46 protein-coding genes are annotated in these 57,671 nt (G+C 39.2%); 5 read left to right on the forward strand and 41 right to left on the reverse strand.

Translation table 11 applies throughout. From position 1 onward, the window contains the following. Positions 1-324: 324 nt before the first annotated feature. The 15 genes from MKZ13_RS25750 to MKZ13_RS25820 form a co-directional block, all read right to left on the reverse strand. Positions 325-1,110, reverse strand: a complete 786-nt coding sequence (locus MKZ13_RS25750; protein ID WP_339179250.1) for a hypothetical protein — start codon at positions 1,108-1,110, stop codon at positions 325-327. Between the two features lie 110 nt (positions 1,111-1,220). Next, on the reverse strand, positions 1,221-2,039 hold the full coding sequence (locus MKZ13_RS25755; RefSeq protein ID WP_339179252.1) for a hypothetical protein: 819 nt from the start codon (positions 2,037-2,039) through the stop codon (positions 1,221-1,223). 115 nt (positions 2,040-2,154) lie between these two features. Beyond that, a complete protein-coding gene (locus MKZ13_RS25760; RefSeq protein ID WP_339179253.1) occupies positions 2,155-3,531 on the reverse strand; it encodes a hypothetical protein in 1,377 nt (458 codons plus the stop codon). Between the two features lie 438 nt (positions 3,532-3,969). After that, positions 3,970-4,908, reverse strand: coding sequence for a hypothetical protein (locus tag MKZ13_RS25765; protein WP_339179254.1), 939 nt, complete (start codon positions 4,906-4,908; stop codon positions 3,970-3,972). A 126-nt stretch (positions 4,909-5,034) separates the two neighbouring features. Beyond that, positions 5,035-6,582: a TnsD family Tn7-like transposition protein gene (locus MKZ13_RS25770; protein ID WP_339179256.1), complete on the reverse strand. Its 1,548-nt coding sequence runs from the start codon at positions 6,580-6,582 to the stop codon at positions 5,035-5,037. Next, entirely contained in the window at positions 6,579-8,231 is a 1,653-nt protein-coding gene (locus MKZ13_RS25775) for an ATP-binding protein (RefSeq protein ID WP_339179259.1), read from the reverse strand. Before MKZ13_RS25775 ends, MKZ13_RS25770 begins: the two co-directional genes overlap by 4 nt. A 1-nt stretch (position 8,232) precedes the next feature. Next, entirely contained in the window at positions 8,233-10,335 is a 2,103-nt protein-coding gene (locus tag MKZ13_RS25780) for a Mu transposase C-terminal domain-containing protein (protein ID WP_339179261.1), read from the reverse strand. A gap of 4 nt (positions 10,336-10,339) precedes the next feature. Continuing rightward, the gene (locus MKZ13_RS25785; RefSeq protein WP_339179263.1) at positions 10,340-11,188 is read right to left on the reverse strand and encodes a TnsA endonuclease C-terminal domain-containing protein; all 849 of its coding nucleotides are present in this window, start codon (positions 11,186-11,188) and stop codon (positions 10,340-10,342) included. Beyond that, entirely contained in the window at positions 11,181-11,642 is a 462-nt protein-coding gene (locus MKZ13_RS25790) for a hypothetical protein (protein ID WP_339179265.1), read from the reverse strand. Before MKZ13_RS25790 ends, MKZ13_RS25785 begins: the two co-directional genes overlap by 8 nt. 959 nt (positions 11,643-12,601) lie before the next feature. Then, positions 12,602-13,705: a hypothetical protein gene (locus MKZ13_RS25795; protein ID WP_339179267.1), complete on the reverse strand. Its 1,104-nt coding sequence runs from the start codon at positions 13,703-13,705 to the stop codon at positions 12,602-12,604. 147 nt (positions 13,706-13,852) lie between these two features. Continuing rightward, the gene (locus tag MKZ13_RS25800; RefSeq protein WP_339179271.1) at positions 13,853-14,317 is read right to left on the reverse strand and encodes a helix-turn-helix transcriptional regulator; all 465 of its coding nucleotides are present in this window, start codon (positions 14,315-14,317) and stop codon (positions 13,853-13,855) included. Positions 14,318-14,723: 406 nt separating this feature from the next. Beyond that, positions 14,724-14,966, reverse strand: a complete 243-nt coding sequence (locus MKZ13_RS25805) for a hypothetical protein (RefSeq protein WP_339179274.1) — start codon at positions 14,964-14,966, stop codon at positions 14,724-14,726. 241 nt (positions 14,967-15,207) lie between these two features. Further along, entirely contained in the window at positions 15,208-15,576 is a 369-nt protein-coding gene (locus tag MKZ13_RS25810; protein WP_339179277.1) for a DUF6075 family protein, read from the reverse strand. A gap of 283 nt (positions 15,577-15,859) precedes the next feature. Beyond that, positions 15,860-17,650, reverse strand: coding sequence for a hypothetical protein (locus MKZ13_RS25815; protein WP_339179279.1), 1,791 nt, complete (start codon positions 17,648-17,650; stop codon positions 15,860-15,862). 281 nt (positions 17,651-17,931) lie between these two features. After that, positions 17,932-18,147 carry a hypothetical protein gene (locus MKZ13_RS25820; protein WP_222215783.1) on the reverse strand — a complete coding sequence of 72 codons (216 nt, stop codon included), beginning with the start codon at positions 18,145-18,147 and terminating at the stop codon, positions 17,932-17,934. Positions 18,148-18,361: 214 nt separating this feature from the next. On the opposite strand from MKZ13_RS25820, the gene MKZ13_RS25825 reads away from it, so the two are divergent. Together MKZ13_RS25825 and MKZ13_RS25830 are read left to right on the forward strand one after the other, a co-directional pair. After that, a complete protein-coding gene (locus MKZ13_RS25825; protein ID WP_339179283.1) occupies positions 18,362-18,715 on the forward strand; it encodes a hypothetical protein in 354 nt (117 codons plus the stop codon). Between the two features lie 175 nt (positions 18,716-18,890). Continuing rightward, positions 18,891-19,655, forward strand: coding sequence for a helix-turn-helix domain-containing protein (locus MKZ13_RS25830; RefSeq protein ID WP_339179285.1), 765 nt, complete (start codon positions 18,891-18,893; stop codon positions 19,653-19,655). A gap of 171 nt (positions 19,656-19,826) precedes the next feature. Here the strand turns inward: MKZ13_RS25830 and MKZ13_RS25835 are convergent, their stop codons facing one another. The 8 genes from MKZ13_RS25835 to MKZ13_RS25870 all read right to left on the reverse strand — a co-directional run bounded on the left by MKZ13_RS25835 (position 19,827) and on the right by MKZ13_RS25870 (position 31,547). After that, positions 19,827-22,871 (reverse strand): hypothetical protein, encoded by a 3,045-nt coding sequence (locus MKZ13_RS25835; protein ID WP_339179287.1) that lies wholly within the window; start codon positions 22,869-22,871, stop codon positions 19,827-19,829. 163 nt (positions 22,872-23,034) lie between these two features. After that, a complete protein-coding gene (locus MKZ13_RS25840; RefSeq protein WP_339179290.1) occupies positions 23,035-23,940 on the reverse strand; it encodes a copper amine oxidase N-terminal domain-containing protein in 906 nt (301 codons plus the stop codon). Positions 23,941-24,111: 171 nt separating this feature from the next. After that, positions 24,112-24,522 (reverse strand): hypothetical protein, encoded by a 411-nt coding sequence (locus MKZ13_RS25845; RefSeq protein ID WP_339179292.1) that lies wholly within the window; start codon positions 24,520-24,522, stop codon positions 24,112-24,114. Between the two features lie 229 nt (positions 24,523-24,751). Then, positions 24,752-24,919, reverse strand: a complete 168-nt coding sequence (locus MKZ13_RS25850) for a hypothetical protein (protein WP_339179295.1) — start codon at positions 24,917-24,919, stop codon at positions 24,752-24,754. Between the two features lie 290 nt (positions 24,920-25,209). Next, a complete protein-coding gene (locus MKZ13_RS25855) occupies positions 25,210-26,790 on the reverse strand; it encodes an S-layer homology domain-containing protein (protein ID WP_339179299.1) in 1,581 nt (526 codons plus the stop codon). A 90-nt stretch (positions 26,791-26,880) separates the two neighbouring features. Next, complete coding sequence (locus MKZ13_RS25860; RefSeq protein WP_339179301.1) at positions 26,881-27,519, reverse strand: S-layer homology domain-containing protein; 639 nt, start codon at positions 27,517-27,519, stop codon at positions 26,881-26,883. A 67-nt stretch (positions 27,520-27,586) separates the two neighbouring features. Next, entirely contained in the window at positions 27,587-31,342 is a 3,756-nt protein-coding gene (locus MKZ13_RS25865) for a S8 family serine peptidase (RefSeq protein ID WP_339179303.1), read from the reverse strand. A 7-nt stretch (positions 31,343-31,349) separates the two neighbouring features. Then, positions 31,350-31,547, reverse strand: coding sequence for a hypothetical protein (locus MKZ13_RS25870; protein ID WP_339179305.1), 198 nt, complete (start codon positions 31,545-31,547; stop codon positions 31,350-31,352). Between the two features lie 129 nt (positions 31,548-31,676). Between MKZ13_RS25870 and MKZ13_RS25875 the strand changes: the two genes are divergently transcribed. Continuing rightward, positions 31,677-32,021 (forward strand): helix-turn-helix transcriptional regulator, encoded by a 345-nt coding sequence (locus MKZ13_RS25875; protein WP_339179307.1) that lies wholly within the window; start codon positions 31,677-31,679, stop codon positions 32,019-32,021. 122 nt (positions 32,022-32,143) lie between these two features. Here the strand turns inward: MKZ13_RS25875 and MKZ13_RS25880 are convergent, their stop codons facing one another. The 3 genes from MKZ13_RS25880 to MKZ13_RS25890 all read right to left on the reverse strand — a co-directional run bounded on the left by MKZ13_RS25880 (position 32,144) and on the right by MKZ13_RS25890 (position 34,201). Continuing rightward, entirely contained in the window at positions 32,144-32,341 is a 198-nt protein-coding gene (locus MKZ13_RS25880; RefSeq protein WP_339179308.1) for a hypothetical protein, read from the reverse strand. Positions 32,342-32,437: 96 nt separating this feature from the next. Beyond that, positions 32,438-32,965: a hypothetical protein gene (locus MKZ13_RS25885; protein WP_339179309.1), complete on the reverse strand. Its 528-nt coding sequence runs from the start codon at positions 32,963-32,965 to the stop codon at positions 32,438-32,440. Positions 32,966-33,757: 792 nt separating this feature from the next. After that, positions 33,758-34,201 (reverse strand): hypothetical protein, encoded by a 444-nt coding sequence (locus tag MKZ13_RS25890; protein ID WP_339179310.1) that lies wholly within the window; start codon positions 34,199-34,201, stop codon positions 33,758-33,760. Between the two features lie 224 nt (positions 34,202-34,425). On the opposite strand from MKZ13_RS25890, the gene MKZ13_RS25895 reads away from it, so the two are divergent. Together MKZ13_RS25895 and MKZ13_RS25900 are read left to right on the forward strand one after the other, a co-directional pair. Further along, positions 34,426-35,139 carry a hypothetical protein gene (locus MKZ13_RS25895; RefSeq protein WP_339179312.1) on the forward strand — a complete coding sequence of 238 codons (714 nt, stop codon included), beginning with the start codon at positions 34,426-34,428 and terminating at the stop codon, positions 35,137-35,139. A gap of 18 nt (positions 35,140-35,157) precedes the next feature. Next, a complete protein-coding gene (locus tag MKZ13_RS25900) occupies positions 35,158-35,850 on the forward strand; it encodes a YkyB family protein (RefSeq protein ID WP_339179314.1) in 693 nt (230 codons plus the stop codon). A 205-nt stretch (positions 35,851-36,055) separates the two neighbouring features. Here MKZ13_RS25900 and MKZ13_RS25905 read toward each other — a convergent pair whose 3' ends face one another. The 15 genes from MKZ13_RS25905 to MKZ13_RS25975 all read right to left on the reverse strand — a co-directional run bounded on the left by MKZ13_RS25905 (position 36,056) and on the right by MKZ13_RS25975 (position 57,574). Continuing rightward, entirely contained in the window at positions 36,056-37,210 is a 1,155-nt protein-coding gene (locus MKZ13_RS25905; RefSeq protein WP_339179316.1) for a hypothetical protein, read from the reverse strand. A 17-nt stretch (positions 37,211-37,227) separates the two neighbouring features. After that, a complete protein-coding gene (locus MKZ13_RS25910; RefSeq protein WP_339179317.1) occupies positions 37,228-37,830 on the reverse strand; it encodes a hypothetical protein in 603 nt (200 codons plus the stop codon). Positions 37,831-38,680: 850 nt separating this feature from the next. Beyond that, positions 38,681-39,448, reverse strand: a complete 768-nt coding sequence (locus tag MKZ13_RS25915) for a ParA family protein (RefSeq protein ID WP_339179318.1) — start codon at positions 39,446-39,448, stop codon at positions 38,681-38,683. 981 nt (positions 39,449-40,429) lie between these two features. Beyond that, on the reverse strand, positions 40,430-42,484 hold the full coding sequence (brxL, locus tag MKZ13_RS25920) for a protease Lon-related BREX system protein BrxL (RefSeq protein WP_339179319.1): 2,055 nt from the start codon (positions 42,482-42,484) through the stop codon (positions 40,430-40,432). An 18-nt stretch (positions 42,485-42,502) separates the two neighbouring features. Continuing rightward, the gene (gene pglZ, locus MKZ13_RS25925; RefSeq protein WP_339179321.1) at positions 42,503-45,061 is read right to left on the reverse strand and encodes a BREX-1 system phosphatase PglZ type A; all 2,559 of its coding nucleotides are present in this window, start codon (positions 45,059-45,061) and stop codon (positions 42,503-42,505) included. Positions 45,062-45,252: 191 nt separating this feature from the next. Then, positions 45,253-45,843: a hypothetical protein gene (locus tag MKZ13_RS25930; RefSeq protein ID WP_339179323.1), complete on the reverse strand. Its 591-nt coding sequence runs from the start codon at positions 45,841-45,843 to the stop codon at positions 45,253-45,255. A 65-nt stretch (positions 45,844-45,908) separates the two neighbouring features. Next, positions 45,909-49,436 (reverse strand): BREX-1 system adenine-specific DNA-methyltransferase PglX, encoded by a 3,528-nt coding sequence (pglX, locus tag MKZ13_RS25935; protein WP_339179325.1) that lies wholly within the window; start codon positions 49,434-49,436, stop codon positions 45,909-45,911. A gap of 77 nt (positions 49,437-49,513) precedes the next feature. Continuing rightward, positions 49,514-53,077, reverse strand: coding sequence for a BREX system P-loop protein BrxC (brxC, locus tag MKZ13_RS25940; protein WP_339185453.1), 3,564 nt, complete (start codon positions 53,075-53,077; stop codon positions 49,514-49,516). Between the two features lie 33 nt (positions 53,078-53,110). Then, a complete protein-coding gene (locus tag MKZ13_RS25945; RefSeq protein WP_339179326.1) occupies positions 53,111-53,677 on the reverse strand; it encodes a DUF1788 domain-containing protein in 567 nt (188 codons plus the stop codon). Positions 53,678-53,680: 3 nt separating this feature from the next. Beyond that, the gene (locus MKZ13_RS25950) at positions 53,681-54,280 is read right to left on the reverse strand and encodes a DUF1819 family protein (protein ID WP_339179328.1); all 600 of its coding nucleotides are present in this window, start codon (positions 54,278-54,280) and stop codon (positions 53,681-53,683) included. 3 nt (positions 54,281-54,283) lie between these two features. Next, positions 54,284-54,574, reverse strand: coding sequence for a TIGR04540 family protein (locus tag MKZ13_RS25955; protein ID WP_339179331.1), 291 nt, complete (start codon positions 54,572-54,574; stop codon positions 54,284-54,286). Positions 54,575-54,905: 331 nt separating this feature from the next. Next, a complete protein-coding gene (locus tag MKZ13_RS25960; protein ID WP_339179334.1) occupies positions 54,906-55,532 on the reverse strand; it encodes a helix-turn-helix domain-containing protein in 627 nt (208 codons plus the stop codon). 287 nt (positions 55,533-55,819) lie between these two features. Next, the gene (locus MKZ13_RS25965; protein ID WP_339179337.1) at positions 55,820-56,452 is read right to left on the reverse strand and encodes a hypothetical protein; all 633 of its coding nucleotides are present in this window, start codon (positions 56,450-56,452) and stop codon (positions 55,820-55,822) included. Positions 56,453-56,523: 71 nt separating this feature from the next. Beyond that, a complete protein-coding gene (locus MKZ13_RS25970; RefSeq protein WP_056697894.1) occupies positions 56,524-56,880 on the reverse strand; it encodes a hypothetical protein in 357 nt (118 codons plus the stop codon). A gap of 10 nt (positions 56,881-56,890) precedes the next feature. After that, positions 56,891-57,574: a Fic family protein gene (locus MKZ13_RS25975; protein WP_339179340.1), complete on the reverse strand. Its 684-nt coding sequence runs from the start codon at positions 57,572-57,574 to the stop codon at positions 56,891-56,893. Positions 57,575-57,671 lie beyond the last annotated feature (97 nt).

Consider the following 57,671-nt stretch of genomic DNA (forward strand, 5'->3'; position numbering starts at 1 on the left):
TAAAGGCTTTTCTCAATAATCATATTACTAAGCATTTGTTTTAAAATATTGAATAGATTCGAGTTCTCACCAAAGCTTCCGATTTTATTAAACATAATTGAAACACTATTTACCTCCATAATCGCATCTTAAATATCTTTACGCTGTTAGCTGGTGACATTTCAACCTTCCTCCGCTGTGATGTTTCAATGGACGAGAAAAAAACTGGAGGCATGGTTGGTGAAAAGTGGTAACCAAGCATCCAATTTTTGGTTATTTGGGGACGGTTAATTTGTTAAAAAGAAGAAGTGTTTGATTACAAGGTAGCTTATTAGATTATTTTGATCATTTCATTTGACTGATACTCTGTAGTAGCATTGCTTGTTTCAGTCTACGTAATAGTATGGGAGTTAAAAAATATTCTTTAAAAATTAATCCATGAGTCAATGCTGAGAAAACAAGCCAGCTATCTTTTTGTAATAGATTTTTTATTGTTACCGACTCACTGATAATATATCCTTCTGAAATAAGACCCATTTTCTGGAGAGTGATTAGTTTTAAAATATCTCCTTCAATCTTCTTTTTTGATCCCGATTTACTTTTTCCAATCTTTGAATAAACCTCAACAGCAATTACTTCATCATTTGTATCATTTTTATATAAACCATCAGGATTGAACTTATATTCTTTATCTCCTTTTTTGATTATTATTTGATTTTTAATAGCGGAAAAACCGCTTAAACCTTTCTCAAATTCACTCAGAAAATACCTTTCACATTCACCTCTTTGTATATCGGAACGTGAAAGAAATGAAGGCATTATTTTCTCATATGTGATTAGTACAGCTTCAATATTATTTACAGACCCCTTATATTGAAAGTAATCTTGAGATGGTTCATCAGTCAAATTTAAACCATTAATTACAAATTCAATTCTATCTCCATCAAAATTTATTAATTCTACTTTATTTTGTTCAATCCCCCTTAATTTACATATCACTTGTTGGCCTATGTCATAAGAAACAATCACTTCATCATTTTCTCTTAGGAGATGCTTTTGAATTTTATTTTTCTTATGTTTGATTCCAATATTCTCATCAAATAGTACATTCCAAAATTGACTGACCTCCATACCCTACCTCTATTCTGTAAAGATTGTCTTTATTTATATCTTTCTTCCACTGTATCATTATCAGTTAAATGGAGAAGGAATACTGAATCGAACTTATGACCTCAGTTTCCTTATTTACTTCTACGTGCTATGTATGTGACAAATGTTGTAATACGGTCTATCCAGTAAACAGCTTCTTCTTTTGTCAATGAAGTAATATCTGGATTACCGTGTCGAATATCAGGATAAAGTTCATGAAGATGATTCCAAATGGATAAGCCATCTTTTATAATTATTTGTTTGCCCCATTTTAAAAGGTCTTGCCTTAGAAATGTAGTCGCAATTTTAATATCAGCTTCTCCAGAAATGTTTTTCATTAATGACTCCATAGCGGAGAGGGCATCGCGGACAGCGTCCTTTCTCGCTCTCAGATTATCTTGTAAAAGAAGATTATTTCGACACTGCTTGAGATGCTCCGTTGTTTGCTGGCATATTTCAATAACCATTTCTTCAGTTTCTTCTATAGTATCAAACACGTCATCTTGAGGTTCACGCACTACCCAATCATACTCATATTTACTATATTCAAGTGTATAGCCAACATCATTCTCTTCAAGTATCTGATTTAGATCGTCAACAATTCTCCCACCAAACACCTCACGGGAAACCTGCATCAGAGCATCATAAAATTTTGATGGGTTTTGAGATAGCCTCCTTAAAGCTCTATCAATCTCATGAGAGATGTAGTCCCACACATTATCAGTCGTGGTGGCTTCAGGGATACTGGTTAATAATAAGTCTGCTGAATACCTATAAAGTCCTGACTCATCTTGTGAGTGCTTGGCTATAACACCTCGAATTGGTCCAAGAGTGTTTTTTGGTATAGTAGTCATGTGATAATTTGACTCATCGTAGGTCTTATAATGGGGATGAGAATCCAAAAATGACATTTACTAAGCACCTCCGTATATTCTCTTTTATTTATCTACATATTTTTTAGAGAATGTGAATCTTACATATAAACTCTATACTGATTAATGATTATATACTTTACACGTTTGTCCTTTATGTTAACAACAAAATTTCATTAAACATTTCTATGCTAACATCTTCAATTTCTCCTTCCCTCAAATTGCTTTGTTTGTGCAGTTTGTATGATTTAGCGCCTTCAATTGTTGTGAATATTTCATACCCATATCCGCTACTATTGGTTGACTTATGCCCTGTGCTAATTGCCGATAAAACAGCAATAGCTTTTTGTGTCTCAGCTTTATACCAATACATAGGGATACAATTTTTGTTGGTTTTGTATCTGGGGTTCAATTTGTCAAACTCACATTTTGTTATATTTTTTATTTCTGTATTTTCCGACACAAGTAACTGATAACTTATTGCATTTGTATCTGAATTCAAAAAATGGTACATACCACCGTTTAAATTGTTGTAAATTTCTCCATTCTCATACCAAATATCCATTGCATCCCTAAAATAACCTTTTGGTATTGGATGCTTAGCATTCGGATTATGAAGAACAACAAGACCACTCCCCCAGGTTTCTTTAAAGGGAGCCTGACTAAGCTCATATGACAAGTATTTAGGAACTGTTGCTCCTTTCTCTCTATTGTATAGAAGGCCTCTCCTTGTAATAATACTTAGAGAGTTATAATAACCTTTATACCAACCCAAGCGTCTGAATTTTGAAATAGTCGCAGAATTTTGAAAAAGAATAGCACTTACATTATCCATTTCTCTCCATTCTTTTGTTGGCTTAAAAAATAGACCAGATACAATAGGAGTTTCCCCTTTATAATGTTTATCAATTTTTTGCGGAGAGAAGCCCCCTTGCGAATCTTCGATGTAGCGGACCCCATATAAGATTTCAGTTAATGGATTAGATGTATACGATAAAGATCCTTCTTCAAAGAAGCCCTCAACCGCAATTGCGAAGGGAAGATCTTTACAGTGTGGTTTTTCCCAATACTTTTTCTGTATTTTTGAGAATATAGGACTGGTGAACTTTAGAGGAACTTCATTCTTTAGATATTCATCATATCCTTTTTCTTCTCTCTTGTTATACATTCCGTCACCACTGTTTATAGTCACGCCCCCTTCTTTATTGTACTCTCCATTAGCAGTCGTTATTTCAATTGCAACTTTCATGTTATCTTTCTGAATAAGAAAGTCAGGATATTGATAATCACGATTCATTTGATAGTTTTCACTTTGAAAATATGCAAAAAAGTACAATTCCAACATTCTGGCATTAAATGCATTTGTCTGAAATTGTTCAACAAAATTACCATCTATATCCTTGTAGTCACTATATACATCCTCTAACATCATTTTTACTGTTAGATAATCGTTATTATTCAATAATTCTTTGAACATCTTCCCCAATAACTTATTATCATCATATATTGGCTCAAATAGCCCTTTCTTCATAATAATTATCTCCTTTTAATTATGTTTAATTACTCATAAACTTTTCTACCCATACCTCTATCTACTAATAAAAGCTACGCTATCATTTGTGTATAGTCATTCAAAAGCCATCACATTATTATTTCTTTCGCATGTGTCTATGAAAACTACCTTGTTGTTGATTTCGACAAACTGGTAATATTGTCCTCCTCACTATAGGTATAATGTACTTAAAATTTCCGAAAACGTTCCTTTTCGGAATAAATAACGATTTGGTATCTGACATAGAGAGATGAACGCCGAATTATAGGTTAGAGAAAGACTGAATTTTTTGTGTAAAACAAAAAAGCCGAACGAATAATCAGGAATAAACACCTGAAATTCATCGACTCGACAATCAACTTATTATTCTTATGGACTTTCTGTAGAAGAAAACTCTAATTATAATTGAAATTAACTTTAACACCCAATAATTGGTTCAAGGACATCCTCACATAAATGCTGTAGCCCTTCTAATTGTAAGCAATTAGAACGATGATTAAAGAATAATGTAAGGATAATGGTAAGTTTCTTGTTTGGAAGAATTAACTCAGCTATCTCATACGATTTCCCATTTCTCAAAGTCTTTTTCGTGAATGTTAAATTTTCATTTCTGAAAATGAATTCCAACAGTTTCTTCTTAGCGTTCATATCTCCAACACCGATTAGTGTTGAGAAGGGGAATGTAACAAATACTTTCCTAATCAGCTCAGCACGATTCCATAGCATCTTGGAATACTCGTCGAGTTCTTCTTTTGCCAATTTACCGTTGTTTAATTCAGTTATTTTTTTCAAATTTGCATTAGCTAATTTGAAAGCTGAAATGTACTTCTTTTCGTCAATTCCATCGTATGGCCAAACATCCTCTGTAGGGCGAGGCAAGGGTCTCCAGTCTACTAATCCTGCCTTAATTTTAGTCTGGTTTGAATATAAGTGTTCTTTCAACTCTTGTATTTGATTCCATTGATTATTTAGAAGGTTTTTCTTAACATTGAACCAATTTTGATCCTTTTGTTCAAAATGTAATAGCATCCTTGCTTGGAATTCTAAGAACGGAGAAGCTGGAGGTGGAGGTGGGGCAACAGGTGACAGTCCACTTGCAGTTCTTATTTCATTCGTTATCCTTCCCAGGGTTAAGTACCCATCATGACTTGTTTCATCCCAATACCCCAGTCTCCAATCATTATCAATCCACGTATTCGGATCATATCCGTAAAGCTGACACCTTCCTAAAACCGCTTCAATTGGGTAGCCGCCCAGTCCTTCTTCATTTCCAAAAAAGACTACTTCTGCTTCATTAAAATTCCCATATCCAAACCAAGGTACTAATCTTTCAATGTGATGAGAGTCCAATTTCACTATATGCCGCTCCCGTTCTGAATAAAATATACAGCTATTGAACTACATTTCGACGAGAAACCAAAATATCCCTCCTATGTTGGGAATGATCGTCACACTTACAAAACTGCAATTCTTTCAACGATTTTATATTGCGGAGATCTTATTAAGATCATGTAAATATTCCTCTGGAACTCTACTTACTCCAGCCTTCACTTTAACCCTATTTAAAGTTAGTGATTCATCGTTCGACTTCAATTCCCCGATTGCCCACAATACTCTACGTTTTTGAAACGCTTCAGCATCTTCTACCACCTGCTCAAGAAAGGTTCGAGTACGTGGCATCTTCTTTAAATGCTTAGGCATTAAACATTTGCTACCTATGATCTCCTGTATTCTTTCCAAAGTGATGCGGCGTGGCTTCCCTCCTTCACTCATCAACTGTTCTGCAATCTCAGCAACTTTTTCAAGAATTTCTAAATCTCTCTTTTCCCAATCATGACGTGTTGTACCAGCCTTCGGTGGCAACTTTTCGGGCATGTGATCCATAAGAAATTCTCGGTCATACAGGTAGAGCCACGCATACACCTTGGGATTAAGCTTCCTCAACTCCAATCTACCATGATGAGGATAATCATTTCGCATTTGCAACCATACTTCTCGTCTCTCCCTTTTAGCTTGCCTTCTGTATTCTTCAGTCATTGTTTTCTTCATAATTTTTCTCTTTGGCAGAGATGTTTTACTCTCATGACCATCTATTTCAGATGGATCGCTATTAAAAACTTCCTCCAGTGTCAGTCCCAAAAATTGCATAACCAGTAGATGACGAATAGGATGGAATCCTTTTCGATGTTTTTGGAAAATTAGCTTTAACCAACTACTCTCACCATTTGCTGATGATTGGAGAATTTCCAGCAGTTCAACTCCATAAAAATCAACAAATTCTGCTCTTAACCGCTTATAATCAGTTCTTCCCTTATTAGAGGCATAGCCTTTCCGCATTAACTGATTTATATAGTGTTTATGAAGCCACTCCATTGGACGATGAGGATATTTGAAATTGAGCAACTTCTCAATGTTGTTCACGATGCAACTGTATTGACTCAATAGTTCTTTGTCAGCAATTTCTTGAACAGAATGATCAGAGCAATTATCCTGTGTTGGAGCTATGAATGCATACTTCGTTCTTTCTCTCATCAAAACCGAGCTTTCAGAAAGCCATATGCCATGTTTGATGCAAATTCGAACGCCTGGAATTTGATGAATTCGCCTCCAATAGTATTCACCATGTCTCTCCATATCTAATTGATTGCACAATACACAGTATTGGAAATGAGTATGTGGCTTTATAGCTGACGACATCAAACCAATGGCATTATGCAGATCCCTCCCATGTTCATCAAGCATACTCACATATATGGCGTGCGCCTGCTCTTCATCTCGAAAAGCCGTATAAAAGAGGTACATTGAGTTGTGGAGGATAAGTTGATTGGTTGATATTGTTGAGCTAACAGGTAAATTTGATACTATATTGCTGATGCCTGGTTGCAATTCCAAGCAGGCTGTGAAGCTATCTGTTCCGAATATGTCCATCAAGATAGCCCTTTTACTTATGTTGCCACTTCGAATCCCAAATCTGGCAAGCAAACTATGCAATAATTCGTCCTCGTAAGGAATCGGAAATTGAAGCATCATTCGATTTCACTTCCAGCGTCTATTGAAAAGTCTGATGCAATATATCCAGCATCTTTAAGCACCTGATAGGCAGTTAAACCATTCTCCTTTCCTGCCTTAACCAACTTCCGCAAATCACGTTCATCTTCGATTTGCGGTCGTGTCTTGCTTGTAGCTTGCATATCTTCAGTTAGACCAAGATGAAGCTTATAAGCTTCCTGTACAACCTCTTGAACGGTTTGGACACGTGGCATTTCCGAGAGGATTTTGCCGACATTATGTTTGGCATCTTTTTCTGGAACCCCTAATAGTGTTAATCGCACTACGGCATCCTGTTTCAATCGCTCAGCATGCACCTGTTGTTCTTTTTGTGTTTTCTGAAACGTTTGAAGCAAATTTCCTAAATCCAGCTTGGATTGCTCCGCCGCTATAAATCCATCGATTGGAGCAATATTGATATCGCCAAACCTGGCAATGCCGTTCAGGTTGCCTGAGCGAAGCGCGTTCAACATCGGCTCAACTAATTTCAGGCTATCTTTAACGACACCCTTGATGATCTGTGGGGTTATCGTTTCTGTCCCTGATGTTATCGCACGTATCTGAGAGAACATAAAAATTTTAACGGCAATGTCCGTTATTCCGCAACTCGCTTCATATATCGTATCATTCAACTCTGTTGTTAATTCCGTTGGATTTCGAACCCACTGATAGTCCCAAATCCCTTCGATGAAAAGCCTCCAACTCGGCTCAGATTTCTTCATTGGTAGCCATGCTACGTCACCCTGACCGCTACCGCGTCGCGCAATGCGGAAATCGGAGAAGAGAGTTTGAGATTTTGGTGTTCCGATTAAAACCGCTGGGAGATCGATGGAATTCGACAACGCAACAAAGAATGATAACATTTTTTCCGCACCACCACTTTTAGCTACAGATAAGTTTTGAATCTCGTCAACAACAAGAAGCCCCAAGTTACAGCTCCTTGCGATTTGGGCAACAATCGGCATCAAGGAGGCGGCAGATAATTTAGTGTTTTTGCCAAAGCGATCCATGTAATTTGTCCCGAGGAGTTGATCCAATTCCACAAAAAAATTGTTGATTAAGCCTCTGATTGAGCCATCTGGTGGGCACTCCAAGCGCAAATAAGTAATTTGATATGCACTTAGCTGTATGCTGTTGTATTCCGAATGACTTACGATCTGGGGCATTAAACTCAATATACGATTAATAGCTGTACTCTTACCAATCCCGCTAATACCGACAATGGTCATTCCAGAGGAGAATGTTTGTACACTTTGGCGAATTTGTCCACTTTGAATATCAGCGTGTCCTTGAACCATCTGACTCGCATAGTGTGGCTTTAAAGGATTTCGATTGACATAGCCCTGCCGAATCAGTCTTGAGACCCTATTTTCGAGATCAATATGTAGGGGCATCACCTGGAAATAGCCAAGCAGTTGCTGGATCATGTGAAAGCGATAATGACTGTCGGCATAGCGTTCCTCTTCATTAAAGTGAGGATAACTTGATAAGGCTTGAACAACCTCTTCTTTAGACATAATGGGAGGTAGTGCTTCGATAAGCATATTGCCCTCGTATTGACTGACAATTTGCGGTGAATACTGAGCCACTTGTGCCAAAGCCCCGTTAGGAATCTTTATCCATTCAGTCATGCTATTCCTCCCCTCGTTTCCTTCTCAACAATTTGAAATCATCAAAATAATCAATGTTTTCAGTGGAATCTGCCTTGTCTTCATATTGGATCAGTCTTCCAAACCCAAATTGAGCATGTATGGATTCCTCATTCCTCATTAGGTGCTTTTCCATGTTCCGATGGTCTTGGATTCCACGAAGTTTTTCAGCTTTTGTACCCAAGACATATTGCTCTTTCGTTTGCTTTTCCGCTTCCTGTACAATAGCTTCGATGTGCGTTATCAAGTCAATTTGAGGTTGTAGCTCTTTTTCTGCATGTTGCGCCTTTTGCATCCGCTCGAACTCCTGCAGATACTCAATCTCCTCCTGGGTGCGACCGTTATATTGATTGTACTGACTTAGAAGATAGCAAGGTTCAAAACCATTCTCACTCACTCCCCGCAGATATATCCTCCCGAGATTTCGTGGATCGTAGCTCACAGAAATTTTCCAGGTTCCCGTGCGCGCTTTCTCCATCCACCGCTCTTTTAGAGATGTGTGACTGCTGTAAAACAAACCTTTAAATTTCAACCCTTGGTACGTAACCAGACATTCACCTGTTGGAAGCAGGTTCAATAAAACGACTGACTTTGGGACTTCTCTCAATTTTCCCGAACGATATTGCACACCCCATTGCCAGATCTTCGAGGGGATACTCTCTATGTCATCGCTAATCATCATTTCCTCGCGGGGGTAATTCGGTAAGTAATGATTGTTATGGTAGAGCACACAGCGGATGATGATCTGTGTGAATTGGTATAAGTCCAATTTTGCATCTAAGCGATAATCGCGTGAGGAAGGCCCCCTCTGCCGAAAGTCAGCATTTATGGCTCCAGGCAACATCATTTTAGTCAGATCATTTGTCGTTCGGAAATGTCGCTCAAGAATTGCTTTCAAATCCCCACGATACGATGAGGTATTCTCAATCTTGACATGCAGATTACTTATAAGGGTCTCTGCATCTTTCGCAAAGAGTTCCCCGCGATCCCCAAGAATGGTTTCAGGTAGGTGCTTTGCCTCCCATTCTTCTGGTCGGATGTCGATTCCATATTGCTTGCAAAACTCTACTTTATCTTCGCAACAATTTGCAATTGCCATTGCCGCAGAGAGCCAGCTTGTTTCCAAGCCTACGTATACGCCAACGACCATACGACTAAATACATCCTGCACATAGTACAGACAGGGGCGGCCAATTATCCAATTGCGGTTTATGCGTGAAATCAAATAAACATCGAAAGTAGTTGCGTCAAGTAAGAAACGGGACCCTGGACCAATTGCTTCTGCCGTTGCGCTCCCCAGGACTGGACGGTGAAGTAACTCATATTTTTTCGAACTAAATCTCGTTGAGACTTCCTTTTTGATGCTGTTTTCCTTTTGAAAGAAGTATTTGAACTGAACGTAGGTGGGCAATTCATTAGGTTCTTGGATAATAGGCATTTTTACGCCATTCTCCATCCTGCTGTCATGACTGTAGAACTCCTGAATCATCTTTTGGTAAGCAAACTTCAGCGGTGCTTTCTTTGAGGTATAATAATATTTTTTCAAAGCGACTCGAAAAATTCGTTCAACCTCTTCGTCAACATTAACCCCTTCTTCTTGACTATATTTTCGCGGTCTTCCACGCTTTTCTTGCCCTGAAGCCTTTGTCTTTCCCTTGCCTCCTCTTTTATCAAACGATGGAGCCAAGGCGTATTTGACTTTCCCATTGACCCAAAATGACTTCAGGTATCGTCCAATAGTTTTTGTGCTTAGTTCCGAACGATTTGATTCCTCCTGAATGAATTGATTGCGAAGCTCTGGCTCAAATATGCCTGGCTCATGATCTACTAATTCTTTGATGCTCCCCCAAGCCCCCTCCATTTGAACCCTTGCCTTTTCAGATAAAAGCTCCTCGCATACGAGAGAGAACCACTGATCCTCGACCACATGAATCACTTCTTCCTGTATTCCTCTCTCAATATCCTCAATCAAACGTAGTTCAGGAAATCGATTCATGAAGATATTAATGATATAGCAATGGACTCGTCCAGCATCGATCCACAAAATTCTTTCAATTTGCTTTGGATCTCCTCCATATTGGAGCATCGTGTTAACCGATAATCTTAGCAACTGTATCACTTCCTTTGTTATCCACAATCTCAATGCTATTAACAGAATGATTAAGGTCAATAGGCTTGTCCATATCGATTTTGATTTGTTTAGCGGCAAGCAGATGCTTGAGCATTAATAATCCTTTCCCCTGCTCTTCTGAAACCTGGCTGTTAAAGCGTTCAATTACGTTTTTTATCGTTCCTTGCCCGCCACTCAACAGTTCCATTAAAAATTGGCTCTCGCCTGCAATCTGCTGTTCTGAATATCCCCAATCATTTAATCTTCGCGCCGCGTGCAACCATTCAATGTTCTTAGCTCTCACGGTGTTAATTTCAGCAGAACTGATCAGTGCCCAGGGGATCCCCTTTTTGTACCAGTAGCGGCGAATGACCTCGTAACGTTCTAATACCGAGTTTTTTTCAAGCTCCCTCGCCTCTTTGATGTTGCGTGCGAAATGTCGCTCTTGTCCCTGCTCATTTTTAACCGTGATCAAGAAGGTGCTCGTTAAAATATGTGGAGTACCTGTTTTACGATCCATAAGTTTTTTGGCTAAGTCGTCATCGAGAATATCAGTCATCTCGTACAAATCCATGAGGGGATAATGCTCGCGGATGTCGATCACAGTATCTGACCACTCGCAAAGGTAAAAATAGCGCGTTTCATTGTCAGACAAAAAATGATGCACTCTGCCCGTTTTCCAGCCAGACACTCTACTGACGCGCCCGCGACTGGCAATGGAATGAATATTCAGCCAAGATAAGTACTCTGCTCCAAGTCCCTGACCCCTTCCTTCTTTTATAAATCGTTGTAGCTTAGCATCAGATATGTCGTAGTTAAATTTAGACATGTTCTCCCTCCCTACCCTTCAATTTCAGAGAGATAAGATAGGCCTCCGTCGATTCAAGATATTTTTGACCATATCTATAATTGGTTAAAATTAAGTTATTGATCGTGTCTCCCTCAAACATTTCTTCAACACTTTTTATTCCAAATTGATTCAACTCCTCTTCTTCAAGGAAACTGTGAATGTTATCATTTTCGAAAGAGATAACAAAATTATTAGGATTGATGAATTGTATTTCAGCCAAACTATTGACATCTCCATAATAGAATTCAGCGAATTTGCCAATATTTTTGTCGATAAAATCAATTGTTTTGATTGGCAATAACAAGGGAGTAGCCAATAACTTATTTACTAATTTTTGAAGCCTTCTTGTTTCTATATAAAAATCTAAAATTAGTGCAACCTCTGTCTTTAGACCTTCGCCCGAATTAAACCTGACAACTTTACATCTATCCATGTTTATCAACCTTCTTTCTACTTTTTAAAGCACAAAAAAATGCATTGCCTATATGCGACGAGTCTCCTTTTTTTTTAAGGAAACAGCATATATCCAATGCATTTATAGTTGGTTTCGGTGTTCTTGGCAACATTATAACCCATAGAGGGCTAATCAACAACCAATGATCATCACGCACTTTTGATCAAAACACTATTAGTTCAATTTTGGCGTTCATTGTATCAATTCTATTAGACGTGTTGCTGTATGTAGCAGTTTTTTCAGTTGTTCTTTTACCGCTTTGGGAAGCTTTCCGACAACATAAAAATTGGACGTATGAAAGGAGTGGATTGAGAAAGTGGCTGAGTGTAGGAAGGTATTTAAATGGGGATAGCCACGCTTGAACATTTTACTTGATTGCAATTGTTGTTGTTGGATTTAGCTATGGGCAGATAACGGCAATATTAGGATACGTGGCTGGGGGAATGATGTCTATGCTGGTAGCTTGGGAATCGGTTCGATATGTTCTATATAAAAGGAAAAAAGGTCGAAATCGTTTCGTTTACAGTTGCATTAAAAAGTATATGGTAATTTACGAGGGAGAGAGAGGTGGTTTCCTCTCTTTTTGTCGTGGAAGATGTGCTTCTTGAGTGAGTTTTCAAAATATTTGTAAATAAATGGTTGCATATATTAAATGTCTTTAATTTATCAAGCTAAAATACAAATAAAAGTGTTATACTACTTCGCAATCTTCTTTTGTGCGTCCCTACGGACGCTTAGAGCAAAACATGGTTACAATATTCGCCTTCGCGTAAACCTTAGTTTTATGCAATCTCCTCATTTGTGATAAGCTTAAAAAACTAAGCATCCCTCTCAAGGAAATATGCTTGATATAAGATTGCGTTCCTCCAAACATGGGATACACAACTTTAATGCGTTAAACCGATAACTATAGTTTGAATTATATGATTTTGCTATTGTTAAAATGGAATAGGATCGTCCTCTAAGTCAAATGATATGTCTTCTGTTTCAACAATCGATTTCGAATTATCTGCTGAATTAACTTTCTTTGCAGTGTATTCCGCCAAATACACCTGATTCGCTTTAGCTTCTCCAAAGTGCTTAATTACTTTTTCTTTTGTTAGCAGACTTCCCCATGCGCCAGCGGCTTGCAGTGTTATAACTACCTTTTCTGCCAATTGCAATGTTTCATTACTGTACTCTGGAATTGTGTAAAACGTAATTCGCTTGCCTCCTACATAGCCCTGATTCTTCCGATAACTCAAAATCGCATCAGATATTTCAAGCATTCTGCTTGGAAGTTTTTGATGAGGAATTTTTATAATTAATCCTAATAGCGTTAGCATATTAATGGATCTGGTCACGGTTGATTGACTAATTCCCAACTTATCCTTAATTCGATTCGTTGCCGTGAAGAAAATATGATCTCCTTTATAGCTAAAGACTCTAAATAGTCCATCCTCCTGATGTTCATTGAAATACTCCATAATAATACGGTACTTCTGGATGTACGGATACACTATGGGATATGCTTGCTCCAAATCCTTTCTTTCGCCACGTATGTATTGTAGGTTGTTCTGATACTTTTGATACTGTTGTAGTACCCATTCATCCTTTAGCTTATCAAGTCCGAACAGTTTTGCGAGTTGACTTCGGGCATTTTGGAATGCGTTCTCTTTCATGCCATCCCCAAGAATGATCTCAGCTATATCAAATATGCTCAGGCTAATCGTACCGCCCCAACGCGTTTTGGAGAAATAACGGTAGACTCCTGCTTCATCTTTTGAGATCCAGGCATCGTTACCAGCAATAAACTCGCAATAATACCACTCGGTTTCCTCTATGTCCAAATTCGAAAATACCCTGCCAAAGATGTTTTGTGCCTGTATGTATTGTTCAAATTCCTGCGTTGACTTTATTGCAGGAAAGTCTTCTTTATCAATGTCGCTCCTAATTTGAAATTGCTGTATGCGATCAGTGTTGTGCAAATATTGTCGAATAATATTCTTTTCAATTGTATTGGGCTTTACGTTTCCAATTTTAAAGATGCTGTAGATGTCCATAAGCTCTCCGATTATTGTAAATTATTATTTACATTTATATCGGCTCGGAAGAGACATTTCAATACAGTTTGAATGTAAACTCCATCGACTGAACAAAAATTCATACGAAAAAAGGAGCCAATTCCTCGCTCCCTTACTTCTCACTGTTTAACTGACCGCCTGTTTAAAGTCATCAATCAACTCTGAAAGCTGATACATCTCTCTCATTTTAGATGTCGGCGACCATTCGGAAAGATCAATATGCTCAACAATACGTATAAGCAACTGCTTTTTTTCTGCATTGAGCATTCCGCTACCTAAAAAGTAATTGTTCTGAATTAATACTTCCGACAAAGAAAATGATCTTTCCTCTTCATCTAATTCGTAAAGCAAAGTTCCAACCAAAACCGCGCTTGGAATCCGCAATGCCTTAGTCAGTGCAAGGATCTTTTTAATGCTCGGACTATTCCTCTCCCCACTTTCCAGGCGATGAATGTATCCTGCACTTACCGAACCACCACTGGCATTTTCAAGGTCTTTTAGCGAAAAATTGCGTAGCTTGCGATAATGCTTGATCAAAAGTGCGAATTTATCAGAACCGCCTGTTCCTTGTTCAATCTTTTCTTCTTTCATGTTTGCGTCCATCTAAGCCCTCCATTATTATCCCTGTTAGGAATCCTGATTTGTTGTTAACCCTACATGATAGTTTAAATCAGGCTTGATCATAATTTGGGAAAAGACATGTTAATGATTTCTCTTAAACTTATTACTTTCCAGGTCAGTTTAATCTGATCTCTCAATACGGTTTCCTTTACAACAATATAAAAAAGGAGCGAATCCATTTTTATATGAATTCCTTCTCCTTAATAGCTCTATAATGATTTTCCTAACAAATAAGCTCACCATCTCTTCATGTTTGCCAATAACCACACGAACGTTCTTAGGACAGCCTCTGCATATTGAAGCAACAGTTTGAACTCCTGCCGATGTGTATAGTCAGTAGTAAACAAATGAAGTGTCTTGTGAGGAGAGAGTTGTCTTAGTCCTTATTTCGTCTCTTCCATAAACGGTAAAAATCCCTTATTATATCTAAAGAGAGTGCGAAAAGCGACAACTTGCGAAACATATGCATTGTCGCAACAAACATGAGAAAGAACACAATTTGCATAAAAGGGCTGTTTAGTAGATCGTGACCATACATTTGATAAATATTCTGATCCAAAAACAATAAACCTCCTCCCATCATTAGCCGAACAGTCAGAAGTAGCTTCTCTGGTTCCATATTTCATTCCCCTCCTTAAATCAACGATCTGTTTAGTCTGATTCCTGCCCTTTAACTCACCTTCAAACAAATAAAAAAGCACAGATCTCCCCTTAAGGTAAGATCGGTGCTTCCGATTTGAAATATTCGATTTAGTTGCCTCCATTATACTTCATTACTTTTAGTCAAGCAAATAAATCCTTATAGTAATTAAGTATAAATTTGTCGTTAGCTCCCTCGCCATCTAAATGTTTCTTCTGCTTTATTTCAAATCTACGATCTCAACTGGAATTTGAAATCGATACTTAATTGCCTGTAATGCAAGTATGCTGTTGCGGTCATCAAGGGTATTAAACAAAAAGCGAACCTCGCATTCCGCCTCCGAGCCGTATAGACTAAATGCCAGGTCAATCAAGCTACGAGTGCCGCCAGTTAGGAAAGTTTGATTGTAAGCCTCCAGCCTTATAGTGTGATCCTCAAAGTCGTAAAGCATTTCGATATTTTTGTACAACAGTTCTGTTCCTGAGAAAATGTAAAAGAGTGAGTGCCTCTCAATATCCTTTATGTTCGTTTCGTCTCTTTCGCATAACTGCTTAAACCGTCTCTCGTGCTCTTCCGAATGAAAATGCATGCATATGCCTCCTTATTTAATGGTTTATATCTTATATGCATGCAACCTATCAAAAACAAGTCTTGCATCTATGAAATTGATTCAATGTTGTATTGCAGTTTTAAGTATTGTTTTCCTTATTCGCATCCTCTCGCTTCTCTCCCCCTCCTGTATCTATTAATACTACAAATAGCTGACGGTTAATCTGGAAAACACCATATATATCAAGGCTTTTCGGCGTTAACGACTATACAAATAATTGACGGTTAATCCTTACAAAAAAAATGACCTAAACATCAGGTCATTAGAATTTTAGAACGTATTTGCTTTGCTTTATCTTACCGTTTTCCTCTGTTGTTTTCTTTAGAAACCCTTTATTGTCAAGGTTGTTTGTCATCAATGATAAGCCTTGCTGAGTCTTGCCGATCTGGTCAGCTATATACTTCTGGCTCGCCCAGAAACAATCTTCTTGATTGCCTGACTTGCGGCGCAGAAAGCAGTACAGCTTCATCTCACCGTCCGTAAGCTCTTTCAGCATTTTATCTACCAAAGCATTCCCGAGTGTAGTATAACCTTCTGCCGCACTAAAATAAGGGGTAAGATAGTAAACATAAGTTTCTCCCTTTCTTCGATTCGACCTTCGCTTGGATACATATTTCTTTGCAACCAGAGCTTTAATATTTCGTTCAATCGTTCGCTCAGATATATTTGCAAAGCGTTGAATATCCTTTTTACTGAATTCCTTAACCACACCAAGTTCTGCCGCTAATTTCATTGATAGATAAATCTTAACAGACGCGTCAGGAAGCACTGCGAAATCATCAAAAAAGGAATTCGTAATTTTAATCTCATCCTTGATTTTATACTGATCGAAATCCAGATATCCGTATGCTTGAAACAGCTCTTGTGTGTATACCCCATGTCCTCCTTTGAAACCTAATCCGTAGATTCTGCCGACTTCTTTCCCGATCTCATCAGCATCCAATATTGGCGAACATCGTTCTCCCCACAGAGTCATGATTGCTCTTATCATTTGAATGTCTAAGCCCAGCTTGTTCCGTAGGAAGGGAATAATAAAAAACATAACCTTGTTCCTAAGCCCTGATTGACTTCCAGCAAGGATTTTCTGAATCGCGAGCGGGAGCCGCTTAAAATTAAGCATGCTATAAACCGCCTTCAAGTGCTCTACGTCAATCTGGTTAACCTCAATTATTTCAATTTCCTTTATTGCATTGTTTTTTTCAGCTTTCCTTTCAGCATTGCTAATTGGTGCAGTAGGAATAGTCTCCAAATCAATCTCGGTCAAAGGGGTGGTTTGCTCAACCACATCGGGGAGATTGTTCAGTTTCCCAAAAACATCTGCAACGTGATAGCGACGTTCCGTCCAAAAATGATCGGTTGTGGCGATGATTTTCGGATTAATCGAATCATAATACTTGCTCTTTTTGTCCAATGCCTTGCAGTTGAAGCTAAAAGGCATCCGAAGCACCCTCGAAGCATCAACAATAGCCGAGTCCACCCGAAAACCTTTTGCCATCATCAGTCCTGTAAACTTCTTTAAAATTTCCTTGTCCGTCACCCGATGATTGAGCAAAATAATACTCTGCCAGCCATGACCACTGAAAACATCAATTGTCTCAATATCCAGGTCTAACAATCTCTGTTTCTCTTGTAAAAACTGCTCCTCGGTTATATCATCGAAATCTGCCGCCAAAATGCTTGTAAACAAAGCATTCTCTTTATTGACCTTTCCTTTTTCATATGGTTTCCCATCCTTTTTGTATACCACCATGTCGAAGTCAAAGGCAAATGCAGAATAGTATAAATCGACTCCTTTACCGTTGATTGCATGGAGGAATTTTTTTAGTTCAACAACATCTTTTTGCCCAAGACGCCAGGATCCAAAACTCCGCAAATAATCCTCTATACTCTGTTCGCGTTTGACTGGCCGCAGTTCAATTCGTCCTTCATTCCAATGACTCTCTTCCAACTGCGGATGGATAGCCTTCAGGAATCGAATCTGCTTCTCTGCCTGCTTGTCGATTTGTCCATCCGTCAAGACTGGCACTTGGTTAAAAATCTTCATTTTTTTCATGAAAAATAGCCCCCTTTGCAGGAAGCTTCAACTGACCCTTTCTCTCTTTCATCCAATTATCGAAGAAAATATCAAACCATCTCAAGCAATTGCGAGATTATATTTCTTGTTAAACCGTAGTATAATCATGACATACGTTGAATGAAGAGAGCGCTTATAGTAAACACAAACTTGGCGGGGAGTGTTGAAGCCTCTCTTTTTTTGTTTTTTATTGTTGTAGTCGAGGGCAACTGATTTGATAACTATTAATGCCTGCAAGCAAGTCCAACCATTAATCAATGTTAAGATGCTTGCTTAGTTTCAATCTCCACGAACCGTTTCAACTCCACAATGTAGTACCAACCCGCAATCGCCATATCCTCTCTCAAATCAGTCTCGTCAACCATCAACTCATTCGCCAATTGGTTAAGCTCCCGATATTCCTCTTTCTTCAGCTCTTCGTTTAAAAATGTCGCACGTTCGTTAACCGATAATCGATAGATTTGATGCCCGTACATATGCCGCACCCCCTTGATTTTTTGTTTATATATTTTATGCAGAAAAAGAAGGATGCAATCGAATTATGTTGCGGAAAATGCTTATAATATAGAGTTAAAAACAATAAAGGATGAGCAATTACGTGTATCAAAAATAGCAACTTCGAGGAGGATCACTGAGGCTCAAAATCGAGAAATTTAAGAAGAACATATTTTATATACGGAGGAATTCAAAATGGAAAAATTGGTAATGTATAGGGACAAATTCTTTTTTTTGCAATCAATTAATTTTGATAAGTACGATATGGAATTTGCTATTTATAATCTTGCTACTGAGCAGATTGGGAGCACGTTTTTCGGATTTAATGAAGGCGCTAATCCTTTTGATAATGAGGTAGAAACAGATGAGTTTATGGAATGGGTACAGGACGAGTCTCACAAAATTGAGGCGGAATTCAAGTTTTTGTTTGAGTTTTTTCATCCTGTCGAGGCGGCGGACGAGCTTGGATTTTCAGCACCTGAGTTGGCAACTATGATGCAGGAAAAATGGAACATTTCATATGAGATCATGGACGCAATCCTTCCTTGAGGTAGCAAGCAATAATTTCGGCAAAGAAGACTTCCTACATACATTAGGAGGTCTTTTGTTTTGCCACAATTCTTCGACTCATATATGAAATTTAGCTAAACCAACAAAACAAACATTAACGAAATTGATAATTCGTTAACCTTGCATTAGAATAGAATGTACAAGGGAGATGTAGATGATGAATAGAACGGTATATGATTACACCCATGAGCGAATTGGTTATGGCTTCAATGAAAAAAATCCTGTGGTGATTGAAAAAGAGACGGATTATATCCTATCCAAAGTTTTAGCCAGTTTTGCAATATCCTTTCAGGATAAAGTTGTAGGCATCAAGGTTTCGAACGAACAATTTACATACACGGCAGAATACCTCTTATCTCCGACTCACAAAAAAAATCTGATAACATGGCTGGATCGAGTCTACGAAATCAACTCGCCAGTTAGTGAGTTAGATTTCGGGAAATGGAAGATTGACCTTGACACTTGGTATTATGAATTAGGCGGTGTGTCTATTGAATATATCTACCATGACGACTACCTACTTACCTCTGCGGAAGCCGCAGATCTACTGGGCATTTCAAAAGTGACGTTACGCAAGTACGTAAATCAAGGTTTAGAATGTCAGGACAACAATGGATCTCATAAAAAGATTCCTAAACATGCAGTAGAACTCATGCGTGATACCGTTTATTCCATTCGAATGCAAATGAACTATCAAACAAAAAAACGATTAGAACAAACTCCTCAAGAACGTCTACTTGAAATTAATCAAGAGCTGACTGAGTTGCAATTGCGGTATGGTAAGAAGACTTACCAAGAAGCATTTGAAGGAATAGCGGAGGGTGATTTGGATGATCCAATTGATTATTATCGTTGGGAAGCCTTGACTGAGGAGATGGATGAAATTCTTAAAATTGCGGGGAATACTAAAGGGAATTGATGTATATTTGAATGTCGAAGTGCAGTGCTGATTGATGGCTCTTTTTTTTTTGTATTGTAAAAATCGAAATATTTGTAAAGTAAAAAAACAAGCCATTAGGCTTGCTTCTTTTACTTTTCCCCCTCACGTATGGCTTCAGGGGAATTTCATTAATAATTCTCCTGCGTTTTATTACTGAGTTATATGGGATTTTACATCATCGGTATAGCTACCGATCAGAAAAATCGAAATATCTACAGAATCACAAAGATAAATGGACTGGTTTGGTTTGTAGGAACTCCCATAAAAGTAACGATATGTGGAAACTTTTAAATTGTATCTTCCATCCTTAGCGGAAACATTTGTGAAAACTTCACGCGTATTTTTCAATCCAAATGCATTTTTTTCAGGCATCTCATACACCTGACTAAGCGAGTCCCATGAACCTGACTGAGATGGATTCGTCAAGTTATAAGTCACGTGATTCCCAAACTTATCGGCAAATGGCATTTGAACACTAAGAGTGGTAGGTGCTGTTACAGTTCCGCCGTACTGACGAGTTACTGTTCTAAACGAACAATCGCCAGGCCACCCTTTAGGCGAGTTGCGATACGTGTTTGTATCGAACTTAACAATATACTTGATCTCAAATCCATATCCAGCTTTAACCTTTGCTTGATCTGGTCGAGCTAAGATATCAACCCATCCATCTCCACCGAGCTTATCCTTCGTCAGTTTGCTTCTGAACATGACATTTGTGATCTTATACTCCTCGTAATAGCTTCTTGTATCAGTCCACGTATTATCATAGGTGGTGATGCAATAGCTACCCGATCCCCAACGGTTTGACCAGTAATATCGATAACCTTCACGATCATGGATATAGTGAGTTTCTGACCAAGTATTACGGTTGTTTACAACCAAACAAGTCTCTGGGTTAGAATTCGTCATATATGCCATTACTGCACTCGTATCGATGTTATCAGCATACGGGTTCGTTGTGCTTGTAGATGTTTCAATTATCCGCCTTGGTGGTGGGTTGATCTCTACTATAAAGGCATTAGAAGTACCATTGGATCCCGCACTAAGCGAAACATTGGGTACAGTCCATGAGAATGGATAATCAACGTTTGCTGGAAGTGTAACAATTTCTTCCTTAACAACTCTACCATTCCGATCTCGAATTTCAATTTCTACATCTCGATCCGAGTTTTCAGGGTTAATGTTCGATGCGATGAATTCGAATGTCAGTGTCTCATTCAAAGTAGAAGATGGACCAATAACCGATGTAGGAACAATTGTGAAATTGCTTACGCTCAAGTTGTTAGTGGATCTCCATACTTTTGATGCTTTATCGTTTGAAGGATCAGAACTTTGATTACCGAAACTTGCCGATGCGTTAAACCAATGGATTTGGAAGTCCGCCTTAATGCTCGGTACAAGAGGTGTAATCGCATCTCTAATCTCGATTACTGCCGTATCCCCTTTAAAGGTTAACGCCTTCGTTGCTGAAACCTTGTCATGGTCAATATAGACAGTTCCAGTGTCGTTCAAAGCGATAGAAACAGCCGCAAATGGATTGTAATAATCGTTTGGATCACCAACCAGTTTATTACCAGTGACTTTTTTTACCGTGATTCTCACACCATGAGTCATTCCTGGAACAACATCGTCAGTAACGTTTCCTTGATTATCAAGAAGCTCGATAGAACTTTCTACAAGTCCGATATCTTCTTCTTTAATCTTGAATCGAAGTCGCCCATCGTCGTCACCCGTGTAGATATTGTCATTGTAGAGCTTGAATCCTGGAGAAACCTCAGCACCCAAAACGAATTGTTTTTTTACGTCATTAGGTACTTTGAATTCCCATTGTAGAATCTCTCCAGATGAATCGTTCTTTGTTTTGTCAAAGGTTACGACCTGACCTACGTTAATTTTACTGATTCGAGTAGCTGGATCAGCATTTACACCAGGAATTACGTTTTCCTCGATGGCAGTATTCCACTTGCCAAGGATTAGAGAATCATCATCGAATGAAGCCATTTGAGTCATTCGGATAGGCGTATATTTCGTTGGACGACCTTCAAAGTTTGCTTGAACCATGTTCTTAACTTTGGCTGTAACGACCAATGTATCACCTACAACAACTTCTTGATTGTTAATCAACCATTCTCTCCAGATGTTGTCGTTATTATTTGCATCAGCAGTCATAAGACCAACGACTTTACCCGTTTTCTTATCTGTCACTTTGTACTCGACAACTCGAAGGTTATTCCGAGGTGGGGATTTCATAACAAAGGTCGCATAGTAGCCACTTCCATGCCAACCCACGACGATCCCTGTTGATAGCTCAGGATTATTAAGCAGGCTAAATTTTTTTGCGTAAAATGCGGCATCTTCTCTTTCGCTCTTACCCAATCTTCTTAGATTTTCGTTCGCTGGCAAGAGATATTTTATGAACCATTGCACCTTCTGCTCAAATCCCTCGGGGTCTTCGTCTGGAGAAACATCCCATGCGGATGCTGTTGTTTTAGCAGGATGCCCTTCAGTAGTCGTCCAAGGATAGTTCCACCAGCTTTTTTCGAGTGGGTTCCAGTCAGACTCGTGATCGCCTGAAGGGAAATCTGACGGAAAATATGGATTGCTTATAGGTATTCCCGCATCCGATACACCAAGGTGACGGTACTCATAATTCCCCCCGAAATATGCACCCAATTTGCTCGTATTAACGATAGTTGTTGTCCCACTGTTGTCCCCATTATAGTGATCTCTCGTTTGATATCCTGGATCCATGCTACCGAGTTTTAGATTTTGCCAAATACCAGTTTGCCCTGGTCGCACCAGATAGGCATAATTCATTCCCTCTCGCACCAAATTATTTTCGTAGATCATTGAATGATCCGTGTTTGAAATTTGCATTAATGCGGGCACTTGTTCTGCGGGGCTGTACCACAAAAATTTGTTCATGTGATACGACTCATATAGTCTCGTAATCCCTATCGAATCATACCAATCCTTTTGCGGTGAATCATTATAAGTAAGATACACTGGAGGCTCACTGATATCTCTGACTATCTTCCCTGTGCCATCATCCCAATGAGCTGTGACGAGATCGCCGCCGAAGGCAAATGCCCTTTCCACTGCATTGGGCTGATAAACCTGATGTAGCAAGGACCCAACGATCAGGCTTACCACTGCCAATCCACCAACAAATTTTAATACCTTGTATCTCTTCATCTTTATCGCCCCCCTTTTCATTTAGTTTAGATTTTTTGATTGTGTTAGAAAACACAAAAACTGTTTTACCTCGCTCTACCTCTTTTACGCAACAGGTGCGAGATTCATAATTCGACTACAAGAAAAAAAGAGGCGGAGATCCGCCTCTTCATTCAAACTTTTTCTATTTTTTAGATATTGTAACTGTTACGTTTTTTTGGTTTTCGGTAATGGTTATTTTCCGCCCATCGAGAGTAAATGGTTTGTCGATGTATTTAGAGATATCTTTGCCACTATAGCCATCATCCATAATTGCAAAGAGTTTAGTATATTCCGTTGGCAGATAGAAACGAAATAGTTCGCGGCTGACATAGGGTATGGTGTTGCTAACATGCTCCTGATTTTTGTCACCATACCAAGCGAGGAAATCGATGTTAGCAATGGCTCCATCTGCAAGACCAACTCGCACTCTCCCCAAACCTTTATATGCATCCTGCCCATAAGGGTTGTACCAAATCCCTTCCTGGAAGCCCAATTCTTCTTCAAGAATTTTTCTGTTTTTTTGGAAATCATCTGTGGCTGTTGATTTAACTTGGGGTACGACCCAATCTGATGGTACGGCATAAGGCAAATTCAGTTTGTTCGTCTCAATCAGTTTGACATTGTAACCAAGAACGGTTTTTGTAGTGTCAATTGGAACATACAGCTTTCCATCTATAATAGATGATTTTTCTCCGCTTGGAACACTAACATTATTCATTGTTTTGGTGGCAAGGGGTACACTCTTCCCATTTAGCTTTATAGTAGATTTGTTTGCTAAAATCTCAATAACAGCATCCTTTTGACGGATTATAGCCGTTTGAGTATTGTTGTTCCATTTTAGGCTGTCTCCAGTTGCTTTGACAATTGGAGCAATGGGGACACTGAGGCTATCAGCCCCTTCAGCTACTACCATTTGTTGGTTTAGAGTCTTGCCATTAACCTCAATCTTGTATGCATTTTTGGTCTCCGCCGCCGAACTTGTCTGTATACTCGCAGACATTAACAGTATTGCTGATAGACACGATGCGACAATTTTTATTTTTTTCATTTTAATCCCCTCCACTTTCCCTTTTTTCTTAATTTTATATGGAATAGTCCTTGCAATATATGGATTTTGTGTCGGACCTTGTTTGAGCTTCCGTTTAAGATGTTATACACCGTTTGTGCGCATTCATTCATACAAGTTCTGAATATATGCATAAAAGTTGTGAAGTTGTTCTTAACTTTTACGAAGGTACTCACATCCGCCAGTCTTCTTCCGCCAATACGCCAGAAAAGCGTCCAAGTCCTTGTCAAACTCTTTCAGCGGATAGCCCTCCACTTCTTGATTAGCCATATCTAAGTTAATCTGCAAAAGATCGATCATCTCTTGTTTTACTGGCTTTTTTTCTCGTTCATGAAACAAAGCAGAAATGATAGTGTCAAAAATATAGCTGATACCCAGTTCATCTCTCAATTGATGATACAAATGGAACGTCTCTCGATTCTTCAGCAAATACATAGCAAAAAAGCGTCTGGCTCGATGGTTATTATTAATCTTGGCTATAATCTGGCTGAGCGTGTTTGTCTCAAATAGATGCTCCCACATTTGCTCCAGATACTCGCCGAATGCATCTTGATCAAATTCCATTCGCTTCTTCCCCCTTTTTAAAACTCAAGCTCATTTTCGCCCGACTCGACGGCTTGTTTAACTCTCTCGGCAAATCTCAAACTATTAGGACCTGTCATGTATTCTTCCTTGCAGTCCTCGCAATAGAGAATTGGAACATTTTTTATGATTATGAATCTACCTTTTATTCGACCTGGCTCGTTCTTATATTGCAACTGAGCCTGGCTTCCGCACACACAATCGGTTTCCATTAACTAACATTCTCCGCTGTCCTGATGATTATCTTGTTTTGTTCGGTAATAACAACGCATTTATCTCCAATATTAATGTTTGCCTTTTTTAAAATATCAGTTGGGACGATAAATACACACTCCTCATCGTCAGCGATGACCTTGATGAATTGTTGTTGATAGTCCACTGTTTTCCCTCCCTTTTACTCATACATTTCTATAATGTTTAGATGCAAACTCTATTAAATAAATCAAGCGCTCAGTCGTCTTCTGACCGAGCGCTTGAAAATGACACAGTTTTGTTTTTACAAGTACATGTTGAACATCATTAGCATCTCAAACAGATTGTTATAGATACATTATATTATTTTTAAATGTATATAACAAACATTTTTTCTATATTGTTACTTTTATAACTCCATTAAAACCAATCTAAACAACCAATTAACCTGCTTATTTGTAAAGCATCAATTTCATTTTATTTTTTGCCGATTGAAACGGTGACCCAACTTGCACCATTTTGACCTGTACCCTCTGTAATCCGAATCTCGCGCCCTTCCAGCTTAAATGGTTTGTTTAGATATTGAGATACATCACTACCATCGAATCCATCCGACATAATCGTAAACAGCTTCATATACTCATGTGGCAGGAAAAATTTTAAAAGTTCACGGCTGACATAGGGAATTTTGTTACTGTTGTTTGCTTCTGTTTTCGATCCGTACCAGCTTGTGAATTGGATATCATACATGTATTTTGAATTACTCCCCAAATAATTTACCATCAGTGGATAATTCGAATACGCATTCTTCCCGTAAGGGTTAAAAAAACGTCCATCCGTAAAACCAAGTTCTGCATCCAGTATTTTACTGTTCCTACGATGGTCGTTGGTAGCAACCGATACAATTTGCGGGGGTATCCAATCCGCAGGGGGAAGGAATTGAAGATCAGGCTTCCAATTTGGTAACGGCTTCGGCTTTGGAATAGGTGTTGCTTCATAGTCGCCTACGGATTGAGACTCTTTGTTTAGTTCTCCTGCGTGAACGACAGGCATTGCTTCCCTGACTGAGGTTTGAATTGGATACCCCAAAACCTCAGTCAAAAAATCGATAGGAACAAATAGCTTGTTGTTGAGCACCATCGGTGTATACGGTTTATAATTTGCGCCATCGGCAATAATTTTTTTTGATATGGGGATAGATTTGTTATTTAGGAGTGCGGCGCCCTTGTTTTCATAAATGCTGATCTTAGATCCGTCTTTTTTCTCGATGAATCCATTTTCAGGCTGATTGATCCACATGAATTTGTCACCCATGCCACGTACAATCGGTTCAACAGGAATATATATGTTTTCCGCCAGGTAGAAAGGCTCCCCTAAGATCGATGCCACTGGATCTCCATTTACATTCAGACGAGATGGATCTGATTCCATAGTGGAAGTGATTGGGATATATTGCAAAAAGGACGGATCCGAAGGATTAAGAGGGCTTTTTAATAACTTTCCCTTCCCTTGTTCTAACAGGTTCTTTATGAACTGCACCGCTTCAGCACGCGTTAAATACCCTTTCGGGCTATAACCCTCTACGGACAATAGAGCAGGATTATTACCTTTGGCAAGACCGCTATCAAGCATGTATCTAACAGCTTCGTTCCCCCTAAAATGTACTCCTTGCGTTGCAGAAATCAGTTCGGCAACCTTGACGCGAGTCATTTCACGGTTACGTGTGCGGTTATCTCCTTCTTTTGAATTAGGATAGCTTAATTGGTCAGCAAACTTGTAATAATTATTCGCCCATTGCCCGTTCTCATCGGATTTAATTTCGGGTTGAAAGGCTCGAATTAACATAGCGAGAAACTCCGCTTCCGTTACTAAGTTGTTCGGTTTAAAGCTTCCATCCTCGTATCCCTTGGCAATGTCGTGTTCCAATGCCCATTGTATTGTTTCCTTTCCCCAATGCTTTTCTACATCTGGGAAGGTAGTAGATGCTGATACAGGTAAACAGAGCGCGATGAATAGAATAGAAAATATCAACAAGGTTGGTACTGCTTTTCTTTTCATAGTATCCCCCAATAAAATAGTTGATTTAAGCAATAATCCAAATCGCAAGAAGTGACTCCACGGTACAAGAAAGTAGATGGTCTTTGTAGGTTAAAGACGTATTGGCGGCAATTCGCTTGTATTCGACGGCTCAGTTGGTCTTTGTAGCAGACCACCAATACCATAATCCACAAAATTCTTAACAAACTGTACAGCTTCTGCACGGGTTAAAGCCTTATCTCCCTGAAAACTTGCAAGGGTTACTTCATTGGGATTGGAACCTTCGGCAAGACCAAAAGCCAAAAGATAATGAATCGCATTGTTACCACTGAAATTCACACCTTCTGTCGATGAAATCAACTCTGCCACCTGTTTGCGGAGGACAACTTTATTCCTCGATGCAATATTAGTGTAGCTTTTTACTGGATAATTCAGCTCTTTAGCTCGTTTGTAATAAGCTTCCGCCCAATTCTCCGATTTTGAAGAAGAAAGCGTTGGTTCAAACGCACGTAGCAACATCGTCAAGAATTCGGCTTCGATTACGTTCTTGTTTGGCTTGAATGTGCCGTCCTTATATCCTGTAATCATGTCCTTCGAAATTGCCCACTCCACCGATGCTTCATACCATTCCCCTTTTTTCACATCCGAAAAAGTAACTTTTTCAGCGGCATCCACGCTTTGTGGAATCGATGTTGCGATGAGCGCGACGATGAGTGCAATTGCGAGGAACTTAGACTGATTTTTAAACATAAGTATGTACGCTCCATTTCCTGCTTCATTATTTTGGGGAGTTGCATTAACAACTCCCCCCTATTGTTTAGCGAGTTGTAAACTCAAGAACCAGTGGGTTTTTCAGTTCAAAGGTTTCCTTCGAGTCTTTGCTCGCTTTGCCTTTCACTGTAGCATCCAGAATAATGGTGAACGTTTCTTTCGAATCGAACTTACCACCATCCTTCGGCATGACAACAAGACGATTGAACAGCACTTTGACTTCTACGTTTTCAACCAACTCGCCTTTGCTGTTTAAAACAAAGACATTTTTACCTGGTTGAATCGATGATTCGTCAATATACTTGTAGTTCTCGCTCTTCATTGCCACTTGCAAGCTAATACCAACTGGAACGACATTTCGAATCTTCGACTTCGTTGGAAGATCTTTGACTTTAAGCTCTTTCTTGAGTGCCTCCAATTCCTTTTGAAACTCATCTCGTTTCTCTTTGTCAGTCATGGAATCAATTGCTGACTTTGCACCAACGAAATCTACGATAGATAGCGATTCCTTCGCTTTCTCAAGAGCTTTTTTCACTACATCATCCGAAGACGCTTTTTCAGGCGCAGGAGTAACGATAACTGTATTACTGCCGCTACCACTGCCACTTGGAGTTGGAGCTGGTGTTGGATTCGTAGGAATCTCTACAACATCTTCGTCTGGATCTGTCGAATTGATTGGAGGCGTTACTACAGGAACCGCTTGAGTTCTTGCATCAAGTGTAGCACCAGCAGAAACATTGCCACTTGCATCTACAGATTTCACAACAATTGTATAAGCTCTATCTGCAACCAATCCAGTAAACTCATATGATGAATTCATAGTATCCGCAATGAAGACTCCGTTAACAAACAGTTTCACCTTTGCAAAATCACTATCCGCAGGATTATTCCAACGTGCTGTGATCGTTGTTTGGCTTGTAGCGTCCGTTACCAATCCCGTTACTTCCGCAGGAGCCGTTGTATCAACTGGCGGTTGCGGATCTACTGGAGGCGTTACAACAGGTGTTGCTTGCGTTCTGCCTACAGTCGAAGTACCCATGGATTCATTTCCGCTTACGTCTACTGTTTTAATAACAATAGAGTAATTTGTATCCGCCGTCAGACCAGCGAATTCGAAGAACGAGTTTGTTGTGTCAGAAACAAACGTTCCATTGAGGTAGACATTTACTTTCGCATAATCTACATCCATTGGATTTATCCACCGAACACGAATGGTATTAACAGTCGCATGAGAAACTTCTAAGCTCGTAACTTCACCAGGAGCCGTTATATCTACTGGAGGTAGTTGTTCTGTCTGAACGATCAGGCTTGTTCCCAAAGAAACATTCCCTTCTGCATCCACTGTCTTCACTTCCACCACATAACTTCTATCTGAATCGAGTCCAGCAAAGTTGTAGCGTGTGCCCGTTGTTTCGTGGACTTTGTTTCCATCGATATACAGATATGCTTTCGCAAAGTCTGGATCCAATGGATTTGTCCAAGAAACATCAATGGAAGAAGTCGTCTTTCCGACCATCGTAAAGTTGGTAACTTCGGCTGGAGCCGTGTTATCAACTGGAGGAGTTGTGTCAGTTACAGGCTTCGTTTTCGTCATAACATAACGACCAGACGATTCATTGCCATTAGCATCTATTGTTTTCACTTGAAGAACATAGTTCGTATCCGCAGTCAAACCATTGAATACATAACTTGTTCCTGGTGTTTCACCAACGAGCGTTCCATTCACGTACAGATTCGATTTAAAGAAGTCTGGATCGCTCGGATTAATCCAAGATACTTCGGCTGTCGTGGTAGTCACTTCTCCAACCGTCAGATTACTTACTTCTGCTGGAGGGGTTGTATCCACTACAGGTTGAGTGTCCTTTGTTGTTACAGTGACAATTTCACCCGCAGATTCATTTCCATTTGCATCAACCGTTTTCGCTTTAAGCTCATAGTTTGTGCTTGGATTCAATCCATTAAATACATACCGTGTTCCAGAAACATCCCCAACAAAAACACTGTCTTTGTAGAGGTTAACCTTTTCAAAATCTGCATCGCTTGGATTTATCCAAGTGATTTCCGCAGACGTTGTGGTTACTTCGCCAATACTCAGTCCAGAAACTTCATCAGGAGCCGTTGTGTCTGCAACAGGAACATCATCTGTCGTCACTGTTAGGGATTGACCTGCGGATACGTTACCCGAGGCGTCTTCGGTTTTGAAATCAAACACATAAGTCGTGTTTGGAGTCAGATCTTTGAACTCATGTTCTGTAGCCGCAGTATTCCCCACTGACGTTCCGTTTTGATTCAAATTAACTCGTAGGAAATCTGAATCAGTTGGGTTTGTCCATGTTATTTTCGCTGTCGTTGTAGTTTTCTCAACAACCGTAATGTTGCTTATCTCCGCAGGAGCCGTAGCATCTACATCTGTTGTTTCTACAATTACTTCACCAGACGATTCGTTTCCGTTTTGATCCACAGATTTGACCGCAATGGTGTAAGAAGTATTCGATTGAAGGTTCTCCAACGTAAATACTTCGCCATTTGTCGTACCAACTTTTACATTGTTCGCAAAAATATTATTCGTTGCGAAGTCTACATCTTGTGGATTCTTCCAGGTAAGTGAAATGCTGTTTTCGGTTTTATCACTAATGGCAAGATTCGTTACTTCCGCAGGAGGAGCAACATCCTTATTGAATGACAGCGAACCAAATCCGAATTCGATATCACGTCCTGGTGCTCCCAGATCAACGGCATATTTTTTAATTTCCTCACGCAGTTCAACATTGCTCATGGTTGGATATTTTTGCATCAACAGAGCAATCATACCTGTTACGTGTGGGGCCGCTTGTGAAGTACCGCTTGATTTACCATAACCGCCAGTGCCATCGGCTTTCACATACGTTGAAATGATATCAACGCCTGGAGCCGCAAGTTCGACTTCCTCACCAACCGAAGAGAAAATCCCGCGTTGATTCAGACTGTCTACTGCCCCAACTGCAATGACACTATCGTATTTTGCTGGATATTGTATGGTGTACGTATCTAAAGGTATTCCTTCTTGCTCATTCCCTGCCGTTCCCACAATAACGATTCCTGCGTCGTAGGCATTATCAATTATTTCTTTAAAGAGTGACGAATCTGTATCCATACCAAGGGAAATGTTGATGATGTCCATTCCGTTCTGAATCGACCATTCAACTCCTTCAAGCACGTCAAGAATCGTTCCTTCGCCGTCTGCACCTATGGCTTTCACGGCATAGAGTTCTACGCCAGGTGCGACCCCTACTATACCGCCATTTCCACTTTTAGCGGCGATAATACCAGCAACATGAGTACCATGTCCTCTATCATCGTTATAACTTGTCGTGTAGTCTACGGTCGAAACGCCGCCTGCAATCGTTAATTCGCTGTGCGCGAAAATGCCCGTATCAATAACTGCGACTTTAACGCCTGCTCCTGTGTAGCCTTCATCCCACCTTTTCGTAGGTTGAATAGCTTGGAAGTTCCATTGGCTTTGCTCCGCTGGGATGGAAGTAACTTTGATATCTCCACCAGTGATTCGGAATTTAGTGTTTCGTTCGATATACGCAATATTCGGATCACTCGCCAATTGATGTAAATCAGCACTCGTTACCGTAGCGGCTACTGCGGGAATCGTTTCGAATTCGTGTTTAATATCAATACTTTCTTCGATTATGGCTTCCTTGCCATTTTCATTTTTGTACACAATAATGACTTCTTGCACGGTTCCCGTCAGACTACCCGCATGTGCCAATCCTGCATTTAGCAGAAGTGATAATACTACGGTTGTGGCCATTATGCCTTTATGTCTCCCCATTTTCTCTCTCCTTTGAGTCTTCTTCATGTTTCTCGTAGTGTTTTTGAGAGAAACGTAGAGTTTGCAACAAAATCAATGCATATTCTTGATTTGCGTCATCAAGCGTGCTAAAAAGCGAGTTTAGCTCGGCAATATTTTTTGTCTGCTTATTTTTTGGAGTCAAAAACGCACCTCCACTTCCCAAATTGTGTTATAAACACAATCTACCATTTTTATTCTGTGTTGTAAACACATTATTGAAATATCTTTGTGTTGACTGCTTGGTTTTTGTGTTGTACATTTAGGCTACCTATAATTAATAGGAGGTATGACCATGCATAATAGAATCAAATTGATTCGCGAAGCTTTAAATATGACTCAGAAAAAGTTTGGCGAAAGACTTGGAATTAGCCGAGATGTTGTTGCAAACATTGAATATAATCGGGTTGAAATAAAGGATCTTATGGTTAAGCATATTTGCGAACGATACGGTATTAATGAAAATTGGCTCACCACAGGTGAAGGTGATATGTTTTTAAGCGAGTGGCAATCTAACAAGAAACTTGATGAGGCAATTGCTATTTTCAAAGAATTGCAACCCGAATTTCAAGATTTTGCTCTGGAGCAGATTCGCAAGTTAGCAGACTTGCAGGAAAAGCAAAACGCTGAATCGGATTGACTGCTTTAAAATCAATACCGTTACCTTTCTAACATCAAAAAAAACACTCAGGCATCAATTAGCCTAAGTGTTTAATTTGTTTTTGAAGCAATCGTATTTGACAGTCAACAGAATTCTCCCCCTTATAGTTCAACCTCTTCAATACCGCCCACGATAGTTATCTTTAATATGACGTCCTCCACGTCCATTCTGTCTATTGAAGCTCCTACTACATTCTGTGCCGCAGTATAGAACTCTTGCATCGCAAATGCACCCAATGCAATAACCAAACCAGCAACGATCACCGTCTCAATCGAGACGTATCCTTTTTGGTTTATCATCCATTTTTTCAACATGTTAACTCCCCCTCTCTTCTCGATTTATTGTTAATATAGTAAAAATTCCGTTAATTCATAACGCAAATAGGTTTAATCCTCTCAGTCTATGATTGCTCGAACTGTACCCGATATGGCTTGACTGGAGCTCGCACGCACCAGCTCCTCCAAATAATGAAGAAAACTATTGTAGCTCTCCATCAGTAGTTTGCCTTCAATGAAAATTGCAAACAATGAGGTATCAACCCGAGCCGTCTGCCATGGCGATATCTCTATATTATCGTGCACATTATTGTGCTGGAAAAAGCGGGATTCCTTTTCTTTCGCCAGCTCAATAATTTCATCAAGCGATTTCCTTTTTTCAATTTCTGAAAGAAGTTCAGAAAAATCTTCCGCATAACTCTGATCGTAAAGAGAGAACTGCTCACTCAAGAACATATGCAACTGCTCTTGCACAACCGATTCCTTGATGATAAAGGAGACATTCTCCTCTGATTCCTCGAAATCAAAGAGTTCCAAATCAACCAATTTGCCAAGTTCATTTTTGATTTTCTCAATCGTTGTTTTCTCAATTTCTTTTTTTCTGATCAGCATTTGATGACAAATTCCCATTTGCAGATATTGTCCCATGTTAATACTCCTCCTCTTACTGCGATTTTAAAACAGCATTGTTTTGAATAGGTAGCCAGAGGCGATGCCGATGACAACCATTAAAAGACCAGCAATCAATTCGGTAATCAAGTTCTGGATGAAGCTTCTCTAAAATTTTGTTGAGTATGAATTGCATCCTATCCAACTCCTTATTTCAATGATGTTGCGTTCATAACGACATTAAAAAAAGGGTCAGCCTATTTTTGGCTAACCCTCAGAGATACACGCTATTAATTTATGACATTTTGATAATACCCACATCGTATTCCACCTCGTTTGATATTGTTTTGAGCATAATAGTACAGCTAAACTCAGTGGTCGTCAACCAAAATTTGGAACCCGTTACCTTGTAAACGGTATAGCATTGTCTCGTGCAATAGAGCACCATCGGTGCTACAATCATTTTCAATTACCGAGAGGATATGTCAGAGCATCTGAAAAATATTGAGATCTATGGGATGGCAGTAAGTGATTTTAATGTTAGCACTTTTGACTCGGTTAAATTGCTTCATCGGAGAAGTGGTTTGGAACAAATTTTGACGAGCTTAATCTGAAAGAGCGGCTGAAATTGATGAGTTATGATGTGCCACTGATTGAAATGCGAAAAAAAACGTCTGAGCATATTGCAGTGGTTTATAACTTTTCGCTTTCTGAGGAGCGGTTCGACCAATGGTGGTGGCATTTAGACAAATTGGCGAGCGGCGAGATCGGTCTTCGATTAAATCCTGAAAGTACATAAGACTTAGCTGAGGCAAGAGTTGTTCTCCGAAGTCAACTGAGTGTGAGAATTTCTTTTAATTGTATTAGATCTTCTTCTTGCGGATACTTCGATCCGAAGAAGTACGAATAAAATCCCCATGCCGTCTGGACATCCTCCATCGAAACAGATAACAGCTCTGCTTGTTGCTTGAAACTGTCATAAACTTCAGGTTTGTTAGCCATTAACACTAAAATCTTCGGTAACAGTGACAGTGGCGTATCTTGAACCACGTTCTTCTCGGTTAGTAAAAATCCTCCGTTGTTTACCTTCAAGAGTCCGTATCTCAGCAGGAATCCTAACTTCTTGCATGTTCCTGTATATGACAACCCATATAACTTAGTTATTTCTTTTTTCGTCAATCTACAGATACTATCTTTGTCTGTATTATCCTCAATGATTTTGAGCAATTTCTCATAGCCAGCTATTGTGTCACGAATCTTTTGTACGCCATCCATTACCTTCCCTCCCACTTTCCCTCTGCTGAATCAGCCTGACCCATTATTGCTATTATATCAGCATGAAATAAAAATAAGGGGATGGCTTTCTTCATTTACATTAAAGTGGAAAAACAAAGACTTTTTTTTTGGACAGGTGCAACCGAATGCCATATTCATCGTTTAATAGGTCAAAAGCAAATTCGAAAAGTAAAAATAAACATTTAAAAGGGGGCTGGTATGGCGTGAAGACATTAACTACTGTTGAAGGATGGGTTTCAAATAGCTCTGAAATTCAGGGGAAATATCGGAATGAGCAGGGAATTGGACTTTCTGGTTTCTATCGGAGAGATTACAAAGAAACTTCTGATATGGTGGTCATGGGTAATGGACACTCCATGCTGAGGTATAAATATCCCAAGGTTTCGAATATCCCGTTTTATTCTCCTATGGTCCGTTGGCACAATTTGTTCTTTTGTGGCGGATATTCAATCAGGTTTCCAAACGGAGAGCGAACTGACACCTATGATCGCCTATTTGATGCCATTAGGACTGGATTGAAACCAACTGGCTTTTGGCCATTAACATCAGAAGAATTGGAAGAAACTCTTCATAAAGTGAAGCAGACTGATTTGGTATGGAAAGTGTCCGATAACAGTCATCCGAACTTTCAGTATGAAATCGGCGTGGCAAACAAAGGCAAGATGAGGGATCATTTCGATCTGAACAAATTGATTGAATCATACCAGCTCTTTAGTAAAAAACTCGGCTACGATCTTCTAAGCAAAGACCATGAGGAGATTATTCTGAACCATGGAAACTTGGAATTGGTGTGGTTCCTCGAAGGATTTGACTACGGAAGTCCGAGCAAGAAAACATTTGATGACGTACTGACAGGATTAATTTTGGGATATCCCATCGAATCAACGGTGGCATATCTCACTGATCGCATCAATTAAGCTAAGGGGATGAGTACAATGATTGCGGCAATTGAAAAACAAAGATTTACCCGTTGGTTACAAGTTCCTGAGCATTTGAAGACGAAAACCCAATTAAAAGAGCTTGGATTGAAGCCACTCGACGAATCCGACTTCCAGGCAACGATAAAAGTACGCCAACACGGTGCTATGCGAGAATTTGATTTATATGATATTTCGATGACACGTCCAATAAAAAGAAGAAGAATCAATATTGACAGCATCGAAATAGCACCTGAGACGATTGCGGAATCATTGTACGTAATCAACAAGTCGGCAAAGAAAAGTAGAGATACCAAAGAATCAAACTACTTTATGGGCAACCATGATATCGTCGGCAGATCTAAGACACGGCAAAACAACTTGTATGCCCTAAAGGACAGGGTGCTGAAAAGTTGTATCGCCAAAGGAGTGGCAGAGATCGTTGGATATCATATTCATAAAATCGAATGGATGGATACGAAACAGGTTAAAAAAATTCATCTACTATTGATAGCTATGGCTGATTATACCTTCCATCTTCCAGCGTCGAAAAAACAAGTCAAAAATCTTGAATTCTTAGGTGAAATCGATAAAATATCCGCCGAACAAACAAGAAAAACAAATATCAAATTTGAACAAGCGGTGGAGTTGTTGAATAAATACCTGAAGGATCGAAAGCAATCATTTAATGATTTCAAATCTACTGAATAAGTTATCGTCTGAAAGCAGTGTAAAAGCCTCTCCTTAAAAGAGAGGTTTTTTTCATGAATTGTTATATAAAAGTTAAGCACATGTGCTTAACCGTTGTGAACAATTCACACGTCATGCATACTACATATGCAAACTATTCTTATCAACGCACAAAAACTTCGCATAGAGCGAACCTTTATCCTATCTGTTTATTTGATTAATACCATTAACGCCTTACAAGATTAGCATGCTTGATCCCATCGAGATATTCATCGGTGATGTTATAATCCACAAAATGCACCTCAATTTTTTCTTGCATCGATCGATAAACATGCCATTTCTCCAAAATATGAGATAATCGCGAATTCCTACGCTCTTTTGAAACAAAGTCGATAGTTGCCGATTCAGCTTGTGTCTTTAGATAATTTGAGGCATACTCATCAATGGATACGACACCAACCTTCAGCTCAATCTCATCCTGGAAATAACGGGTGAACATATGATGCATACAAGCGATATGTGTGGCTACCTTATATACATTTGATCTGTTAAAAATGTCGAAAATGAGTACCGTGATTTTAACCTGCCCCTTGTCGATCCTGATCTGTGCGACATACGCATTGAACGCGAGCATTGTATCAATTGTATAATTATCAATCTTCTCTTCCTTGCTTAAATCCTGGCTTCGCTTAGCAATGTTATCAATGCGATTCATTGAGGACACTTCAGGAAGATAGAGTCGCCCCCTCCCTTTCCCGTCCGATGCTTTCGATCCTTTCCTCAATCCCTGTCCCATTCTCTGCTTGATTTTCTGCATTTTATCGATATCTTGCTCAACCGAAAGCATATCTAAATACTTTTGTAGAGTTGCTTCATTTTTCATTTTTCCCAAAAAGGACAGCCCCTGATTCTTGTTATGCAAAATTGTACTGTGGTCACGTTCCAATAGATCAATGATTGTTCCAAGCGTTACCCTTGTACACTCCTTTTGAATGCGTGGGATAACTTTGTTCAAAATATATTGGTTTTTAAAAATGCTGACCAAAATCCTTTCATTCCCAATAGCTTTCTTGACTGATGCAACACTGTAGCTGTCAGGCTTTTCCTCCAAAAAACGGATGCCATATTTTCGCATCACAAGCATATGGAGTTGGGTTTTCTTGCCGTAAGCGTTAAACGACTCTTTTCTAAAAATATCGGCAGCTACAAGTTCTATTATGGAGCTGTAAAAAGCTGAGTAGCTTTTTGCTATGCCCATCATTTGAGCATAGTGATACAATTGCTTCATCAACATGACTTTGTTTCCAAAGCTATATATAATCTCGAGATAGATTCTATATTTCTCGCAAACTGCTTGTTTATTAGTATTTGATATAGTCATTATTTCGTTTCCTCCTTTCAAACTCTAATTGTTTCGTATTGACATCCAATCATGCTGACGAATGTTTCTTTTGATCTCATTTCATCAATGCCATACGAATTTGTGAGAATTTCCACCCCCACCTCTTTGCCCTCAGCATTGCTATATAAGCCATCTGGCATTGATATTAGTTTCTCTTTGAGCATATCTTGGTACAATTTTGCTTCTACCTCGTTGCCTTCTTCTCGTATATTTGAAATTCGATCTTCAAATTCTTTATGAATTAGAGTTTCCGTTTTCCAGCTTTCTCGCGACTCTTCTGATAAGCTGAAATATTTTTCTGCTATCGCAAGGTCGTGTATCGGGCTTTGAGCATGGTATGCATAACTCAAAGCCCACAGACGAGCGGCAGTTTCACGTCCAAGCTTACTAAGCTTAAAACAATACTCACTTTTCCCTTTTCTTTTGTACGCGACTTTCTGAACAAGACCGTCTCGTATAAGGTTTTGTATACGTCTATCGGCTAAGCCGCAAGTGTGGAGATGATCGGAAGAGACATGACCGACGTTGTGCATTGCCGTAAATGCGAGCCGATCTCGGTTGAAAAATTGGGTAACGAGTGGTTTGCTTCTTCTTGCCATTTGTAATGCACCTCCTTTTGATGAGTGAATAATTTGTTCGTTGGCAATGTTTATTTGACCATCGTAGATGGTCAGTGTGGCATTTGCGTCTCGGAGAGACGATTGTCGCGACGTACTTTCGCGGCAACATGCTTTGTTGACTCATCAGAAGATGAGGCAATGCCTTTTTGTGTTTCGCAGAAACACTTGTCCCATTGGCAAATGGGGCAACGGCTTTTCCCAAGGGGCGAGTTTCCATGGCTCCGTTTTGCAGGGAGTGCCGTAGGCCGAGCGGTCGGCGATAGCCGAGCACAACGGGGCTTGGTGGTTCTTAGCGAGCTGATTTTCCGTAGGAAAAAGGCGAGGTTAGAACCCACCCATTGAAACGAAGCCCCTTATCCCGTAGATGATAACATTATAGATTTTGAAGAAGGAATTATAACCTTCTCTCGATTAATGCAAAAAAGGCTCCACGCCTTTGGGCGTAGGAGCCTCTTCTCGCTCGCGAGAAACGTGGTTTTCATGTTGTTGATGCTGTGCGACAACCCATGTTTTAATTGCAAATGCATGTCCAATTAGATTGTTAGATTGGGCATGAAGAATTATTAGAGTAGTTGACACACCAACACTGGACCAACCTATCTTATTCATCCAACTCATTTCATCCGATTCCTGATTTGTCAGCGAGATAGTTTATTATCCGTATTTTGATCTTCCCTCTTCCACTTTAAACAAGTACAACTGTGGTCAGGGTTTAATAAAAGTTCTAACGCCATTTTTGATATTTCAAGTTGATCTCGCCCGATTAACGTAGTCTTCATATCATACTTAGTATTTTTCTGAGGCTTTTTTCTATTCACTTTTACCATAACTAAATTCCATTTTTTCGTGTCTTCAATAGTCGGAGAATTAGTTCATCATAGACAGCCTTAAAAGCCGTATCAACTTGTACTTTTTTTATAGAATTGGAGTCAATATTCGAAAAAAGAGGTGAATTATGAAAAATGCTATTCCAGCAGTATTCAGGATGTCGCCTATACACTTCTCGGTTGTAAAATATGTGAGAAGCTTCAATATCGTTAAATCGTGTCCTTAAAATGCCACCAACCCTTAATTCGGGGTTAAATTCGTCTTGTACATACTTGATTTTATTCAGCCAGCTTTTGATTAGTTGGAGTTTGTTAGGAGAGTACGTCATGACTGCGAAATCGGAGATAGACAATGACAGGTTTAACACTTCTTTGGAAGACGTACTGGGAGTATCTATAACGACAAAATCATAATATGCCGTCTTTGCCTGATTTAGCAGTTCTTTCATTGCAAAAACGACCTCTGGTGTTTTATAGCCTTGAATATAAAACTTGGATGGAGAGGAGCAAATCCACTGATCGCCAGGAATAATGTGAAGATTTTCGTCGATGGAAACAATATATGAAGTAACATTGCCAATCTCTAATACATCACAAATCGTTCCTCTCACCGTATTATCCTGCAATAACACTTCTGTAAAGTTGCATTGTCCACATAAGTCAAGCGCCAGCACTTTATAATTGGCACTTAATAAGTGTGCAAACATGCAGGCAATCGTTGTCTTGCCAGAGCCGCCAATTGTACTACTAATGCTGATCGTGATGGTCATGGTTCACTCACCCCCTGTTTTGAGGGTAATCTTAGCTTAAACGCTCGAAAAAAGTCAATATCAAAATAAAAATTATAATTTTATCACAAATTAGCAACAAAAGTAAATAAGAACTTATCACACATTGTATGAAACATGTTCATACATCCTCATATATGTTATGAACATGTTATGAACATCCTCACACATATTCGGTAACATGTTCATAACTCTTATGAATTTGTTACGCACCCCTACATATAAAGAAGCCGATCAACAACCAGATAGACTATCTGAGCATTGTTGTCGGCAATGAAGGTTGTTTGCATATTGGAATTTGAAATATAGTCAACTGGGCATGGCTTTTGTTAACGTCCTTATAATTCCATGTCACATAATCCTGAGCGGTTTCCCTTGCCTTATCCAAGTCAATCTCCTTGTCTATTTTAAGGATTCCCACAACATCTAACCCCCCTCTTCTGGACAGCAGATTTCAGATGAAGATGTCGATCTATCTATCACTCCTCTACTAAAATCTCGCATATAAAAGGAAAGTACCGAAGAATCGCCTAATTAGGACGAAAACTCGGTACTTCTTTTTGATTCCCCTTCCTTTCTCCATATTCATTCCTTAATATCGGATTAAATAGCGAGTGAGGATGAAAAGGGAGATTTGTGTTTTTACTGCTTTTTTACCAACCTCCCCTTCCAACGACCTAACAACTTTCATTTTTAGTCGATTTCACGGACATGGAACTGATCATAGACTGACATCTCAATCATTTTCCTTGTTATTTCAGCCTTACTGTACCCCATGGTTTCCCCAAACTCTTCTGATTTACCATCAACTAAATAGATGGACTGTAATCGGTATATCGTCTCCCCTTTGTCTAACCAAATATCAAAACACTTTTCCTTCCCTTCTGAGTGGGTATAGGTAATGGTGTAAGCAGAACCATATCCAGCTCGGTAATGATGCTATGTATCTTATCCTCCGTAAGCTTATCCAACTCCCAGAGCTTTAAACACAGCATCAGTCGGATCCGAGTAAAATACAGGCTGGACCTTTATCAACAGGTCAGCAGGAACCGTTTGAAAATCTACTACAGAGGAGGCAGGAATCAGAACTTTCTTCGCTCCTGCATCCACACAAACCTGAAGCGTATTTGCAAACTCATCGACCTTTGCAATAGTTCCACCAACCGTCATGTTACCGAGCACAACCATACTATCCTGAACGGGACGTTCCAATGCACCAGAACATAATCCGATCAATTCAGCTATAGCGAGTTCATCCGTCAAACCAATCCCTTGCAAATCACTAATATACATCAAATAATCCTTGGTCTTCGTGCTAATCGAGCCGCTGATACTCTTACTGTTTGAAGTGAAGTATCGGAAGGCGGTATCCAGGCTCTCTTTCACTCCTCGATGGGATCCGACACCCGATTTCTCAAACTTCCCTGTCCCCGAAACGACTTGGTTCTCCAATTTGTAAACCCCGATCATGCCAGAATCTCCATGACCAACCGTATATACATGTCCTGGTTTGCCCATTCCTTCAGGGATCAACTTTCCACCGCCTTGTTCTGGCACTGACACATATTCTTCGCTCATTGTTTCCTTATCGATATAAGAGAAATGGACATCGTAAAACTCCATCCCGCCTATCTTTTTGAGCTGTTCCTTGACCCTTCTTCTTCCTTCGAGAGCATACTTCAAGATCTCCTCGATGTCGTCTCTCGTATACTCCCCGTCTGGATACAGAAGCTTCACTAACCCTGATACCGTTTTACGCACTGCAATAACATCACGTTGATTCAGGTTATTACCCAGCCTAAAATACCGATCCAAAGCATCCGCAAACGAACGCTTCCGCATTTCTCTAAAGTATTCAGCCATGTAATCGACGATGAAGCCATACTTATCTGTGAAGAAGTCAGGTCGCATCTTCGGTACTTCCCAGCCTGGGAGGTAGTAATGCATCCGATCAAAGAATGCAGAATCATTCGCCATTGCTTCAGGGAACGGTGCAAATAGATGGGATGTCTTGATCAGTGAATCAAGACTTTGGTTGATGTTCCCTACAAATACCATGGAAGCAGAAGCCGCCTTCTCTTCTCTTCCCCGTGCAAATGATCCCGATGCCATGTAATCCTTCATGATCTGTATACCATCTTTGTCCTTAAAGGTTATACCCGCTACTTCATCGAATGCCACCGCATCGTACATTCCAACAAGTCCTACTTTTTTCGAAGACATGTTGTAAAAAAGGTTAGCAACCGTCGATTGTCCACCAGAGACAAGAATCGAGTTAGGCGATATCTCTTTATACACATGTGATTTACCAGTCCCCCGTGGACCCAGTTCACACATGTTATAGTTGTTTTCAACAAGTGGTACAAGTCGAAGTAGTAGATGCCACTTCACTCTGTCCTCAAGTTGTGTAGGCTCCATACCTGTAGAGCGAATAAGTACATCGATCCATTCTTCTTTCGTAAAGCTCTTCCTGCCCTCAAACACCTCGTTCAGATCCATGTTCGGCATTTGAATCGGCTTCAAGCTACTGATGCTGAACGGATTGCTGTTCTTGACCTCTTCATCAAAGAAGTATTCCATTTTCAGCATACACCAGATCCCGCCTGCCAAGAGCTTGTCGTACTCTTTGACATAGTTCGGCGATATCGGAACCCCTTTTAGTCCCAAGTTAGAGAACTCTGCTACATAGGAATCGATCTTCTCATTAAGCGTTACCGTTATCTTATCGATAACGGAATATTGACCGAGTTCCCGAATTCTCGATTTTACCTTCTCCGCTTCATCTGGTCTAACAAAATTCTCTGAGAGGATCTTCTTTACCCGTTGAATCCCTTCTTGAATGTTGTCTTCATCATCTGTAGCGGCATACATACCAAGAAGATATTCAAGAACATAAACAGGGACATTTGCCCCCTCTTTCATTAGCTTTGTCAGGTCTTTACGAACAACCCTGCCTGAAAAGACATCATTCAGTTTCCTATCTAAATCGATCGTTTGTCCTTCGCTTATTGACTCCATTCGTTCCTCTCCTTTCCTCTAAAAATCGAAGTCACTAACTATGCCTAAATTGATTATGAACTGCGTTTTTTCTATGACGATATTGGTCTCAATGTCTTTTGTAATGAGGTAATAGTTATTATTCTTATCATATGGTATCGACTTTAACGCAAAGCGAAGCTTAAATGTACGCTCGTCTGGCTTATCTGATGTTCGATCACAGATGACGAGTTCCTCATTACTAATCACGCTTTCGGCATCATCCACCATGTAGATCTTAACCGTTCGAGGAACCCGCTTGTCCTCCACTTTCTCCGTCTGGAAGAAGGTAAGGTTGAACAGGCTATTCGTGATCTTTGTGGTGGTATTTGTGAGCTTTACATCCACTTTCTGGATTTCACGACTGTTCTTTTGCCCAGCTCGAATGTTCTTAAATTGTATGAGTGGCACAACGATCTCTTGAAGACTGGCTCCCCCATGAACAAAATTAGCACCAGCACCTTGAATTTTAAAACGAATAGTCGCCTTCGGAACATAAGTGGTGATTTTATGCTCATTCTTAATTAGACTATCCATGTTGATATCAAGGAGACCGCTTCGTTCTCCATTTTCTTGTGAGAAAAGATGTCTCCGTTTGACCTCAAACGCTTGAATACCTTCCTTTTCAATCTTGTCACTCTCTTCCAATGCATCACGTTGATAAACAAAGCCATGATCCGCAGTGATGAAAATGTTTGTACCGCTCAAATCATCCTTGATGATTTTAACTATATCGTACAATTCATCAATAGCTTTCTCAGCCGCTGTGAACGTATAAACCTCGGTCGAAGCCTTATCTCCCGTTGCATCAATGCTGTCGTGATAAATATATACCAGTTTCTTACCCTTGAAAGTTTCCCTGCGACCAGCCTTATTCATGTTTTTCAGCTCTTGATAGTGAATGGCGGTACTATCAGCTACTGCTCCTTGTAGGATATCAATTCGATTATCTATCCCACTGGAGGATTTCCCATTCACCAATACTTTTCCACTTAGATCGATCTCCAAATTCTTATGCGGAAGAAGTGATGCCATTCCCATCTTGGTTACAGAAGGTACGACTCCTAACAATGGCTGAATTTCACAAGCTCCTGTCGTCTCCGAGTTTAGCTTGTCCGCCAGCTCCGCCGCTATCTCATAGCGAAGTGCATCAGAAATGATAACAAATACCCGATCACCATTATAGATTTTTGGTGAAACAAAACTTCGATAGAAATCCTTCTGGCTTTGTATACCTGGAAGTGCCCAGTTTGATTTTAACTCATCATGCACAGCGGCAGACCAATGCGAGCTTAATTCGCTCATATACCAGTTCGTATACAAGTTTTCGACCATCACTTTGAGCTTCTTTAAGATCTCGCTGTTCGATTCACTGTCGTAAGCGAAATAGAACTTTCTGTAGTACATATCCATGTTGTGGTAGTCATTCACATATGCTCGGTACATATCCACCGCTTGCGTTTTTGGAATGCCCATACTGTACTTTTTATGGAATTCAAACATCTTTACGGTGTAATACAAGGCTTCATAAATGAATTGATACCGCTCATAGTAATGCTTCGCTCTCCGTAAATTAATCAACTTCGTGTATGCATCATAATCCTCCAACCGATCTTCCAAGCTGTTGGCGATATAGATGATAATTGCTCGATCAAAATACGGGAATGTATCCGCCGCTTTGAATTCCTCAACAGGGATCTGGTTTACGATATCTGAAAGCTTAATTTCCTTCTCGGCGATTCCAGCATACTGGTCATAGGTATGATAATCCGTTTTATGATGCATCCAATGGTCGATAAATACCAAGGCATTTGATTTGTTCCGAGTTGCGATGTGATTTTTGATCTGTGAAAGTCGCTCTTCATTCACCGCATGGCTTAGTGCAGTGACGGTCAAGTGAATAAACAACGTTTTCAGTGATTTTTGATTTGGCTCATAGCCATACCGTTCGGCTACTGCATTCCAGAACACATCTAATCCGACATACTTCGCAATCGAATCCAAGTGTTTATTTTCATTGTCATCAAGTGAATTCATTAGAATAACCTTGAGCACATCCTCAAAGTCGGGAGTCTTGAGATTGCACAATGCACTCATCATCACCAGCTCAATCGATTCTTCATTAAACGCCGACACCTCGAACCCTTTGAATTTCTTAACCCGATCCTTACTCCCAAAGAATTTCTCGTATTTCTTCACTGCACTCCGAAGTGAAGGATCGATGCTCAATTCATTCATAATGAGGGATATTTTGTCCGCATAGAACGTCTTTGAAAATAGAATCGTATCCAACAACCAATTGTCTTCCATGCTCATGTCCAGGTTGGAATAGATCAGATAGTTCGAAGAAGGGTCCTCTTCTTCGAGCATCACCTTCGTATAGAAGTTATTCGATTCAGTCAAGGTATGCACCTTGATTCCCTCAATACTAATCTCATGTATATATTCAGTAAATTCCTGGTCTTTATCGAACCAGAAGATAATTTTCCGATGTTCGCCCTCATTGAGCGGCTGAAGAAAAGCTTCTTGCAGTGCCCTTGCAACTTCATCCATATTCATTATTTATCAACACCTTTTTTCATCGGGATAAACACAGGGATATACCATGATGAACTGGCATATCCCCATTGTACCTAATATATTTGATTAGAGTGAGTAAGCCTTCAAATGAATTCGTCTAATCAATTATCATCATTTTGCAATCAACCAATACCCAGATTCGGTTTTATCTAAGTGTACAAGTCTACTCATCAAAATACGTCAGTACGGAAACAACGAGTTAACAAATCATCATTTATTATCAAGTATTCTCTTTTGATAACCAAATTAAGATCGACTAAATATCTATATATCTTATTGAATTGCGACTTATGTGTATTAATGTTTCTTTCACCGATTCCTTTTTCATATAATTTAACCCATTCATTAAAGCACTTGCTTATTCTATCATATTTGGACTCTGCAATAAGTAACAACATTTCTAAAAAACCAAAATGATCCTCAAGATAACCTCTACAAATATATGCTATATCGTTGTTTTCTAAATATTTCTTAGACATATTAGTCAATCTAACAGTATCATCGATAATCATTAATATATTAACTCTCTCTAATGTTGGTAATATTGTGTTAACAGTATTTCGAGATAGCCTATAATCTGAAATTACAATCTCCTTAAAGGAAGCACTATCTATGTTGTGATTCATTTCCACTATTTTCATAAAAATGGAGATGGTTTCACTTAAAGTGCGTCCTATTTTGGGGAGATTCTGAACAGATTTATATCTATCCACCAGATCATCTAATTGTTCATTAATTAGTTTTACAATTTCATTAGCCATCTAATCACCATACTCAAGTGTATTTCTATATATATATTTTCAACTCAAGTAAGATATGTCTAATATTATTTAATTGGAGCGAGTAAGCCTTCAAATTTAGCATAATTCACAGCCACCCCATCATCCAGATCAATCTCGATCTGCATGTCGGCCAGGTGATGAAGCCTTTCGTCATATGCCCGTAATTCTTCGATCTTTAAGTTGAGCGACTTTAACTCTTTTTTTGCATTGGCGATTTCTTTGGCAGTTCCATCTCCATTAATAATGTCAAGAAGCGACTTCTCCTCAGCGTCCATTCGAATTTGAAGCTCATGTAGATAATCTGTTCTAATTCTTGATAGTGTTGTCTTGTCGTAACGATGCATGTATATTAAGCAATTAAATGCTCTTTGTTTGCCAGACGTGAAAACCCAATATATCGGGCTTTTGCTAAATACTTGAACGTGGTCTTTGAAAAATTCACTTATAAAATATTTTCTCAAACATTCCTTATCAGTTTCTCCTTCTTTCCTATAGAGAGAGTCAGCAATAAACCGTAGATTTTCGATTAACATTTTCTCACCAAAAGCAATTTGAATAAAGTTATCGAACCTGGAAATAATATCATCCTCGAAGTAACCCCCTGATACTATAGGAATGATATTATCTTCTACTGGAACATAGCTCTGATACTTCTTAATATCAAATTTACCTCCAGCAAATATTACTCCCTTTTCATCTAAAGAGTACCTACCAAACATACATCCCACTGCAAATGAAATGAATGACTTAACATCCTTTTCTCTACTTGGAATGTTAACGGTAATATCATCTTCACTGCATTCGCTTGTTATGGCAGTTTGAAGCCCATAAGTATCCACAAAAATTCTATTTAACTCTTCTTGCTTTTCTTTTATTCTATTAAACTCAGACAATGAATACGATGACCATTCCTTATATGCATCTTCAATACTGCTTGAACCATTCTTATGTTTTAATAATGGATGAATGGTAAAGTCCCATGAAATTTCATGCGAGTCCCAATCCCACTTGGATATTTCAATGCATTTCTTACAATTATCTATGACTTGATTGATTTCTTTCGGTATTACAGCGGGTATAGACATAATCTTGTTTAACTTAAAATCCAATGTAGGTGCTAAAGCAAGTAAGTAGTACTGTGCTACCGTTGTATTTAATAGTGCCAGTATTGTGTATAACTCAGAAGTACTATTGAAAAATCCCATTGCTCCTTTTGTATCAAACATATATCCGCGTGGAGAATACCTCGCTCCGAATCTTGCAGAACTTATTGTTGGGAAAGTTATACCTTCTTTAAAAGCGTAATTACCGTTATAGTTATGAGAACGTATCCTGCCAGTCTCAGGGTCTATATTATTCTTGATCTCTACTCCATCGTTTTCCCAATTAACAACTTTCGTTAGATTCCCGTACCATTTTCTATATGCCCCTCCCTTTTGATAAGGGAACCATTTTTTCTTTGAGTTCAACGATTCCGAATTATCTCTTATACCGAAACCGATTTTATCTATAGAGACCTCATACCATTCTCTTAAAAACCTATCATTGTCTGCTGTTGTCATACCTTCACGAGTTGTAGTGTACTCCGAGACTTTCGTCCCTTCAAAAAGCTTAATGGCAGACTCTTGTACCCAATATACAATTAAATTGCCTGGTACTCTTTTAAACACTTCTGAATTCGTCGAATATCTATAGTCTGAATTAGGATTTCTAACCGCCTCAACGACTTTAATAGGTTGAATTTTTGCACCGATAAAATCCGACAACCTTACATACTGACCACTTATATTTAACTTGTTATTTCTTAGTGTAAAGGTACAGATGGGCACTGTAGCATCCTCAAATGCTGAATATTCGAGTTGAATTAAACTGCTAATATCACAATTATTTACTATTTTCTTTCTAAGTTCTTCATAGGCAGATATGAACATCCAGACGAATGGTGTCATAAATCCTAAATGCCCTATGGTGGTTACCTTGCAAATACAAGTCTCAATAAAAGCAGAAAATAAATCCGACTTTGTATTTGGGTAGTTACTTTTCACAAAGTTAGATAGCTCTCCATTCATGTAATTATTCCCCATATAAGGTGGGTTTGTGACCAATATATCATACTTACTACTCATCAGTTCAGCCTGTTTAAGCATTTGTGGGAGAATCTTAATAATTTTACTTCTTGAGTATTCCTCAAATATATCCTCAACGGGATTAACCATTATAAAGTTCAATCGTTCTTCAAGGAAATCTCTGTCGTACTTCTCAACTTTTATAAGAGATCCAAAGGTCTTAGCACTCTTAAATTGATCAAAAAATGCCTTTACTTTTTCGAAATTAGTTCCTTGACTTTCTCCAACTAAATAAGCGATATCGTTCTCATCAATTAAATTCGACTCTTGAATTGATGCTAAATTTATATTTAACCCTTCCCGCTCGATATTTTTAAAGAATCTACTATTATATTGCATTGCTTTCATAACAACAGAAAAACATGCCAATTGATACGCCCGATCATCAATATCCACACCATAAAGGTTATTTTCAATAATTAATCTTGGAATTTCCCTTTCCATATATCCGCACTTGATATATATATCGAATAGAGCATCAAACATATACACAAGTATATGCCCACTACCCATAGCGGGATCAAAACACTTAATATCCTCTACTTTTAGTTCTTTGTTTAAATAGCGGATCAACTCTTCTTCGAAATCTTCTTCGGGATTCGGATTTTCGAGATAGAATTCCCATTTTTCAATTATATCCCTATGTTCTGGATGTGACTCCACCCAATAACGTCCAAGAGTATTTTGTACCATGTAACGTACAATCCAGTCAGGAGTAAACAACTGAGTTGCATAAGGAATTTCCTCAGTCTTATATTTTTTCTTGGCTTTGATTACCCGATCTTTTTCATCAGCTATATAATACTGGTATAACCATCCAATAATCTCGACCTGTTCCCATTCCGACTCAGAAATAACTTCTATATCCCTCATTTCACGAAGAAATGAATCTTTGGCTAACAATCCTTCTGGAAAAAGAATCTCTTTATAGTCATCAATTGTTTCAAACATAAAAGGAAGAATTTTATTCAAGCTATTGCATTGCTTAATTAGTAAATATTTAAAAAGTTCCTCAGTTTTGTTGTTTAGCTTCAACTCATAAACCAATTCTTTATCAATATCCAAATCAACATTCAATGCTTCTTTAATAATATCAGGCTCAGAGCTATCAGAATTGCTGGAGGACAACACTCTTACCTTTGTTGGGAGATAGTTATTTACCTCCATAAACCTCAGTGCAGTAAATCGATTGAAAAAGGTATAGGAAACCTCCTCCACTACCTGTGCAAATCCGATTTCTTTGATTCGGGATATTAGCTTCTCCCGTTGTTTTTTTTCCGTTACAGAAAGCTGTTTTCCATCAATATAAATAACATCCGAGCTTTCGAATTGAGCTTTCTTAATGTTTTCTTCCGTAATCCCTATTTTAAAAGCCTTAGCTTTGACTTTCTCAATCAGTTCTTTACGAGCATTCGTCGCAAAGTTTTTCAATGCTGTCTTATTCATGAGAGCTTTTCACCAACCTATATTGGAATGTGTATATAATCGTTAAGTGCCGTGACCTTAGACCACGGCACACTGTACTAATCAATAAACTCAATTTGTTTGTTGCTCTTAATAATCTTTTTCAGTTTTGCCGACAATGTGTCCAGCAACATATCCACTTCTGCTTCTGTACGCAGAGTCTTAGTAGCAAGCAGATCATTCACTTTTATTCGTTCTCTCTGAGAAACAGGCTTTACTATAACTTGAGGTTTATCCCCTCCGCCAGTTCCTATAACTCCTGTACCTGGCGGTTCCACTTGTTGCTTCTCTTCGAACTCACGAATTTCACGATTAATAATGATTTCTTGTTTGTCTTTGAAAGCAGTGCTTTGTGTTATTGTTGCATCTACCTTAAAAATATCGACAAGCTCATCCATTCCGTTGAACAAATTTTCATAATAGGACTGGATTCGTTTTTTCGTTTCCTCAGATACACCGTCTTCATTAGCACGTAGCGTGAGGTGATTAATATCCAATTGAATAACACTTTTCGCCGCTATTTTCTTTTCTTGAAGCACTGTCTGAATTTGCTCATCGATTCTATTCACAAGCTCAGGAATATCCTTGATTTTGCGATATGGCTGTACTTCTGTTAGAATCTCTTGCAGTATATCTGCATGATCCTTTATTTCGTTCCCCGATAAGTAAACATCGTTTTCTTTATATTTCTCAATTGCCCGAAGACCTTTGTCAAAAATATCTTTTTGAGAAGCAAAAAAACTCCGAATATACGTTACGTCCTCTTCCCAATCCAATATGCTGTCTTCTAAATCACGTAGCTTGGTGAAAAAGGATACATTGTCTAATCCCTTTGTAAACTCGCCGAAGTATTCAAGACCTTTGTCCAAAAGACTGCCACCAGGATATTTTCTTCCCTCATAGCGGCTCTTGAGTGCTTTTATCTCCATTACTTGCTGATCAATAAGATGACGAATATCCTTAATCAGACCATCTTCATCGTCTGCCACATCTGTTTTATTAAATACCTGCTTACAAATGTTTTTAGCTACTTTCAATAATGCTTCATCAACGATGACTCGTTTCACTATAATTACTCGATCAACGTCACTTGCTTTGGTCAAAGCATTAACGGTATTACCGTCTTCAGGTTCCAAATATTCGGAGTTAAGCCTCAAGCGAACTCGCTGTTCTTTCATCAACTCTGCAATTAACCCAGATATGTCGAGGTCCTTCCAACCAAATGGTTTATCCTTATAGCGATCCAGGATTGTTTTCACACGCACTTGTTTCTGAAGGCTATCCTGCAAGCTGATGAATTCCATAACTTCCTTCACAGCCAACTCATTTGCATTCGAAACTCCACCATCAATGGTCAGTTGCTCATTATTTCTTCTCAAAATCGAGATGAGATCCTTTTCTGAGTCCAAGAAGTTCTTCACATATCCAAGTTTCGTATACACATTTTCGACCAATGAAAGGAATCCAGCGTTAATTCGCTCTTTCACCGTCGAACCCTTGATCTCCGCTTTATTACCATTGATGAAGAATGCACCGCCCTTGATCGCCTCTTCCAGCATATCCCGTACCCGACGCTTACGATCTCTTGCTTCTGCTTGTTTGTTATTCAGGATGTTCTGAATACTCTCTGGAAGCTGAGTCGGATTTTTCTTCTTCCGATATTCCTCGATCTTGAGGACTTCTTCCATTTCCTCAACGTATGCTTCGTTTGCACCCAACTTCAAGATCATTTCTCCTGTACCCGACGACATAAGCATCAGCTCTTGTTCGGATTTGGCATAGTGATCTGAAAGCGGCGAGAGAATATTGATTCCGATGCTCGATGTCTGATTACCGATGTTCTTCTCATCCATCTTCTGATTATAAGAGAACTGGTATTGTGCCGAATAACGGTATCTTTTGTCATCATACAGGTCTTGATAGATGTAATTAGCAAGCTCTCTCTTGATGACATCCTCTTCAATCTTCATTCCCTTGATCTCACGGTTAATATCCTGCTCATCATCCGTCAAGAATAGGTAGAACTCGCCATTTTTCTGAATGAGCGTTTGGGTAATCAGCTTTCGGAGAGCAACCTTGATTTTCTCCTTCAAAGCCAGCTTATCCTCATCGATTTGTGTAACCATAAGCGTAGCAATATTATCGATATTGGCAGGAAGCTCCTTGATATATTTGATCATGAACAGCACTTTCAGCAGTTCCATGTTAAATTCATCATCACGTAAGACAGGATTTTCATATGCACCCTCAATAACCCTTGCGATGGAAGGGGTTAGGAACTCTTTAATCGTTTCGTAGAATGCGTAAAAAGGAATAAGTGTGCCTTCCTCCGAATCTTTGAACCGCAAGCCTGCCTCTTTGAAAGCAGAAAGCATGGAACGCTCCCCTTCAGACAAGTGCTTACCTGAACTACCGTGTTTACGCACTTGCTCGAATACATTCTGGAGGAGTTTGAACTGATATGGAAGAAACGGATAAACATCAACAAACTCCAGATCATTTTCAAAGCCACGCAAATCCGCCGTGCTATCCTTAAAGCTCATCAGGTTCTTGAGCGTAGCACTCTTCTCATGGTGGAGTAGTTTCAATTTATCAGCAACATGTTCCTTCTTATCAAGAATCCGCTTTTTTATTACCTCATCAACCGATATGGAGGAGAGTGACAATCTCGTATCGAATCGCCCTTGGATACGGGAAAAGTCATCGCCCTTTACTTTCACAATGCTGTCGATGCTTTCCTGCGATGTAACCATGATCCATACTTTACCCTGACAGTGGGTTCCAAGGTCTTCTGCCAGCGTTTGTAGGTTTAGCATTAATTGGCGGCTATCGCCTATGTACTGGCCAATCTCGTCTACCAGAAAGATCAAGTGGAAATTACTACCTTTTTGAGCAATGTACTCCTTTACATCCTTCGAGAATTTTTCAATGCTGATTTCAAAGTTATTCACACCATTCTCGAACCAGTTTCGAGCAGTATCTTCGGACATCGAAGTAACCTTTGTCAATGCTCCGATCACATAATCAGCGTCAAAATAGAAGGTGTTTCTACGGTCAACCCACTCTTCACCTGCCGCCTCTTTAAACTCACGCTTAAAGTCCTCATACACACCTTCTTTGGTCAGGTACTTTTCCATCTCTGCCACACCAGGGATATCACCATAAAAACCCATATGCTCGTAGAAGACTTTTGTGAATACACGGAGGATGGCATCCTCTTTAGACTTGTTATCCAATGAGCTTTTCGAATCAATATTGAACAGGATAACCTCTGTTTCCACGTTAGAAGTTCTTTTCATATTAGCGAGAACAATTGGATCTTGAATTTTATCGGCAAAAAAATCGATTGCACGTTTATCTTTCGCCTTCTTGTTTTCAAGCAAGTAAGCAAGTATCTTTAAAAAATGTGATTTACCCGAACCAAAAAAGCCCGAAATCCAAACGCCCATTTTATCTGTATTTCCATCGATGCCTTGCTGATAATTCTCATAAAACTTAGATAAGTGCTTATTGAGTTCCCGTGTTACGACATACTCATCGAGTTCCTGATAAATGTTATTTTCATCGGTCTGAGCGACCTTAATTACGCCTTTAATACTACGTTCAATGTCTTTCACGAACATGTCTTTGATTAACACAAGTCTTCCCCCTCTGGTTTAATCCACTAAACGGAATGCTCTATAATAATTGTCGTCTTTAAAACGATCGAATAAGCGCAATGTAAGTCCATCATACTTTCCTGGAAAGAACATAATCACAGGAGTCTTGTCCAAAACTTCCTGAAGGTTGTTCAATATATTGTGGGAACGTACAAATGGATATACCTTACCTACACCTGTGATGAGTACGACATTATGATCCTGCATCTGATCCTTGATCTTTTGCAGAAATATTTCAGGCTTTGCAAAGTTAGCCATCGCTTTAAACAAGGCATCCTTGCCCTGTTTTTCTTCCATTTGAGGAATTCGGTCATATATCCGTTTCTCTTTGGCAATCTCAATGAGCATCTTATGTAAATCGAACTCAATGAGTTTGCGTCCAGAACCTTCGTGACTGAACTCCTTCAATACGTGAGGGATATAATCTCGAACCAGCAGTTCGTTCTCAGGCTCGTAATCAAACACATAGAAGCTAATTTCGTTTCCCAAGCCTCTGCCCTCAATGAACTTATCTTCCCTGATCTTCGGTATTATTTTATCAAGCCTACTTTTAATATTCGCCATACGCTATACCTCACCCATTGCTCGAACATAAGCAATGTCTCCGATTTGAATCAAGTGCTGTTTCAATTGCTCATCCATCATAGGTCTGCTTAATTCACCAGACTTCTTGTCCTTCAGGAGTCCTGAATCATGTATAACCTTTACATATACTTGCTTCAGTCTGGTAATCGTTTGTTCTGTCCAAGCCGCCACCCCAGCATTTTGCTCAGCCTTTGAAGCAATATACAAATTGAGGTCTTTCTTCTCCAACAGATAATTGTCAGCATTAAACTTTTCTTGGATAACTTCAGTCATAAATTCAAAGAAGAGCCTGTCCGTTTTCATAATGGCATACAAATTGATGATCTTCCCTGACTCTAATGAATGCTCCAAAACCATATGACAGAGTGCTTCATCGAGTACGCCTGCTCTTCGCAATACCGATGGCAGACTTCTTGTAATACTTGATTTGACCTGATATTGAAATAGATTTTCCTCTGCTACCTTTTTTTTTATTTGCGATTCCGTTAATCCCAGTATTTTAAGTCCTACGACCTGCTTTAATTCATAAAATAGGAACGATGCACCAGTTATCGTTACACTATAACCTAATTCTATAGTCATGGATTATCTCCCTGCTTTTACGCCAATAGTATTTTGTTCCTTCATCATTCCAGTCAGCAATAGTACCCGTTCGACAACTTCCAGTCGTCGTTTCCCGCATTGTTGTTTGAGTATAGTTGTAAACTGTTCATGTTTTAAAATCTTGTTCGGATTGTTTATGTAAATATTCGATATATACTGCATTAGCGAGTCTTCGCTTACGCTATTATCCCAATAAGCATTAACAATCTCGTTTAACGCCGTGGCGAGTTCCCTCTGGGTTTTATAGAAAAGCTTCAGTTCCAAATTAACCACCTCGCACAAATCTGCTTATACTTTATTATTACTCCACTCTTACTTTTTTATTATACAAGATCACCTCAAAAAGAAAAACCGCTTGTTCAGCGGTTTAGGTTAACACTATTTCCCAAATACAATTCGAGTCCCATTACCTTTAGCACCTTCTCAAGAATATTGACCAACTATCTTATCGTATCATCCAATTTATCCTGCGGATAATGCATACTCCTTTGTCATTCCTTCTTCATTAACATTGGATATATACTTGTTCGAAGTTCTAAAAAGTATATATTGTAGCACCCAAGCAGTTCGTATCTTAAATATTCTCTTTCATTTACTGAACTTATTAGGTTTCACATTGATGGACTTTACCCTGTCCATCAATGAATATTGCCGTTATCCCTGTCCGCTTCTTCGCTAACAATGGAAGTCTATTCCAAAGATTCCGAAACTGCTTCACGTCGGGTAACGCAATGCTATACTTTGCATTCGGGTCATCCATTCGTTGAAGCGTTTCTGCCAGGACTCCCAAAAAGTAATTTACGTTCATTGCACTTAATGACCCTAACCCTTTGACTTCCAAAATCCATCGCTCTGTTCCTCGAATCGCATTGATATCGATCCCAGGCGTTCTCCCCCATGCAATCTGCGTTTCCCATCCATCAGCATGCAAATAATCCTTCAATATCTGCTTGAGATGATCTTCTTTGAACACTGCGGAAGCCTCGGTCGTATGCTTTACCTGAACGAATGAAGGTGGTTGAATGTGCACGCCCTGAACGACTATGTAATTGCCAATCAGCCCATCTCTACGATTAACCCGCCTAATGATTCCTTTGCTCACTAATGCTCTACATATCTGGTTTACTGCCTGTTGTGGTTCGTTCACACCTAAAATAGCATTAGTAATCTCGCGATCAGTTAAGCCGTCCTTGTCTTTCAGATAGCTGATTATTTTGTCCTTTAAAGTCATGTTCCAACTCCCCTCCCTGCGTTGTATTATAGGCTACTTCCGTTATCTGCGTAAGTAATTGGAGCATTGTGATTGATGAATGTGATTCATATTGTGAATTAGTTTGTGGTTAACTAAAGATTTTAAACTAAGTTCCCCTCGCCTTAACTACAACCGAATTGAAGCTTACCATAACCATTCTGTCTCCAAACACAAAAACACCGCAGACCCAACTCGTTAGTAGAATTTGTCTGCGGTGGTTCAGCAAATTTGTACGACTTTTGTTTTTATTCATATACATTCGCTAACTATAATGCAATGCCTCGTTCGGGTTCTTGATTTGTGATTCTCAGGATTTCCTCACCAAACTTCTTTTTCAGATCAGCAATTTGCTCATCCGTTAGCAGTGCTTCAACCTCAATTACTTCATCAACAGGATTATAACTGACAGTTAAAGCTCTGCCTTTTTCAACTATGGATTCAACGTCCGCCCTAACTTCATTAGCAGTATCACTCAGAAGTTTCGGGCTATACTTCGCTTTTTTGAATATTACTTTATCTCCAAGCTTTTCTTCAAGCTCCTTGCGAAAAGCATTCATTTCTATTGCATTCTCTTGATAAAAGAGGAACACAACCTTAGAGTTATCATTATCGAAATAGCTGGTTGCTTGCTCAAAGAATACATCCCCATTCGAATCATTCGGAAAATGCACCTTCATGACTTCCTCAATAACAGGAATAACGTCACCTTGGAACGTGACGACTGGGTCCTCAACATATTTTACCTTTGAATTTTTGTCTGCTACGTTACTACATGCAGTTACGATTAGCAAGCAAAGGCACAAACACATTATTTTCTTATGAATCAAGTCATCCACACCCATCTGCTCAAATACATTCCGTCGATGATACAGACGCAAACTAATTTTAAATGTTCCCATTTTTAAAATTCTAATTTTTGGATATCAGAATCTGTTATAGAGCTTAGCCCTGATATAACCCTTATCCTTACTCACTTTTTATAATACAGCGAAAATACATCCAAAATCTGCTCCAGTCCATCCAGCGCCTCTTGAGCCAGCGCACTTCTTTCTGTTTGAGCAGGCGGAGATGGTGACAAATTAGGCATATGCGTTACTTTCAAGAGATCTTCCTCCATGAAATTAAATCTCTGATTGATTTGCAAAATATACGTGTTATATGTCGATAGAGCCAAATTCTCTCCACTCTTTAGCAATAATTGATCAATCGCTGGTCGAGGAACATCTGTTAATTTTGATAGCGTTTGCTTCGAATACCCTTTTTTACGCATAAATGCTTTCAAATTATCAGCAACGTTTTGCTGATAATTGTAATAGTTTACTCCCATACTTATCCCACTACTCCTTGGAAAGTGAATTTAAGAATGCATTGTAGCGTTGCCGATCTTTATTAATATTTTCCGTAGCATATACTGTAAAACCCTCTGTGTCTTGCTTATCAAGAAATTGAAAATACTTATGCTTTTGATCTTTAAGAATCACAAGGGGTACAACTCGATTTTTCAACAGAAGATGCATCATAATTAATCGACCCGTTCGTCCATTACCATCTTTATATGGATGGATTCGCTCGAACGCAATGTGACTGGAGCAGATTGAAAGAATGATATCATCAGATGACTTCGCCTTTTGAATGCGATTGTTCAGATTTAGAAGCCACTGATCCATAAGCAAAGGCGTTTCTTTGGGAGAAGCTGTAGGGAATGTCGCTCCTACAATTACATTCTCGTGAGACTTGAAATGCCCCTTCTCATGATCAAGTCTATCCATCAGAAGAGAATGAACATCATGAATCAAGGATATCGTAAGTTCTTGATTAATACTCTCTATGATATAGTTGAAAGCTATCCGATGATTTTCTAATTCGTAAAATTCGCGTACAGATACTTTGCCTGGAATCATTTGATAAAGTAGGATGGAAACAGTTTCGCTAAGCGTAATTGTGTTATTCTCAATCGCACAAGAATGATGTGTCATACGCACTAAGAGGTCGTCCAAATAATCTTTCGGAAGATGCATCATTTATCACCCGTTCCTAAAAAGCTTGGAGATTTGTTTGATATGAACATACACAAGCATATTAATTTCGTCAATAAAAACTGGATGGTGTTGCAATTGT

The organism is Paenibacillus sp. FSL R5-0701 (genome assembly GCF_037973995.1).
Classification (GTDB): domain Bacteria; phylum Bacillota; class Bacilli; order Paenibacillales; family Paenibacillaceae; genus Paenibacillus.

Excerpts from the sequence above, each read along its gene's own strand:
- MKZ13_RS25815 (WP_339179279.1), bottom strand. The coding sequence starts at position 17,650 with ATGAAAAAAATGAAGATTTTTAACCAAGTGCCAGTCTTGACGGATGGA.
- MKZ13_RS25750 (WP_339179250.1), bottom strand. The coding sequence starts at position 1,110 with ATGGAGGTCAGTCAATTTTGGAATGTACTATTTGATGAGAATATTGGA.
- brxC (WP_339185453.1), bottom strand. The coding sequence starts at position 53,077 with ATGTTCGTGAAAGACATTGAACGTAGTATTAAAGGCGTAATTAAGGTC.
- MKZ13_RS25860 (WP_339179301.1), bottom strand. The coding sequence starts at position 27,519 with ATGTTTAAAAATCAGTCTAAGTTCCTCGCAATTGCACTCATCGTCGCG.
- brxL (WP_339179319.1), bottom strand. The coding sequence starts at position 42,484 with ATGGAGTCAATAAGCGAAGGACAAACGATCGATTTAGATAGGAAACTG.
- MKZ13_RS25820 (WP_222215783.1), bottom strand. The coding sequence starts at position 18,147 with ATGTACGGGCATCAAATCTATCGATTATCGGTTAACGAACGTGCGACA.
- MKZ13_RS25840 (WP_339179290.1), bottom strand. The coding sequence starts at position 23,940 with ATGAAAAAAATAAAAATTGTCGCATCGTGTCTATCAGCAATACTGTTA.
- MKZ13_RS25900 (WP_339179314.1), top strand. The coding sequence starts at position 35,158 with ATGATTGCGGCAATTGAAAAACAAAGATTTACCCGTTGGTTACAAGTT.
- MKZ13_RS25835 (WP_339179287.1), bottom strand. The coding sequence starts at position 22,871 with ATGAAGAGATACAAGGTATTAAAATTTGTTGGTGGATTGGCAGTGGTA.
- MKZ13_RS25805 (WP_339179274.1), bottom strand. The coding sequence starts at position 14,966 with ATGGAACCAGAGAAGCTACTTCTGACTGTTCGGCTAATGATGGGAGGA.
- MKZ13_RS25975 (WP_339179340.1), bottom strand. The coding sequence starts at position 57,574 with ATGATGCATCTTCCGAAAGATTATTTGGACGACCTCTTAGTGCGTATG.
- MKZ13_RS25830 (WP_339179285.1), top strand. The coding sequence starts at position 18,891 with ATGATGAATAGAACGGTATATGATTACACCCATGAGCGAATTGGTTAT.
- MKZ13_RS25845 (WP_339179292.1), bottom strand. The coding sequence starts at position 24,522 with ATGGAATTTGATCAAGATGCATTCGGCGAGTATCTGGAGCAAATGTGG.
- MKZ13_RS25790 (WP_339179265.1), bottom strand. The coding sequence starts at position 11,642 with ATGGATAGATGTAAAGTTGTCAGGTTTAATTCGGGCGAAGGTCTAAAG.
- MKZ13_RS25855 (WP_339179299.1), bottom strand. The coding sequence starts at position 26,790 with ATGAAAAGAAAAGCAGTACCAACCTTGTTGATATTTTCTATTCTATTC.
- MKZ13_RS25910 (WP_339179317.1), bottom strand. The coding sequence starts at position 37,830 with ATGGCAAGAAGAAGCAAACCACTCGTTACCCAATTTTTCAACCGAGAT.
- MKZ13_RS25960 (WP_339179334.1), bottom strand. The coding sequence starts at position 55,532 with ATGACTTTAAAGGACAAAATAATCAGCTATCTGAAAGACAAGGACGGC.
- MKZ13_RS25785 (WP_339179263.1), bottom strand. The coding sequence starts at position 11,188 with ATGTCTAAATTTAACTACGACATATCTGATGCTAAGCTACAACGATTT.
- MKZ13_RS25965 (WP_339179337.1), bottom strand. The coding sequence starts at position 56,452 with ATGGGAACATTTAAAATTAGTTTGCGTCTGTATCATCGACGGAATGTA.
- MKZ13_RS25780 (WP_339179261.1), bottom strand. The coding sequence starts at position 10,335 with ATGCTCCAATATGGAGGAGATCCAAAGCAAATTGAAAGAATTTTGTGG.
- MKZ13_RS25875 (WP_339179307.1), top strand. The coding sequence starts at position 31,677 with ATGCATAATAGAATCAAATTGATTCGCGAAGCTTTAAATATGACTCAG.
- MKZ13_RS25800 (WP_339179271.1), bottom strand. The coding sequence starts at position 14,317 with ATGAAAGAAGAAAAGATTGAACAAGGAACAGGCGGTTCTGATAAATTC.
- pglX (WP_339179325.1), bottom strand. The coding sequence starts at position 49,436 with ATGAATAAGACAGCATTGAAAAACTTTGCGACGAATGCTCGTAAAGAA.
- MKZ13_RS25795 (WP_339179267.1), bottom strand. The coding sequence starts at position 13,705 with ATGGACATCTACAGCATCTTTAAAATTGGAAACGTAAAGCCCAATACA.
- MKZ13_RS25810 (WP_339179277.1), bottom strand. The coding sequence starts at position 15,576 with ATGCATTTTCATTCGGAAGAGCACGAGAGACGGTTTAAGCAGTTATGC.
- MKZ13_RS25825 (WP_339179283.1), top strand. The coding sequence starts at position 18,362 with ATGGAAAAATTGGTAATGTATAGGGACAAATTCTTTTTTTTGCAATCA.
- MKZ13_RS25930 (WP_339179323.1), bottom strand. The coding sequence starts at position 45,843 with ATGGCTAATGAAATTGTAAAACTAATTAATGAACAATTAGATGATCTG.
- MKZ13_RS25945 (WP_339179326.1), bottom strand. The coding sequence starts at position 53,677 with ATGGCGAATATTAAAAGTAGGCTTGATAAAATAATACCGAAGATCAGG.
- MKZ13_RS25865 (WP_339179303.1), bottom strand. The coding sequence starts at position 31,342 with ATGGCCACAACCGTAGTATTATCACTTCTGCTAAATGCAGGATTGGCA.
- MKZ13_RS25775 (WP_339179259.1), bottom strand. The coding sequence starts at position 8,231 with ATGACTGAATGGATAAAGATTCCTAACGGGGCTTTGGCACAAGTGGCT.
- MKZ13_RS25970 (WP_056697894.1), bottom strand. The coding sequence starts at position 56,880 with ATGGGAGTAAACTATTACAATTATCAGCAAAACGTTGCTGATAATTTG.
- MKZ13_RS25880 (WP_339179308.1), bottom strand. The coding sequence starts at position 32,341 with ATGATAAACCAAAAAGGATACGTCTCGATTGAGACGGTGATCGTTGCT.
- MKZ13_RS25755 (WP_339179252.1), bottom strand. The coding sequence starts at position 2,039 with ATGTCATTTTTGGATTCTCATCCCCATTATAAGACCTACGATGAGTCA.
- pglZ (WP_339179321.1), bottom strand. The coding sequence starts at position 45,061 with ATGAATATGGATGAAGTTGCAAGGGCACTGCAAGAAGCTTTTCTTCAG.
- MKZ13_RS25760 (WP_339179253.1), bottom strand. The coding sequence starts at position 3,531 with ATGAAGAAAGGGCTATTTGAGCCAATATATGATGATAATAAGTTATTG.
- MKZ13_RS25915 (WP_339179318.1), bottom strand. The coding sequence starts at position 39,448 with ATGACCATCACGATCAGCATTAGTAGTACAATTGGCGGCTCTGGCAAG.
- MKZ13_RS25770 (WP_339179256.1), bottom strand. The coding sequence starts at position 6,582 with ATGATGCTTCAATTTCCGATTCCTTACGAGGACGAATTATTGCATAGT.
- MKZ13_RS25905 (WP_339179316.1), bottom strand. The coding sequence starts at position 37,210 with ATGACTATATCAAATACTAATAAACAAGCAGTTTGCGAGAAATATAGA.
- MKZ13_RS25950 (WP_339179328.1), bottom strand. The coding sequence starts at position 54,280 with ATGACTATAGAATTAGGTTATAGTGTAACGATAACTGGTGCATCGTTC.
- MKZ13_RS25890 (WP_339179310.1), bottom strand. The coding sequence starts at position 34,201 with ATGGATGGCGTACAAAAGATTCGTGACACAATAGCTGGCTATGAGAAA.
- MKZ13_RS25885 (WP_339179309.1), bottom strand. The coding sequence starts at position 32,965 with ATGGGACAATATCTGCAAATGGGAATTTGTCATCAAATGCTGATCAGA.